The sequence below is a fragment of the Flexivirga meconopsidis genome (genome assembly GCF_026162425.1).
Lineage (GTDB): Bacteria > Actinomycetota > Actinomycetes > Actinomycetales > Dermatophilaceae > Flexivirga > Flexivirga meconopsidis.
The window spans coordinates 453,043-504,549 of sequence record NZ_JAOBQJ010000005.1; the positions used below are offsets into that span (position 1 = coordinate 453,043).

At 68.4% G+C, this 51,507-nt stretch carries 47 protein-coding genes and 1 other RNA gene (1 of these 48 only partly in view); 21 read left to right on the forward strand and 27 right to left on the reverse strand.

Features of this window, described 5'->3' with window-relative positions; genetic code table 11:
* A protein-coding gene (locus tag N2M23_RS18645; RefSeq protein ID WP_265447604.1) for a hypothetical protein crosses the window boundary here: on the forward strand, positions 1-10 show its 3' end. 800 nt of this gene lie to the left of the window's left edge; the window shows 10 of its 810 coding nt (coding positions 801-810); its start codon lies beyond the left edge, outside the window; the stop codon is at positions 8-10.
* A gap of 7 nt (positions 11-17) precedes the next feature.
* The gene (gene fahA / locus N2M23_RS18650; RefSeq protein ID WP_265447606.1) at positions 18-1,232 is read left to right on the forward strand and encodes a fumarylacetoacetase; all 1,215 of its coding nucleotides are present in this window, start codon (positions 18-20) and stop codon (positions 1,230-1,232) included.
* 6 nt (positions 1,233-1,238) lie between these two features.
* Here the strand turns inward: fahA and N2M23_RS18655 are convergent, their stop codons facing one another.
* Positions 1,239-1,862, reverse strand: coding sequence for a TetR/AcrR family transcriptional regulator (locus N2M23_RS18655; protein WP_265447607.1), 624 nt, complete (start codon positions 1,860-1,862; stop codon positions 1,239-1,241).
* A 39-nt stretch (positions 1,863-1,901) separates the two neighbouring features.
* On the opposite strand from N2M23_RS18655, the gene N2M23_RS18660 reads away from it, so the two are divergent.
* On the forward strand, positions 1,902-3,326 hold the full coding sequence (locus N2M23_RS18660) for a serine hydrolase domain-containing protein (protein WP_265447608.1): 1,425 nt from the start codon (positions 1,902-1,904) through the stop codon (positions 3,324-3,326).
* Here the strand turns inward: N2M23_RS18660 and N2M23_RS18665 are convergent.
* On the reverse strand, positions 3,315-4,259 hold the full coding sequence (locus N2M23_RS18665) for an RDD family protein (RefSeq protein ID WP_265447610.1): 945 nt from the start codon (positions 4,257-4,259) through the stop codon (positions 3,315-3,317). The genes N2M23_RS18660 and N2M23_RS18665 overlap by 12 nt on opposite strands.
* Before the next feature lie 117 nt (positions 4,260-4,376).
* On the opposite strand from N2M23_RS18665, the gene N2M23_RS18670 reads away from it, so the two are divergent.
* Both N2M23_RS18670 and N2M23_RS18675 read left to right on the forward strand, forming a co-directional pair.
* Positions 4,377-5,195: an SDR family NAD(P)-dependent oxidoreductase gene (locus tag N2M23_RS18670; RefSeq protein ID WP_265447612.1), complete on the forward strand. Its 819-nt coding sequence runs from the start codon at positions 4,377-4,379 to the stop codon at positions 5,193-5,195.
* Positions 5,196-5,215: 20 nt separating this feature from the next.
* Complete coding sequence (locus N2M23_RS18675) at positions 5,216-5,704, forward strand: DUF2269 family protein (protein WP_265447614.1); 489 nt, start codon at positions 5,216-5,218, stop codon at positions 5,702-5,704.
* A gap of 31 nt (positions 5,705-5,735) precedes the next feature.
* Here the strand turns inward: N2M23_RS18675 and hppD are convergent, their stop codons facing one another.
* The 4 genes from hppD to N2M23_RS18695 all read right to left on the reverse strand — a co-directional run bounded on the left by hppD (position 5,736) and on the right by N2M23_RS18695 (position 10,037).
* On the reverse strand, positions 5,736-6,941 hold the full coding sequence (hppD, locus tag N2M23_RS18680) for a 4-hydroxyphenylpyruvate dioxygenase (protein ID WP_265447615.1): 1,206 nt from the start codon (positions 6,939-6,941) through the stop codon (positions 5,736-5,738).
* 127 nt (positions 6,942-7,068) lie between these two features.
* Complete coding sequence (locus N2M23_RS18685) at positions 7,069-8,706, reverse strand: solute symporter family protein (RefSeq protein ID WP_265447617.1); 1,638 nt, start codon at positions 8,704-8,706, stop codon at positions 7,069-7,071.
* Positions 8,703-9,062, reverse strand: a complete 360-nt coding sequence (locus tag N2M23_RS18690) for a DUF485 domain-containing protein (protein ID WP_265447619.1) — start codon at positions 9,060-9,062, stop codon at positions 8,703-8,705. The genes N2M23_RS18685 and N2M23_RS18690 overlap by 4 nt, the downstream gene beginning before the upstream one ends.
* 123 nt (positions 9,063-9,185) lie before the next feature.
* The gene (locus N2M23_RS18695) at positions 9,186-10,037 is read right to left on the reverse strand and encodes an oxidoreductase (RefSeq protein ID WP_265447621.1); all 852 of its coding nucleotides are present in this window, start codon (positions 10,035-10,037) and stop codon (positions 9,186-9,188) included.
* A gap of 78 nt (positions 10,038-10,115) precedes the next feature.
* Between N2M23_RS18695 and N2M23_RS18700 the strand changes: the two genes are divergently transcribed.
* Positions 10,116-10,667, forward strand: a complete 552-nt coding sequence (locus N2M23_RS18700) for a TetR/AcrR family transcriptional regulator (RefSeq protein WP_265447622.1) — start codon at positions 10,116-10,118, stop codon at positions 10,665-10,667.
* A gap of 28 nt (positions 10,668-10,695) precedes the next feature.
* Positions 10,696-11,175 carry an Lrp/AsnC family transcriptional regulator gene (locus tag N2M23_RS18705; protein ID WP_265447624.1) on the forward strand — a complete coding sequence of 160 codons (480 nt, stop codon included), beginning with the start codon at positions 10,696-10,698 and terminating at the stop codon, positions 11,173-11,175.
* 28 nt (positions 11,176-11,203) lie between these two features.
* Here the strand turns inward: N2M23_RS18705 and N2M23_RS18710 are convergent, their stop codons facing one another.
* From N2M23_RS18710 to N2M23_RS18745, 8 genes are all read right to left on the reverse strand, one after another.
* Positions 11,204-12,958: a DEAD/DEAH box helicase gene (locus N2M23_RS18710; RefSeq protein ID WP_265447625.1), complete on the reverse strand. Its 1,755-nt coding sequence runs from the start codon at positions 12,956-12,958 to the stop codon at positions 11,204-11,206.
* A 67-nt stretch (positions 12,959-13,025) separates the two neighbouring features.
* Positions 13,026-13,343 carry a DUF3039 domain-containing protein gene (locus tag N2M23_RS18715; protein WP_265447626.1) on the reverse strand — a complete coding sequence of 106 codons (318 nt, stop codon included), beginning with the start codon at positions 13,341-13,343 and terminating at the stop codon, positions 13,026-13,028.
* 88 nt (positions 13,344-13,431) lie between these two features.
* Positions 13,432-14,010: a YqgE/AlgH family protein gene (locus tag N2M23_RS18720; RefSeq protein ID WP_279672407.1), complete on the reverse strand. Its 579-nt coding sequence runs from the start codon at positions 14,008-14,010 to the stop codon at positions 13,432-13,434.
* 35 nt (positions 14,011-14,045) lie between these two features.
* A complete protein-coding gene (locus N2M23_RS18725; RefSeq protein ID WP_265447629.1) occupies positions 14,046-15,956 on the reverse strand; it encodes a DEAD/DEAH box helicase in 1,911 nt (636 codons plus the stop codon).
* Between the two features lie 225 nt (positions 15,957-16,181).
* Positions 16,182-17,597 carry an NAD-dependent malic enzyme gene (locus tag N2M23_RS18730; RefSeq protein ID WP_265447630.1) on the reverse strand — a complete coding sequence of 472 codons (1,416 nt, stop codon included), beginning with the start codon at positions 17,595-17,597 and terminating at the stop codon, positions 16,182-16,184.
* A 56-nt stretch (positions 17,598-17,653) separates the two neighbouring features.
* Positions 17,654-19,078 carry a Re/Si-specific NAD(P)(+) transhydrogenase subunit beta gene (pntB, locus tag N2M23_RS18735; protein ID WP_265447631.1) on the reverse strand — a complete coding sequence of 475 codons (1,425 nt, stop codon included), beginning with the start codon at positions 19,076-19,078 and terminating at the stop codon, positions 17,654-17,656.
* 42 nt (positions 19,079-19,120) lie between these two features.
* Positions 19,121-20,665, reverse strand: a complete 1,545-nt coding sequence (locus N2M23_RS18740; RefSeq protein ID WP_265447632.1) for a Re/Si-specific NAD(P)(+) transhydrogenase subunit alpha — start codon at positions 20,663-20,665, stop codon at positions 19,121-19,123.
* 230 nt (positions 20,666-20,895) lie between these two features.
* Entirely contained in the window at positions 20,896-21,072 is a 177-nt protein-coding gene (locus N2M23_RS18745) for a hypothetical protein (RefSeq protein WP_265447633.1), read from the reverse strand.
* A gap of 61 nt (positions 21,073-21,133) precedes the next feature.
* Here N2M23_RS18745 and N2M23_RS18750 point away from each other — a divergent pair, with 61 nt between their 5' ends.
* Complete coding sequence (locus N2M23_RS18750) at positions 21,134-21,346, forward strand: NUDIX hydrolase (protein ID WP_265447635.1); 213 nt, start codon at positions 21,134-21,136, stop codon at positions 21,344-21,346.
* A gap of 73 nt (positions 21,347-21,419) precedes the next feature.
* Here N2M23_RS18750 and ssrA read toward each other — a convergent pair.
* Positions 21,420-21,787, reverse strand: a transfer-messenger RNA (tmRNA) gene (ssrA, locus tag N2M23_RS18755).
* Positions 21,788-22,068: 281 nt separating this feature from the next.
* Between ssrA and N2M23_RS18760 the strand changes: the two genes are divergently transcribed.
* Positions 22,069-22,545 carry a hypothetical protein gene (locus N2M23_RS18760; RefSeq protein ID WP_265447637.1) on the forward strand — a complete coding sequence of 159 codons (477 nt, stop codon included), beginning with the start codon at positions 22,069-22,071 and terminating at the stop codon, positions 22,543-22,545.
* On the opposite strand, the gene N2M23_RS18765 is transcribed toward N2M23_RS18760, so the two are convergent.
* Both N2M23_RS18765 and N2M23_RS18770 read right to left on the reverse strand, forming a co-directional pair.
* Positions 22,515-23,795 (reverse strand): SAM-dependent methyltransferase, encoded by a 1,281-nt coding sequence (locus tag N2M23_RS18765; RefSeq protein WP_265447639.1) that lies wholly within the window; start codon positions 23,793-23,795, stop codon positions 22,515-22,517. The genes N2M23_RS18760 and N2M23_RS18765 overlap by 31 nt on opposite strands.
* Entirely contained in the window at positions 23,792-25,189 is a 1,398-nt protein-coding gene (locus N2M23_RS18770; RefSeq protein ID WP_265447640.1) for an FAD-binding oxidoreductase, read from the reverse strand. Before N2M23_RS18770 ends, N2M23_RS18765 begins: the two co-directional genes overlap by 4 nt.
* A 198-nt stretch (positions 25,190-25,387) precedes the next feature.
* On the opposite strand from N2M23_RS18770, the gene N2M23_RS18775 reads away from it, so the two are divergent.
* The 6 genes from N2M23_RS18775 to N2M23_RS18800 all read left to right on the forward strand — a co-directional run bounded on the left by N2M23_RS18775 (position 25,388) and on the right by N2M23_RS18800 (position 30,600).
* A complete protein-coding gene (locus N2M23_RS18775; protein ID WP_265447642.1) occupies positions 25,388-26,008 on the forward strand; it encodes a TetR/AcrR family transcriptional regulator in 621 nt (206 codons plus the stop codon).
* A 208-nt stretch (positions 26,009-26,216) separates the two neighbouring features.
* Entirely contained in the window at positions 26,217-27,770 is a 1,554-nt protein-coding gene (locus N2M23_RS18780; RefSeq protein ID WP_265447643.1) for an MFS transporter, read from the forward strand.
* Positions 27,771-27,951: 181 nt separating this feature from the next.
* Positions 27,952-28,197: a biotin/lipoyl-containing protein gene (locus N2M23_RS18785; protein WP_265447644.1), complete on the forward strand. Its 246-nt coding sequence runs from the start codon at positions 27,952-27,954 to the stop codon at positions 28,195-28,197.
* 90 nt (positions 28,198-28,287) lie between these two features.
* A complete protein-coding gene (locus tag N2M23_RS18790; RefSeq protein ID WP_265447645.1) occupies positions 28,288-29,034 on the forward strand; it encodes a hypothetical protein in 747 nt (248 codons plus the stop codon).
* 7 nt (positions 29,035-29,041) lie between these two features.
* On the forward strand, positions 29,042-29,869 hold the full coding sequence (locus N2M23_RS18795) for a hypothetical protein (protein WP_265447646.1): 828 nt from the start codon (positions 29,042-29,044) through the stop codon (positions 29,867-29,869).
* Positions 29,866-30,600 carry a hypothetical protein gene (locus tag N2M23_RS18800; protein ID WP_265447647.1) on the forward strand — a complete coding sequence of 245 codons (735 nt, stop codon included), beginning with the start codon at positions 29,866-29,868 and terminating at the stop codon, positions 30,598-30,600. The genes N2M23_RS18795 and N2M23_RS18800 overlap by 4 nt, the downstream gene beginning before the upstream one ends.
* 37 nt (positions 30,601-30,637) lie before the next feature.
* Here N2M23_RS18800 and N2M23_RS18805 read toward each other — a convergent pair whose 3' ends face one another.
* Positions 30,638-32,005 carry a cation:dicarboxylate symporter family transporter gene (locus N2M23_RS18805; protein ID WP_265447648.1) on the reverse strand — a complete coding sequence of 456 codons (1,368 nt, stop codon included), beginning with the start codon at positions 32,003-32,005 and terminating at the stop codon, positions 30,638-30,640.
* Positions 32,006-32,100: 95 nt separating this feature from the next.
* On the opposite strand from N2M23_RS18805, the gene N2M23_RS18810 reads away from it, so the two are divergent.
* Both N2M23_RS18810 and N2M23_RS18815 read left to right on the forward strand, forming a co-directional pair.
* Entirely contained in the window at positions 32,101-33,717 is a 1,617-nt protein-coding gene (locus N2M23_RS18810) for a sensor histidine kinase (RefSeq protein WP_265447649.1), read from the forward strand.
* The gene (locus N2M23_RS18815; protein WP_265447651.1) at positions 33,714-34,388 is read left to right on the forward strand and encodes a response regulator; all 675 of its coding nucleotides are present in this window, start codon (positions 33,714-33,716) and stop codon (positions 34,386-34,388) included. Before N2M23_RS18810 ends, N2M23_RS18815 begins: the two co-directional genes overlap by 4 nt.
* 39 nt (positions 34,389-34,427) lie before the next feature.
* Here N2M23_RS18815 and N2M23_RS18820 read toward each other — a convergent pair whose 3' ends face one another.
* Positions 34,428-34,826 (reverse strand): hypothetical protein, encoded by a 399-nt coding sequence (locus N2M23_RS18820; protein ID WP_265447653.1) that lies wholly within the window; start codon positions 34,824-34,826, stop codon positions 34,428-34,430.
* Between the two features lie 334 nt (positions 34,827-35,160).
* On the opposite strand from N2M23_RS18820, the gene N2M23_RS18825 reads away from it, so the two are divergent.
* Entirely contained in the window at positions 35,161-35,409 is a 249-nt protein-coding gene (locus N2M23_RS18825; protein ID WP_123270792.1) for a WhiB family transcriptional regulator, read from the forward strand.
* A 24-nt stretch (positions 35,410-35,433) separates the two neighbouring features.
* Here the strand turns inward: N2M23_RS18825 and N2M23_RS18830 are convergent, their stop codons facing one another.
* Positions 35,434-36,921 (reverse strand): sensor histidine kinase, encoded by a 1,488-nt coding sequence (locus N2M23_RS18830; RefSeq protein ID WP_265447656.1) that lies wholly within the window; start codon positions 36,919-36,921, stop codon positions 35,434-35,436.
* A 35-nt stretch (positions 36,922-36,956) separates the two neighbouring features.
* Positions 36,957-41,840 carry an NAD-glutamate dehydrogenase gene (locus N2M23_RS18835; RefSeq protein WP_265447657.1) on the reverse strand — a complete coding sequence of 1,628 codons (4,884 nt, stop codon included), beginning with the start codon at positions 41,838-41,840 and terminating at the stop codon, positions 36,957-36,959.
* Between the two features lie 157 nt (positions 41,841-41,997).
* Here N2M23_RS18835 and N2M23_RS18840 point away from each other — a divergent pair, with 157 nt between their 5' ends.
* Both N2M23_RS18840 and N2M23_RS18845 read left to right on the forward strand, forming a co-directional pair.
* Positions 41,998-42,567 (forward strand): hypothetical protein, encoded by a 570-nt coding sequence (locus N2M23_RS18840; protein ID WP_265447659.1) that lies wholly within the window; start codon positions 41,998-42,000, stop codon positions 42,565-42,567.
* A gap of 19 nt (positions 42,568-42,586) precedes the next feature.
* Entirely contained in the window at positions 42,587-43,075 is a 489-nt protein-coding gene (locus N2M23_RS18845; protein WP_265447661.1) for a DUF2505 domain-containing protein, read from the forward strand.
* 63 nt (positions 43,076-43,138) lie between these two features.
* On the opposite strand, the gene pruA is transcribed toward N2M23_RS18845, so the two are convergent.
* The 6 genes from pruA to N2M23_RS18875 form a co-directional block, all read right to left on the reverse strand.
* Entirely contained in the window at positions 43,139-44,767 is a 1,629-nt protein-coding gene (pruA, locus tag N2M23_RS18850) for an L-glutamate gamma-semialdehyde dehydrogenase (protein WP_265447662.1), read from the reverse strand.
* A 101-nt stretch (positions 44,768-44,868) separates the two neighbouring features.
* A complete protein-coding gene (gene asnB / locus N2M23_RS18855; RefSeq protein ID WP_265447664.1) occupies positions 44,869-46,698 on the reverse strand; it encodes an asparagine synthase (glutamine-hydrolyzing) in 1,830 nt (609 codons plus the stop codon).
* A gap of 105 nt (positions 46,699-46,803) precedes the next feature.
* Positions 46,804-47,241, reverse strand: a complete 438-nt coding sequence (locus N2M23_RS18860) for a DUF6912 family protein (protein WP_265447666.1) — start codon at positions 47,239-47,241, stop codon at positions 46,804-46,806.
* The gene (locus N2M23_RS18865; protein WP_265447668.1) at positions 47,238-48,662 is read right to left on the reverse strand and encodes a WS/DGAT/MGAT family O-acyltransferase; all 1,425 of its coding nucleotides are present in this window, start codon (positions 48,660-48,662) and stop codon (positions 47,238-47,240) included. Before N2M23_RS18865 ends, N2M23_RS18860 begins: the two co-directional genes overlap by 4 nt.
* Before the next feature lie 20 nt (positions 48,663-48,682).
* Positions 48,683-50,041, reverse strand: coding sequence for a CpaE/TadZ family protein (locus tag N2M23_RS18870; RefSeq protein WP_265447669.1), 1,359 nt, complete (start codon positions 50,039-50,041; stop codon positions 48,683-48,685).
* Entirely contained in the window at positions 50,042-50,734 is a 693-nt protein-coding gene (locus N2M23_RS18875; RefSeq protein ID WP_265447670.1) for a CpaB family protein, read from the reverse strand. It abuts the gene before it with no gap.
* Between the two features lie 179 nt (positions 50,735-50,913).
* Between N2M23_RS18875 and N2M23_RS18880 the strand changes: the two genes are divergently transcribed.
* Positions 50,914-51,144, forward strand: coding sequence for a helix-turn-helix domain-containing protein (locus N2M23_RS18880; protein WP_265447671.1), 231 nt, complete (start codon positions 50,914-50,916; stop codon positions 51,142-51,144).
* The last annotated feature ends 363 nt before the right edge of the window (positions 51,145-51,507 follow it).

Here is a 51,507-nt window from a genome sequence, read left to right on the forward strand (position 1 = left end):
CCTGATCTGAGGAACGTATGACGACAGACCCGTTCGACCTGTCCGCCGACGCCCTGTGGGGTCCCGACAATCTGCCGTATGGCGTGGCAAGCGCCGACGGCCACGACACTCATGTGGTGACGCGGCTCGGCGATCACGTCATCGACCTCGCCGCCCTCGCCACCCTCGACGGCTACCGCAAATGGGCCCGCGCGTGGAGCAACCCGTCTCTCAATTCCTTCATCGCACAAGGGCGTTCGTCGTGGACGTCGGCGCGCGACTGGCTGCAGCAGATCATCCGCGACGAGAAGCGACGCGACGAGGTCCGGTCGACCATGCACTCCCTGGACAAGGTGACCCTGCACCTGCCGGTCGAGGTCGCCGACTACGTCGACTTCTACGCCAGCGAGCAGCACGCCACCAACGTCGGCCGGATCTTCCGCCCCGACGGCGACGCCTTGACGCCCAACTGGAAGCACCTGCCGATCGGTTACCACGGCCGCGCCGGCACGGTCGTGGTCGGTGGCACCGACATCGTCCGCCCGGTCGGCCAGCGCAAGGCGCCGCAGGACGCCGAGCCGGTCTTCGGCCCGAGTGTGCGGCTCGACATCGAGGCGGAGGTCGGATTCGTCGTCGGCGGCGAGACCGAGCTCGGATCACGGGTCGGCGTCGACGAGGCGGCCGACCACCTTTTCGGGGTGGCACTCTTCAACGACTGGTCCGCGCGGGACATCCAGGCATGGGAGTACGTGCCGCTCGGGCCGTTCCTCGGCAAGTCCTTCGCTTCCTCGCTCAGCCCATGGGTCACGCCGATGGCCGCGCTCGAAGCTGCGAAAACTGCGCTGCCGGCTCAAGATCCGAAGCCACTGGACTACCTGCTCGGCGATGACCTTTTCGGACTGGACCTCGCGCTCGAGGTCCAGATCAACGACACCGTCGTGTCGCGGCCGCCATACAAGGGGATGTACTGGAGCCCCACGCAGATGCTGGCGCACCTGACTGTCAACGGTGCCAGCCTGCGCGACGGCGACCTGTTCGCATCGGGCACGGTCTCCGGGGACGAGCCCGGCGAGCGCGGCAGCCTGCTCGAACTCGCCTGGAGCGGAAGGGAGCCCATCACCCTCGACGACGGCACCCAGCGCTCGTTCCTGGAGGACGGCGACGTCGTGACGATCACCGCGACCGCGCCGGCGGTCGGAGGTGGCCGCATCGCGCTCGGCGAGGTGCGCGGGAAGGTCCTGCCCAGTCGCTGACCGAGCTCAGGCCCGGTGACACCGGCCGGCGAAGATCTCCGCCGCCGGCAGGCGTAGCGCGGCGAGCAGGGCGGCCCGTCGAGATCGGGTCGGGTCGATCAGACCCTGCAGGGTCAGCCCCTGCGCGGCGGCCGACAGGGTCCGCGCCGCGGTGTCGACGTCGCGGTCCGGCGCCACCTCGCCGCATTCCTTCCCGTTGGCGACCGCACCGGCGAGCCGGCGGTGCAGCCAGCGCTGCCGGTCCGCCGCAGCCGGCAGCATGGAGTCGTTGTCGAGTGCCATCGCGTCGAATGCGGCCAGCAGATAGGCATCGTCCCGCCGCCGACGATCCAGCGGCAGGAGCTCGGCGAGCGCCTCGACGATGATCTGCTCGATCCTGGCCTGGTGCGCCTCGGCGCGCTCGACTCGACGGTCGACGCGCTCTTCCAGAGTGTCCACGAGATGCCGATAGGTGTGCTCCAGCAACGCTTCCTTGGAGTTGAAGTAGTGCTGGACGAGCCCGACCGAGACGCCGCTGGCGCCTGCCACGCGGGCGATCGTCACCGATGCCAAACCGGCGTCCAACGCGACGGATCGCACCCCGTCCCGGATCTGGGCGCGGCGTGCGTCGTGGTCGGCGGTGCGCGGCATCACTCGAGCATAGGCCAATCGTCATAGTAATATGTTCATATGGTTATCCGCCTGCGAGCCTTCGTGGCTCTTGCCCTGATCGCGCTTTTCCTTGTCTGCCAGGCAAATTCACCGGTGGTCGCAGCAGCCGACCAGTCACCCGAGTCGCAGGCTGTCGAGCGCCTACGGTCGATCGGCAGCCCATCGGCGGCGGTTGCGGTCGTCGAGCGGGACGCCCGCCCGCGACAGGCGTTCGCCGACTCGGGCGCACAGACGCCGTTTCTCGTCGGCTCGCTGTCCAAGTCGTTCACCGCTCTTGCGGCGATGCGCCTGGTCGACAGCGGGCGCCTCCGACTCGACGACACAGTCCGGTCGCGGCTGCCGTCCTTCACCCTCGCCGATGGCGCGGGGGCCGGCATCACCGTGCGCCAACTGCTCACCCACACCTCGGGGATCGGCCGCCTCGACGGGCTCGAACGGGCCGACATCGTCGACGACGCACCCTGCAAGGCAGCGTCCCTGGTGCGGTCCTTGTCGAGCGCGACGCTGCGTCATACCCCTGGCTCGAAGTATGAATACTCCGACGCCAACTACCTGGTGCTCGGCGAGGTCGTCGCGGCCGCCTACGGCGCGCCCTACCCGCGCGCCCTGCGTGCGCTCGTCCTCGACCCACTCGGCATGACCGAGACCATCACGACGCCGCAGGAGGCTCGCGCGGCCGGGCTGAGCGCGGGACACCGCTGGGCCTGGGGCGGGGCACGGGACTTCGACCTGCCATATGTCGCCTCGGGCCTCGCCTACGGCTACGTGGCGTCGACGATCACCGACCTGACCCGGTATGCCCGCGCGGAGCTGACCCGCGATCCGAAGCTGTTGTCGGCCGGCTCTTGGCGGCTGATGCAGTCCGCACAGGTGCGCACCGGGCCGACCCAGAGTTACGGATTCGGTTGGCGCATCACGCAATTGTCCGGGCTGGACCGGCCGGTCATCGAGCACACGGGGGCTACGCCCGGCTCGTTCGCGCACCTGCTGATCAGTCCGGACACCGGTCGGGCCGTGGTGGTGCTGGCCGACGTCTACAGCGAGGCGCTCGCGCCCGCGCTCGCCCAGGTAGGACCCGACGTGCTTCGCCGACTCGCCGGTTCGCCTGCCGAGCCCGGAGGCATTGATCCAGTGCTGCGTTGGCTGCCGTGGGCGCTCGCCGGGCTGGCAGCTGCACTACTCGCCGCCGCTGCCTTCCTCACCCTGCGACGCGTCGGCGGTGCCGCCGGGAGATGGGTCCGGACCGGTGTCGGCGTCCTCGCGGCGCTCGCCGCAGTCCTCGCGTGGCTCGCGCCGTCGATGTTGCTCGGAGTCGATTGGCAGATCGTCCGGTTGTGGAGCCCGGACGTCGCGCAAGCCCTCATCGCGCTACTCGTCGTCGGGGTGCTGGCCACCGCCGCCATGGTGTTCAGCGTGCTGCGCGGCGTGCGCTCAGCGGCCTGAAGGTGGCTGCCCGTAGGGTCCCTGACCGTATGACGGGACCTTCGGATTACGCGGCACGACATATGTTTTCGCTGCCTTGTCGTGCAGCGACTGGGCGTTCTTGTCCCCGAGCGGCAGCAGCCCGTCGATGAGACCGAAGAGCGAGCCGAGCGAGCCGACAAGCGGGACCAGCCCACCGATGAAGGGGATGCCCTTGACCAAGGACCGCACCGCGACGGCGTTGAGCGCCGGCCGCGCGGTCGACCCGGTGCCGCGCACCCGGATGCCGAGCGCCATCTTGCCCAGCGTCTGACCTCGCCACGACACGAGCGCGATCTCGTAGACCAGGAAGAGCCCGAGCATGATCAGCGGATACTGCCACGGCAACTGCAGCAGGGAGTCCGGCATCGGCGGCTGGGACCGTCCCTCCCGCGCGGCGTCCATCACATCGCCATACCAGCCCGAGAAATCATCCATCCACGGCCGAACCCATGGCAGCGCGATGACGAGCGCGACGCCGGCGATCAGCAAGTAATCGAGGATGTAGGCGACCAGCCGCCGCCACCATGCCGCGGTCGGCTCACCATCGGGTGTCGTCTTGCCGATCCGCTGGGCGTAGGGCGCATACGGCTGCCCGTACGGCGACTGGCCAGGCTGGTGGGGCTGCTGCGGCGGCTGCTGACCCGCGTCACGACGGAAGGGATCGCGGTCGCCCGACTGATAGGGCTGCAATGGCTGGCGCGGTGAACCGGCAGGTGGCTGCGCTCCGACCTGGGCGGCCCGCCGACGCGCTTCCTCTTCTTCCCATTGCTGTTTGGCGTCGCCGATCCGGGACTGGTCGAGTCCGGGCTTCACCTTGGGCATTGTCCGGTCGGACCACAAGATGCCGTCCCAGTAGCGCAGCAGGTCGGGATTCTCCGGGTCGTCATACCAACCCGACGGGCGATCGCTCATGGTCACCGATCCTCTCACTCGCTGCCGCCAGGACCCAGCACGCTCCCCGGTCTAGAGTGACCGCATGTCCTCTCGAGGCAACGACCGGCCGAGCTCGACCACCCGCGGCAGCCGCTGATGCCGGGTGCGGTGGTGACCGGCGCCGGTGCCGGCCTCGGTGCCGAGATCGTCCGCCGGCTGGCCCGACGCGGCTTCACCGTCCACGTCACCGACATCGATGGCGATGCCGCGGCGCGCACTGCGGCGGACGTCGCAGCTGGCTGCTACGCAACACAACTCGACGTCAGGGATGCCGAAGCGACCCGTGCCGTGGCGGCGCGCACTGCCGAGCAGGACGGTCTCGCATTGTGGGTCAACAACGCCGGGGTCCTGCGCACCGGGCCGTTGTGGCAGCACTCCCCCGACTTATGGCGGGAGCTGCTGGAGGTCAACGCGCTCGGCACGCTGCACGGCATGACGGCCGCGCTGGAGCACATGCGACCCGCGCAGCGCGGCGCGATCATCAACGTCGCCTCGCTGGCTTCGTTGACCCCGGTGCCCGGCGAAGCCGTATACGCCGCAACCAAACACGCCGTCCTCGGGCTCAGCCTGTCCACCATCGCCGACCTGCGCCTCGCGGGCGAGCGGGACATCTCGATCAGTTGCGTGTGCCCGGACGGCATGTGGACACCGATGCTCTACGACAAGCTGGACGACCCCGGAGCCGCGATGTCGTTCTCCGGGACCCTGCTGCAGCCGGAGCAGGTGGCCGACGCGGTCGAGCGCCTGGTCGATCACCCGCAACCCATTCTGAGCACGCCCCGCTGGCGCGGCGCGATCGCGCGAGTGCCGTCACTGCTTCCGCGGCTGAGCAGCGGCTCCCTCGGGGTCACCCATCGGCTCGGGCAGTGGCAGCAGAGCCGGCTACGTCGCGCGCACGCGCGAGGCAAGCTGTGAACCCCGCGTAGGCTCGGGCCATGACGAAGTTTCTGCTGTTGCTGCACCTGCTCACGGCGATCTTCGCAGTGGGTCCGCTCGTCCATGCGGCCACGACCGCTTCGCGCGGTCTGCGCAAGGCCGACGTCGCAGCGCTCGACTCGTCCTCGCGGATGTGCAAGATCTACTCGGGCGCGTCGCTGCTCGTGGTCGTCTTCGGCTTCGGCCTGATGTCGCAGAAGTCCTCGCGCACACACGAGAAGCTCGCCAGCTTCGGGGACACCTGGATCTGGTTGTCCCTGCTGCTGTGGGTGATCGCGGTCGGCCTCGCCTTCGGGGTCATCGCGCCGACTCTCGACAAGGCATCCGACGAACTGCGAGCTGCCACACCGGTTTCCGGCCCTGACGCCGCAGGCACCACCACGACGTCCGTCTCGTCATACACCGCACGGGTGGCGGCCTCGGGCGGTGTGGTCGGCGTGCTCTTCGCCGTCATCGTGGTGCTGATGGTCTACAAGCCGGGCAGCTGAGCCGCCCGGCTTGTAGCAAGGACAACCGTTTTCAGAGGTTGCCGCGTCGGTCCTGCTCGCGCTCGATCGCCTCGAAGAGCGCCTTGAAGTTGCCCTTGCCGAAGCCGAGCGAGCCGTGTCGCTCGATCAGCTCGAAGAAGACTGTCGGGCGGTCGCCGAGCGGCTTGGTGAAGATCTGCAGCAGGTAGCCGTCCTCGTCGCGGTCGACCAGAATGCCGCGCCGCTGCAGCTCCTCGACCGGCACCCGCACTTCACCGATACGGGCACGCAGCTCGGGGTCTTCGTAGTAGCTGTCGGGCGTGTCGAGGAACTCAACACCATTGGCGCGCAACGCATCCACCGACGCGATGATGTCACCGGTCGCGACAGCGAGGTGCTGGGCACCGGCGCCACGGTAGAACTCGAGGTACTCGTCGATCTGCGACTTCTTCTTGGCGATCGCCGGCTCGTTGAGCGGGAACTTCACCCGGTGGTTGCCGTTGGCCACGACCTTGCTCATCAGCGCGGAGTAGTCGGTGGCGATGTCGTCGCCGATGAACTCGGCCATGTTCACAAAGCCCATGACCCGGTTGTAGAACGCGACCCACTCGTCCATCTTGCCGAGCTCGACGTTACCGACGATGTGGTCCAGCGCCTGGAAGAGACGCTTGGGCTGACCCGGCCGCGGGAGGTAATTCGACTGCTGCGCAACATAACCCGGCAGGTAGGGGCCGTCGTACCTCGACCGGTCCACCAGCGTGTGGATCGTCTCGCCATACGTCGCGATCGCACCGATGCGGATCGTGCCGTGCTCGTCGGTGACATCCTCCGGCTCGCGGACGACAGTGGCGCCGGCCGCCTTCGCCTGCGCGATGCACTTGTCCACATCGGGCACCTCGAGAGCGATGTCGACGACTCCGTCGCCGTGCTTACGGTGGTGCTCAACCAGCGGACTGTCGGGGTCGACGGCACCGTTGATCACGAAGCGGATCGAGCCGCTCTTGAGCACGAACGACTTGTGATCGCGGTTGCCGGTCTCCGGGCCGCTGTAGGCAACCAGCTCCATGCCCCAGGCCGACTGGTAGTAGAGAGCGGACTGCGTCGCGTTGCCGGACACGAACACGATCGCGTCCCAGCCGGTGACCGGGAACGGATCCTTGTCGGCGTCGTAGTCGACCAGACCGACCAGTTGCTTCAGCTGGTCGAGGTCCTGGCCGGCGGCCAGCTCGTCGGGGGTGAGGTTCAGCGTCGAGGTCATGCGGTCACTGTGGCTGCGACCACAGCGACCGCGCAACCGACCGCGTTCAGCCTGATCATCATGCACAAACTGTCCGGCAATTGCCCGGATACGTTCGACAATCTGACCACTGTATGACGGGGGTCGCTCAGTGCTCGACCGCCTTCTCCGCACCGGCGCCGGTCAGCGAACGCACCTCCATCTCGGCGAACTTGGCGTCGTCGCTCTTCTCCTTGCTGGTGACGGTGCCGAGCCAGCCGAGGAAGAAGCCGACCGGGATCGAGACGATGCCCGGGTTGTCCAGCGGGAACCAGTGGAAGTCGATGGACGTGTCGGTGATCATCGAGGTTGCCTTGCCGGCCTTGTCCACCTTGCCGGACACCACCGGGCTGAAGATGATCAGGATCAGCGCACACCCGAGACCGCCATACATCGACCACAGCGCGCCGCGGGTGTTGAACCGCCGCCAGAACAGCGAGTAGAGAATCGTCGGCAGGTTGGCGCTGGCCGCGATCGCGAAGGCGAGCGCGACCAGGAATGCGACGTTCTGACCGTTGGCGAAGATGCCGCCGACGATCGCGATCACCCCGATGACGAGTGCGGTGATGCGCGCGACGCGGACCTCGCCCGCCGAGTCGACGGTGCCCTTCTTGATCACGTTGGCGTAGATGTCGTGCGCGAACGACGCACTGGCGGTGATCGTCAGACCTGCCACCACCGCGAGGATCGTGGCGAACGCGACGGCGGAGATCACCCCGAGCAGGACTTCCCCGCCGAGCTCGTAGGCCAGCAGCGGCGCGGCGCTGTTGACCTTGCCCGGTGCGGCGAGGATCTTGTCCGGCCCGACGAGCGCTGCCGCGCCATAACCGAGGACGAGGGTGAACAGGTAGAAGATGCCAATCAGCCAGATCGCCCAAACCACAGAGTTACGAGCCTCTTTCGCCGACGGCACGGTGTAGAACCGCATCAGCACGTGCGGCAGGCCTGCGGTGCCCAGCACAAGCGCCAGGCCCAGCGACACGAAGTCGAGCTTGGTGGTGGAGTCCTTGCCGTACTGCAATCCGGGACCGAGCACGTCGGTGCCGGACTTGGAGTTGTCGACCGCGCCCTGCAGCAGATCGGACATGTTCATGCCGTACTTGCCGAGCACCCACACCGTCATGGCGGCAGCGCCCACGATCAGCAGCGCCGCCTTCACGATCTGCACCCAGGTGGTGCCCTTCATGCCACCGACGAGCACGTAGAACACCATGATGACGCCGACCACCGCGATGACGACACTCTGCGCAGCCTTGCCGTCGATGCCGAGCAGCAGCGCGACCAGGCCGCCCGCACCCGCCATCTGAGCGAGCAGGTAGAAGAAGCTGACCGCGAGCGTCGACACAGCTGCGGCAGTGCGCACCGGGCGCTGCCGCAGCCGGAACGACAACACGTCGGCCATCGTGAATCGCCCTGTGTTGCGGAGCAATTCGGCGACCAGGAGCAGCGCGACCAGCCAGGCGACGAGGAAGCCGATCGAGTAGAGGAACCCGTCATACCCGTTGACCGCGATCGCGCCGGCGATGCCGAGGAACGACGCCGCGGACAGGTAGTCACCCGAGATCGCGATGCCGTTCTGCCGGCCGGTGAAGGCACGGCCGCCGGCGTAGTAGTCGGCAGCGGTGCTGTTGTTGCGGGACGCACGGATCACGATCGCCAAGGTGACCAGCACGAAGGCCGCGAAGATGAGGATGTTGACCGTCGAGTTGCCGACCTTGGTGGACTCGGCCGCGGCGAGCGCGTTCATCGCTGCTCACCTCCCTCGTGCTCGGTCAGTCCCACTGAGGCAGCGAGCTTTTCGGCGGCCGGGTCGAACACCCGGTTGGCCCACCTGACGTAGATCATCGTGATCGCGAAGGTGGACACGAACTGCAGCAGACCGAGCACGAGCCCGACGGTGATGTTGCCGAAGAGCTTGTGTGCCATGAAATCGTGCGCGTAGGCACCGAGCAGCACGTAGGCGAAATACCAGATCAGGAAGACCGCCGTCATCGGGAAGACGAAGCGGCGGAATCTGCTTCGTAGATCTTTGAATTCAGGCGATTGTTCAACACGCAGGTAACCCTGTGCGGCGTCAGCGGGCAGTTCCGAACCGGACGACATCGCAGTGTCCTCTCACCGGAGACAGAGTGTGACTCAGCTCACTATGACCGTTTCCGATGAGATTCCTGGGAATTGCCTGGTCGTTCGGCGCGTCGCGTCAGCGCTGCGCGTCAGGCAGGTCGCTCAGCGCATGCGGCCGGCCGCACCGAACATCAGCTTCACCCCACCGTCGATCACCCGGTCCGGCAGCACACGTCGCGCGTAGGTGATCGGCTTGGCGCCCATGCCGATCGCATAGCGCGACCGCGGGTGAGACGAACGCACAGCCTTGGCAATGGCATTCGCCACCACCTCGGGTTTCGAGCCGCGCATCGGGCCCGATTGCTCGGACCCGAGCATCCGCGCCACGTGGCGCACCTGCTCGGCATACGCTCCCCCGCCGGAACGCGCCATCAGTCCCTCGCCGGCGATGCCGCCCCACTCGGTGTCGATCGCGCCGGGCTCGATGATGACGACCTTGATCCCGAACGGCGCGAGTTCCAGCCGCAGCGCGTCGCTGAGACCCTCGACGGCGAACTTGGTGGCGTGGTACCAACCGCCGAAGGGCGTGTAGATCTTGCCGCCGATCGAGGAGACGTTGACGATGTAGCCGTCGCCGCGCTCGCGCATCTGCGGGGTCACCAGCTGGATCAGCCGGGCCAGACCGAACACGTTGACGTCGAACTGCCGCCGCGCCTCCTCCGGCGGGACGTCCTCGATCGCGCCGTATGAGCCGTAGCCCGCGTTGTTGACCAGCACGTCGATGCGACCGGTCTCGCCGAGGATCCGGTCGACGCCGTCCCGCATCGACGCGTCGTCGGTGACGTCCATCGCGATCGGCGTAATGCCTTGCGTTTCCAGCTCTTTCATCCGCTCGACCCGTCGGGCGGCCGCATAGACGGCGTAGCCCTCCGACGCGAGCTTGCGGGCGGTCGCCATACCGATGCCGGATGACGCGCCGGTGACCAGGGCCGTGCGGGTGGTGGGTGCAGACACGAGAGTCCTCGATTCGTGAGTCGTCGACACCGATCATGAATGTCGGTTCACCTTCGATTCTGAACTATGATTCATCTTGTGGCAAGTCAGCAACGACGCAGTGACGCGGTGCGCAACCGGAGCCGGATCATGGCGGCCGCCCGGGAGCAGATCGTCGAGCACGGTCCGGAGGTGAGCATGGCGACGATCGCCGACGCCGCCGGGGTCGCCGTCGGCACTCTCTATCGCAATTTCCCGCGGAAGATCGACCTGGTCAACGCGGTGATCACCGAGCACATCGAGCAGATCATGGACGACATCCAGCGCACGTCCGCCCGGGTGGCGGACGGGGCTCCCGCCGGCGAGGAGTTGCGCGGGCTGGCGCGCCGCATCCTGGACGAGGCGGCGCGCAACCACGCCGTCAAGAGCGCCGCCGGATTCATCGGCGACCCCGGCTACGCCGACGCCGAGCAGCGCGCGATGCGCAGCCTGACCGCGATGGTGCAGGCGTGCATCGAGGCCGGCGTCCTCGCCTCCGACGTGGGCCCGGCCGATTTCCAGCTGCTCGTCGCCACCGCCCCCGTCGACCAGCCCGAGCCGGCCCGGCAGCGCTGGCTGGACATTTTCCTCGCCGGATTAGCACCTCGCTGAGCGGCCCGGCTCCGCTACGGTCAGGACCATGCCGCCGATCGACAACCTCGATGCGCGCCTGATCGCGCTCTTCAGCGAGCGCCCGCAGGTCGGCGTGCTCGGAGCGTCCCGAGTGCTCGGCGTCGCGCGCGGCACCGTGCAGGCCCGCCTCGACCGGTTGATCGAGCGCGGCGTCATCTCTTCGCTCGGACCATCGGTCTCGCCCGCAGCACTCGGTTACCCGGTCATGGCGTTCTGCACGCTGGAGATCCAGCAACGCAAGGGGCGGGACAAGGTCGTCGAGCACCTCGCCGAGATCCCCGAGGTCCTCGAGGTGCACACCATCACCGGCAGCGGTGACCTGTTCGCGCGCTTCGTGGCCAAGGACAACAGCGACCTGCAGCGCGTGATCGATCAGGTGGTCGGCGACGGACTCGTCGTGCGGGCTTCGACCACGATCGCGCTCGCCGAGCTCGTCGAGCACCGCACGCTGCCGCTGGTGCGCAAGTCCGGCGGCATCAGCGACTGACCGACGACCGGCTCAGCGTGCCATCGCGTCAGCGCTTCCGGCCGACGAACCAATTGCGAATCATCGTGATGCGCTCGGTCACCTCGGTCGTCGACGCCCGGTCCAGTGCCGGGCCGCCGCACTTGACCCGCAGCTCGTGGTGCACGTGCGCGTGCGGCTTGCCGGTCTTGGTCGAGTATGCCGCGACGAGCGCGTTGAGCTCCTTGCGCTGCGCGGCCAGGGCGCGGTGCGCCGCGACCGGCTGGTCGTCCGCGGGGCGGGCGCGGCCCTTCTTGTTCTGTTTGTCCTGCCTCTGCCGCAACAGGTCGGTGACCTGCTCGGGCTCGAGCAGGCCTGGCAGCCCGAGGTATTCCTGCTCGTCGGGGCTGCCGACCTCGGCACCGAGCCCGAACTGCTGTGCGTCGAAGAGAACGTGGTCGAACTCCGCTTCCGACTCCAGCGCCTCGAACTTCCCATCGTCAGGACCGAGGGCCTTCTCCTCGCGGTTGGCCTCCGCGATCAGGCCCTCCTCCTCCGACCAGATCGAATCCTCTTGTTTCTCAGGGCGATCCAGGGCGTGGTCACGCTGCTTCTCCATCGAGGAAGCGAGCTCGAGGATCTGCGGCACGGTCGGCAAGAACACCGTCGCGGTCTCGCCGCGCCGCCGCGCGCGCACGAAGCGGCCTACTGCCTGGGCGAAGTAGAGCGGGGTCGAGGTCGAGGTGGCGAAGACACCGACGGCCAGTCGTGGCACGTCGACCCCCTCGGAGACCATCCGGACCGCGACCATCCAGCGGTCCTCGGAGCCAGCGAACTCCTCAATGCGTGACGAGGCACCGGCGTCGTCGGAAAGCACCACGACCGGCTGGACACCGGTCACCTCACGGAGGGTCCGGGCGTAGGAGCGCGCCGCCGTCTGGTTGGACGCGATCACCAGGCCGCCGGCATCCGGCACGTGACGGCGGACCTCGGTGAGCCGCTTGTCGGCTGCTCGCAACACGGCCGGGATCCAAGACCCGGTCGGGTCGAGCGCGGTGCGCCAGGCCGCTGCGGTGGCGTCCTTGGTCAGCGGCTCGCCCAGCCGGGCGGCGATTTCGTCGCCGGCGGAGGTGCGCCAGCGCATCGCCCCGCCATACGCCATGAAAAGCACGGGACGCACGACGCCGTCACGCAGCGCCTCGGCGTAACCGTAGGTGAAGTCGCTCGCCGAGCGCCTGATGCCGTCGTCGCCCTCTTCGTAGCGGACGAACGGGATCGGCGCGGTGTCGGAGCGAAAAGGCGTGCCGGTCAAGCAGATCCGGCGGGTGGCGGGCTCGAATGCCTCCCGCATCGCGTCACCCCACGACTTGGTGTCGCCGCCATGGTGCACCTCGTCGAGGATCACCAGCGTGCGCCGCTTCTGGGTGCGGATGCGGTGCAGTGCGGGGCGACTGGCGACACCGGCGTAGGTGACCGCGACGCCGTCGAAGTCGGCGGCGTGCTCCTCCTGCGCATTGGTGAAGCGCGGGTCGATGTGGATGCCGACCCGGGACGCCGCATCGGCCCACTGGGTCTTCAGGTGCTCGGTCGGGGCGACGATCGTCACCTGCTCGATGACCCCACGATCCATCAGCTCGGTGGCCAGCCGCAGCGCGTAGGTGGTCTTGCCTGCCCCGGGGGTTGCGACCGCGAGGAAATCACGCGGCTGCTCGGCGAAGTAGCGGTCCATCGCATCGGCCTGCCAGGCACGCAGCTTGCCCGCAGTGCCCCACGCCGCCTTGTCGGGGAACGCCGGGGACAGGTGCGAGGCGGCGGAAGTGCTCATAGATGGACCAGGCTAACTTCCGCGGGTGACACCGCGGCAAACGACCCGCGAGGCGCGGGTCACGGTGTCACGACTTGCCGTCGCCGCCGTCCTGCGGCTCACGAAGCCCCTCGTAGATCTCCTTGCAGGTCGGGCAGACCGGGAACTTCTCGGGGTCGCGGCCGGGCACCCACACCTTGCCGCAGAGGGCCGTCACCGGCTCTCCGGACAGGGCGCTCTCCATGATCTTCTCCTTGCGCACGTAGTGCGCAAAACGCTCATGATCGCCCGGCTCCTGCAGCTGCTCCTGAACGTCGGGCCGCTCGATCGTCGCCGTGGAGGTGCCGGGCACACTCGGTGCGGCGTCGGGCGAGGAGAGACGGTCTGGTTCGTCGACAGTGCTCATGACGGTCAATTGTATGACGGCGCCGGTCGGCCGGGCGCGGCCCGCTCGGCCGCAGGGCCGGCGACGGGTGCTCATTGAGCGGCGGGTGCTAGTTGAGCTCTGGGTCGTCGGGGAAGCTGGCGGCGAACGCCATGGACGACCGCTGCCGCCGCAGCACCTGCTCCCACAGGTCGTCCGGGTCGTCGCTGAACGGGTCGTACGCCTCGGCGTCGACCACGAACCAGTAGCCGGACTCGATCTCGCTCTCGAGTTGCTCGGGGCCCCAGCCGGCGTATCCGGCGTAGATGCGCAGCGCGGCGAGCGAGGGCATCACCACCGGCGGCGGCGCGTCGAGGTCGATGAGGCAGACGCCGCCGAAGAGCCGCTTGATGCCAAGCTGTTCGTCCTCGTCACCGGGCGACGACGCCAGGCCGAGCGCGGTGTCCAGCGACACCGGCCCGCCCTGGAAGACGCAGTCGGGGCGAGAGACGTGCTCCTGCCAACCGGGCAGCACCGCGTCGACCTCCGCGGTCAACGGGCGGTTGAGGATCAGGCCGTGCGCGCCGTCGTCGTCGTGGTGCAGCACGAGGACGACGCTGCGGTCGAAGACGTCGTCGTCACCGACCTCCGCCTGCTCGCGCGGCACGGCAACGAGCAGCCGGCTGGTCAGATCCTCCACGGGCACCATTATGACGACAGGTGTGACTCTCGCTCGCGCGAACGTCAGTCTCGGTCGCGCCGGTCGTAACGACCGCCGCGACTGCCACCGGAGTAGTTGCCGGAACGACCGCCCCCGGAACGGAATCCGTCGCGCCGCGGGCGACCCCCGCCATACCCACCGGACCGGCCTCCGCGGTAGCCGCCACCGCGACGGTCACCGCCACGCCCACCGCGGTTTGCCCGCGGAGGGGTGAGGATGCGCTGCAGATCGTCGTCGGTGATCCGGCGACCGTCGGGAGTGCTGCCGCCCGCAGCCTGGATGACGTCGTCGCCCGGCCGCGCACGCTGCAGCTTGGTCTCAACGCCCGCCTCGTCCAGCAACCGCTGCATGGTCCGGCGCTGATGCGGGAGCGCGAGGGTCACCACGGTGCCCTGCTCCCCGGCACGCGCGGTGCGGCCGGCGCGGTGCAGGTAGTCCTTGTGGTCGGCCGGTGGGTCGACCTGCAGCACGACGCCCACGTCGTCGACGTGGATGCCACGTGCCGCGACATCGGTCGCCACCAGCACCGGCACCTTGCCGTCCTTGAACGCGCTGAGCACCTTGTTGCGCTGGCCCTGGTTGAGGCCACCGTGCAGCGCGGCCGCCATGACGCCCTGGTCACGCAGCTCGGCTGCGACGCGATCGGCGCCGAGCTTGGTCCGCACGAAGACGACCGTGCGGCCCGGCCGGTTGGCGACCTCGGCGGTGACGATCTTCTTGTCGCGGGGCTCGATCAGCAGCGCGTGGTGCGCCATCGTGCTGACCGACGCGGTGCCGTCGTCGGTCGCGTGCTCGACCGGGTCGGTCAGGTAACGCTCCACGACGGTGTCGATGCCCCGGTCGAGGGTCGCGGAGAAGAGCAGCCGCTGACCGTCCTCCGGCACTTCGTCCAGGATCTGGGTGATCGCCTCGAGGAAGCCCATCTCGGCCATGTGATCGGCCTCGTCCAGGATCGCGATCTCTACCCGCCTGAGGTCTGCCGCGCCGCGCTCCATCAGATCGATCAGCCGGCCCGGGGTGGCGATCAGCAGGTCGACACCTCGCTCCAGCGCGGACAACTGCGGCTCGTAGGGCATACCGCCGGCGACCAGCTTGTGCCGCAGGCCGATGACGTGCACCAGCGGCTGCAGCGCGTCGCTCACCTGCATCGCGAGCTCACGCGTCGGCACGAGCACGATGGCGCGCGGCTGGTTCGGCCGAGCACGGCCACCGGCGGCCAGACGCGTCAGGGCCGGCAGGCCGAAGGACAGCGTCTTGCCGGAGCCGGTGCGGCCACGGCCGAGCACGTCACGACCTTCGAGGGCGTCCGGGATGGTCGCGGTCTGGATCGGGAAGGGCTGAGTGATGCCGTCGCGGGCGAGTCGCTGGACCAGGGCGTCCGGCAGTCCGAGGTCGGCAAAACCGTTGCCGTCCAGGCTGATCGGCTCCTGCACGACGGGCTCGCGGGCGGCCGGCTTCTCGTCGCGGTATGCCGGGGCCGGTCGCTCGGATCGACGCTCGTCGCGGCGGAAGTCCCGCCGGTCGTCGCGGCGGAAGTCCCGCCGGTCGTCGCGACGGAAGTCCCGCCGGTCGTCGCGGCGGTCGCCCCGGCCGAAGTCGCGTCGCTCACGCCGGTCGTCCCGCCGCTCGTCCCGGTAACCGCGCGAGCCGCGGCTGTCGTCCCGGCGGTCGGGATACCGCGGGCCGCCGCGGCGGTCGTCGCGCTCGTCATACGCACGACGCGGCCGCCGCTCGCCGCCGCGTTCGGCGCGGGCCGAGCCGGCCCGCTTCTCGAACCGCTCGGAGCGATTCGGTCGGTCGGAACGCTTTGCGTCACGGTCGAATTCGCGGCCGGCGTCGGTGCCGCGCTGCTTGCGGGTGGAGGACCGTTTCGCTTCGAGTTTCTGCGCCCGGGTCCATCGGGCCTTCTTGCCGTCCATCGTCTTCTTGGTCATGTCGAGCCACGTCCTTTACGTGTTCAAAGGGCGCACTATGACTCGAGCACGACGAAACGACCCGCATCTTGTCGGCGGGTGACGTGCTGCTCGAGGGATGCCTTGAGCGCCAGAGATCTCGGCGCTCAGAACAAAGACATCAAAACAATGAACGCAAGATCGCGTGATTAACGCTTCAACGGTAGCGGAGCGGGTGGCCGACCGACAAAACGCGCCGGCGTGAGTTCAGTCTCGTTCCGGATGCTCGGTGCGCACCGCGTCGGCGACCGCGCGAGCAACGACCTTGGACACGTCGGGCTGGAACACGCTCGGGATGATGTATGCCGGGTTGAGTTCCTCGGGCTTCACCACGTCGGCGAGTGCCTCGGACGCGGCGAGCATGACGTCGAGGGTGACCTTGTTGGCTGCGGCGTCGAGCAGGCCGCGGAAGACGCCCGGGAAGACCAGCACGTTGTTGATCTGGTTGGCGAAGTCGCTGCGGCCGGTCGCCACGACGGTCGCGTGCTTGGCCGCCTCGTCGGGGTCGACCTCGGGGGTCGGGTTGGCGAGCGCGAAGACGATCGCGTCGCTCGCCATGGTGGCGATGTCGTCGCCGGTCAGGATGTTCGGCGCGGAGACCCCGATGAAGACGTCGGCGCCACGCAACGCGTCCTTCAGCGTGCCGGTCACCCGCTTGGGGTTGGTGTGCGCGGCGATCTGGGCCAGGTCACTTCCGGGGTTGGCCTTGATGTCGGGGCGCTCCGGCTCGACGACCCCATTGATATCGGCGAGCACGACGTCCTTCGCGCCCGCGTGCACGAGCAGGAAGGCGATCGCCGTACCCGCGGCACCCGCACCCGACTGCACGATCCGCACATCCGACAGCTCCTTGCCGACGACGCGCAGCGCATTGCGCAGCGCGGCGAGCACGACGATGGCGGTGCCGTGCTGGTCGTCGTGGAAGACCGGGATGTCGAGCTCGTCGCGCAGCCGGCGCTCGATCTCGAAGCAGCGCGGCGCGGAGATGTCCTCGAGGTTGATGCCGGCGAACTCCGGAGCGACGATCTTGACGGTGCGGATGATCTCCTCGGTGTCCTTGGTGTCCAGGCACAACGGGAACGCGTCGATGTCGGCGAAGCGCTTGAACAGCGCCGCCTTGCCCTCCATCACCGGCAGCGCGCCGAGCGGGCCGATGTCCCCCAGCCCGAGCACGGCCGTCCCGTCCGTGACGACCGCAACCGTGTTGCGCTTGATCGTCAATCGCCTTGCGTCCTCGGGGTTTTCGGCGATCGCGAGGGACACGCGGGCCACCCCCGGCGTGTAGACCATCGACAGGTCGTCGCGGTTGCGGATCGGCACCTTCGACTCGATCTTGAGCTTGCCGCCCAGGTGGGCGAGGAAGGTGCGGTCGCTGACCTTGTGGATCTCGACGCCCTCGATCTCGCGCATCGCCTCGACGATGCCGTCGGCGTGCTCCTGGTCGCGCGCCGCGATCGTCGCGTCGACCCGCAGCCGGTCATTGTCGGAGTGGGTGATGTCGAGCGCGGTGACCAGTCCCCCGCTGCGCTCCACCGCGCCGGTCAGCTCGCTGACGGCGGTCGCTCGGCCGGGGAGTTCCAGGCGGACGGTGATGGAGTTGGACACGGAAGGCTGGGCGCTCATGCCGTCCATTCAAGCGCTATGCCGCGCTCGCGTGCCACCGGGTCCGGGGTCGGGCCTCACCGCAGGTCGGAGATCACCGACGCGACCTGCTCCTTGGCGTCGCCGAAGAGCATCGCCACGTTGTCGCGGAAGAACAGCGGGTTCTGCACGCCCGCATATCCGGAGGCCATCGAGCGTTTGAGCACGACGACGTTGCCGGCCTCCCAGACGCGCAGCACCGGCATACCGGCGATGGGTGACCCGGGGTCCTCGGCCGCGGCCGGGTTGACCGTGTCGTTGGCACCGATCACCAGCACGACGTCGGTGTCGGCGAGGTCGTCGTTGATCTCGTCCATCTCCAGCACGATGTCGTAAGGCACCTTGGCCTCGGCGAGCAGCACGTTCATGTGTCCGGGCAGCCGCCCGGCAACGGGGTGTATGGCGAACCGCACGTCAACACCCTTGTCCCGCAACGCCTTCGTCAGCTCCGCCACGCCATACTGCGCCTGGGCGACGGCCATGCCGTAGCCCGGGGCGATGACGACCGACTTGGCCTGCGAGAGCAGGTCGGCGACACCGTCGGCGGTGATCTCGCGGTGCTCGCCGAGGTCCTCTTCCCCTGCCGGACCGGCCTCGATGCCGAAGCCGCCGGCGATGACCGACAGGAACGACCGGTTCATCGCCTTGCACATGATGTAGGACAGGTAGGCACCGGAGGACCCGACCAGGGCGCCGGTCACGATCAGCAGGTCGTTCTCGAGCAGGAAGCCGGATGCGGCGGCGGCCCAGCCGGAGTAGCTGTTGAGCATCGACACCACGACGGGCATGTCGCCGCCGCCGATGGAGGCGACCAGGTGCAGCCCGAGCAGCAACGCCACGATCGTGACGACGATCAGCAGCCACAGTTGCGGGTCGATCACGAACCACACGGTCAACGCCACGAACACCGCCAGCGCGCCGAGGTTGAGCAGGTTCTTGCCGGGCAGCACCAGCGGCTTGGAGTTGATCCGCGCGGACAGCTTCAAGTAGGCGATGACCGACCCGGTGAAGGTGACCGCGCCGACGAAGACTCCGATGAAGACCTCGGCGTGGTGGATGCCGAGGGTGCTCATCGCATCCAGGCTGCGGGCCTCGGCGCCGCCCGGGTCGTGCTCGACCTGCAGGTAGCCGTTCCAGCCGACCAGGACCGCGGCCAGCCCGACGAACGAGTGCAGCAACGCAATGAGCTCGGGCATCCCGGTCATCTCGACCACCCGCGCCCGCCACAGCCCGACCGCGGCACCGATCAGCATCGCGCAGATCAGCAGCACCAGCCCGAGCGAGGAGATGTCCCGGTCGACGGCGAGCGCGATCGTCGCGGCGAGGGCCACCGTCATACCGGCGATGCCGAAGTTGTTGCCGACCTTCGCCGTCTCGTGCCGGGACAACCCGTCCAGGGCGAGGATGAAGAGCAACGCCGCGACGATGTATGCCGCAGACGCCGCGGAAGCTACCGTGAGCATGTCGAAAACACCTGTCGTTTCGTCGGATTCACGAGTCAGCGCCTATGACCGGGAGAACATCGCGAGCATGCGACGAGTCACCGCGAATCCGCCGAACACATTGATCGACGCCAGCAGGATCGCGGCCGTTGCCAGCGCGGTCACCGCCGCGCCGGAGTGCCCGACCTGCAGCAGTGCGCCGACCACGATGATCCCGGAGATCGCGTTGGTCACCGACATCAGCGGCGTGTGCAGCGCGTGGTGCACGTTGCGGATCACGTAGTAGCCGATCACGATCGCCAGCGCGAAGACCGTCAGATGCACCGTCAACGCCTCCGGCGAGATCGCCAGCAGCACGAACACCACTGCCGCAGCACCCAGCACGGTGACCAGGCGGCGCGCCGGTGTCATCGGCGGCTTCGCCGGCTCGGCCTCCGCAGTTGTTTCGGTCTTGGCCGGCGCCGGGGCGGCAGAGACCTCGACCGGCGGTGGGGGCCAACGGTTTTCACCGTTCTCGACCACGGTGATCGAGCGCTGCACCACGTCGTCCTCGTCCAGCACCAACTGCCCGTCCTTGCTGGGTGTGAGCAGTTTCATCAGGTTGACCAGGTTGGTGCCGTAGAGCTGGGACGCCTGCGCCGGCAACCGGCCGGCGAGGTCGGTGTAGCCGATGATCGTCACACCGTTCGGGGTCGTGACGACCTCACCGGGCACCGAACCCTCGACATTGCCACCATTGGACGCTGCCATGTCGACGATCACCGACCCCGGCTTCATCGAGGCCACCATGTCGGCGGTCAGCAGCCGCGGCGCAGGGCGGCCGGGGATCAGCGCGGTGGTGATGATGATGTCGGAGTCCGCCGCCTGCCCGGCGTACAACTGCGCCTCGCGCGCCTTGTAGTCCTCGCCCATCTCCTTGGCGTAGCCGGTGTTCGGAGCGTCGTCGGCGTCGTCCGAGTCTTCGATCGAGAGATACTCCCCACCCAGCGACGAGACCTGGTCGGCCACCTCCGGCCGCGGATCGGTCGCCCGCACGATCGCACCGAGCGAGACCGCGGTGCCGATCGCCGCCAGTCCGGCCACGCCGGCTCCCGCGACCAGCACCTTCGCTGGCGGCACCTTCCCCGCCGCGGTCACCTGGCCGGTGAAGAACCGCCCGAACGCGTGCGCCGCCTCCACCACCGCCCGGTAGCCGGCAATGTTCGCCATCGACGACAGGACGTCGAGCGACTGGGCGCGCGAGATGCGTGGTGCCGCGTCGAGCGCCAGCGCGGTGATCGGTTTGCCCAACTCGTCGGCCGACCACTCCTGCCCGAGCTCTGGGTGCAGCCGCGGCGCGAGGATGCCGACCACCGTCGCGCCTGGCCGGACTGCCTGCAGTTGTTGCGCATCCAGCGCATTCACCCCGAAAACAACCTCGGCCTGCGCCGGGTCACCGATCGTCGCGCCGGCCTCGTCATACGCCTCGTCGGAGAAGCCTGACCGCTCCCCCGCACCCGGCTGCACGACAACGTCGTACCCGAGCCCGCGCAACTGCCTCACGGTCGCGGGCGTCGCGGCCACCCGCGTCTCATCCGGCTGGGACTCCTTGACGACTCCGATGCGCATGCGCGTCCTTTCGGTGGGCTGCGGTCAGCGTATGGCGTCAGACACACTCGCGCGGCTAACGTCCACGACATGTCGAATCGCAGTGATCCACCGCAGCCACGCCGGATCGAGGCGGAGCTGCATGTCGACTACCACGCGAACGCGGCCTCGATCGTTTCCTACCCGACGGCCGGTTGCTGCAACTGGAGTTGCCGACCTGCAGCGGCAGGCCCGGAATAGCGGGAAGTGAGTTAGCCCTTCCGGCGGAATATCCGAATCACGCCGTCCAGCAGGTAGCCCATGCCGACGACGGCCGGCTCCAACCAAGCCACCGGCAGGTACCACGCGGTCTTGGCGTCATCCCCCACGAGCGGCACACCTTCGACATAGGTCGGAACCGGCATGCCATCGGTGTCTTCCTCGCCCATGACAAGACGTTGTCACAACCGCCCACTGCGTAGTGCTCGTCGGCAGCGGCGAGGATGTTTCGTGCCTAGACTCACGGCACCGGAACCCCACCAGTCGCACGGAAAGGCAGCCATGGGCCACCACAAGGGCAACGAAGAACGCCGCGAGGAAACCCTCGAGCACGACGAGCGCCGGCAGGAAATCCGTGACGAAGTCTTCGAGGAGACCGGCGGCGACGTCGACAACCTCGGCTCGCAGGACGAACGCCGCAAGGAAGGCGACGCTCGCCACTGAAACACCTGCGACAGACAACGCCGCCCGGAGCACGAGACTCCGGGCGGCGTTGCCGTGCGGTGATGTACGCAGCTCGTGGAGGTGGCGGGAATCGAACCCGCGTCCGCTGACCACGAAGTAGGACTTCTCCGGGTGCAGTGCGCTAAGGATTTTCTCGGCCCCAGGGCTCGCACGCACACGTTCCCTGACAGGCCCAGCCGAGTAAGAGTCCCGCGTCGCCCCTCGGCGTGACGACGCAGCAAGTTCTCTAGCTGACGCCAGACACTGAGTCGAGAACTAGCTCAGGCTGACGGACTTCGAGGCTCGCTCAGGCGGCGAGGGCGAAGTCGGTGCGCTTGGAGTTGGCACCTATTGGTTTTGCACGGAGCGTTAACGAGATAACCGTGCTTCCTCGACCCGCTTCCCCTACAACGGCAATCAACGTCGAAACCGATCACCCCCGTTGTCGATCCCATCTCCTCCTCGTGGTTCGACCTCGTGCCTCGGTCGTCCCACGCATCGTCGATGAGATGTTTTTCGATTGTCGTATCTCATCCTCGTTAGCCAACCTCGTTCCTCGGCTGCCCAACGCATCGTCGACACGACAGCAGGTACATCACCACTGTTCAGTTGTTGAGGCGAGCAGGTTCCCCGCCTCGCGCCTGCCGTGAAGCCAAGGCGCTGGATGAGCATACGGTCCAACGCCGCGCGACGCGAACACATTCCGCCTACCCTCGTGCCGTATGACGCACCTACCCACGCCGGGCGAGGCCCCGACCAGCGCCCAGTCGCTGCGCACCACGATCTACGCGCTGCTCGCGGCACCGGTGATCCTCGGCGTCGTCGCCGCGATCACGGTCGGGCTCGGCGCGGCCGGCGCCGGCTGGGTGATCGGTGGTCTCGTGCTGGTCGCGCTCGGCTGGCTGGCCGCGGAAATGGCCGGCTACCGCCCGGTGCTCGACAGCGCCGCGGGTGCCGGTGCCTCCACCTCGCCGTACGTCGCCGGCATCATGCTGCGCTTCGCGATCACCGAGGCACCGATCATCCTCAATTTCATCGGTGCCTTCCTCGCGCACACCGCCACGGCATACCTCATCCTGCTGCCCTTCGGGCTGGCGTCGATGTGGTGGCACGTCTGGCCGTCCGAGCGCCTGCGTCGCCGGGTCGCGGCGAAGCAGGCCGCCGGACCTCAGACGCCGAAGTCGGGGCGCAACGGGTAAGCGCCCGCGCCGGTGCGGGTGAGCTTCTCACCGAGCACCTGGTGCAGCTGAATGTTGTTGCGCTCGAAGCCGATCGACGAACCAGCGAGGTAAAGACCCCAGATGCGGGAGATCTGCTCGCCCGCGTCCTGCACGCACTCGTCCCAGTTTGCCGACAAGTTCTTGCACCAGGCGCGGGTAGTGCGGGCGTAGTGCTCGCGCAGGTCCTCGCTGTGCCGGATCTCGAAACCCTCATCCTGCATCGCCGAGATGATCGTGCCGACGCCGGTGATCTCCCCGTCGGGGAAGACATACCGGTTGATGAAGCCGCCGCGGGTGAGCGCCGGGGCCTTGTTGTCCGGGCGGGTGATGCTGTGGTTGAGCATCCGGCCGCCCTCCTTCAGCTTGCCGTAGAGGAAGCTGAAGTAGCTCGGGTAGTTCTTCACCCCGATGTGCTCGGTGAGGCCGATCGAGCTGACCGCGTCGAAGTCGCCCTCGGTGACGTCGCGGTAGTCCAGGAACCGCACCTCCGCGCGGTCGTCCAGTCCCTCCTCCTTGAGGTGCTGCTGCGCCCACGATGCCTGCTCGGCCGACAGGGTGACGCCGAGCGCGGTCACGCCGTAGTGCTTGACCGCGTGCTTGACCATCCCGCCCCAGCCGCAGCCGACGTCGAGCAGCCGCATGCCGGGCCGCAGCCCGAGCTTCCTGCAGACCAGATCGAATTTGTGCTCCTGCGCCTCCTCGAGCGTCGCAGTGTCACTCGGGTAGCACGCGCAGGTGTAGGCCATCGACGGGCCGAGCACCAGCTCGTAGAAGTCGTTGCTCACGTCGTAGTGGTGGTGGATCGCCTCGGCGTCCCGCTTACGGGAATGCCGCAGGCCCTCGACCGCCCGCCGCCACTGCGGCGCCACCTCCTGCGCAGGCAGCGGCGGCACCCGAAAGCTGCGCAGGCCCAACGATTTCGCGACGTCGACAAGCTCGCGAGCCGCCGGCCGCTTCGGGCCGAAATCGTCCAGGAAGAGCGCTAGGAAGTCGTAGGGGTCACCCGGGTCGATGCCCTCGACGATCAGGTCACCGGTGATGTAGGCCCGCGCCAGGCCCAGCTCGCCGGGAGCGGTCACCAGGTAGCGCAGCGCGGTCTCGTTGGAGATGTTGATCGTGACCGCCGCGCCGGGGTTGCCACCCGTCGAGCCGTCGTATGCCGTGACCGCGAACGGCACGTCGGTGCCGAAAATGCGGTCGGAGATCTCGCCGATGGTCAGTTGTGTCATCGCCGTTTCACCGCCTTGGAGTAGAGGTCGGGCAGTCGGCCGTCCGGGTCGTACTGCTTCTTGACCAGCTGATAGGTATCGCCGCCGTAGAGCGACCAGAAGGTCTGCTCGTCGTAGTAGGCGTCGCTGTAGAGGGACTTGTGTCCGCCGAGGTCGTGAACGACCCGCTCGATGTCGCGATTGACGTCTCCGTCCTCGCGCCCCGGTGCGATCTCGACCGTCGACCAGAATCCCACGTTGACGTAGTGCTCGTCGCGCTGCAGTGGGTAGAGCGGCCAGGGCTGGGCGCCGTGCTCGCGGTCGCGAACGGCCAACGGACACAACCAGATCGGCTCGATGGGCACATTGTCGAGGAACCACCGGAGAAACTCCTCGGTGCGCGCGACGGGCACCTCGACGTCCTGCACCACTCGCTCGCGCGGCAGCTTACCCTTCGCCGCGTCGAGCCTCGCGAAGTAGCCGTGGCGGTTCTCCCACCGGATGATCTTGCTGTAGACGTCGCTGCGCAGCAGACTGCGCGGCACGACCCGGCGGAAGGCCGGCTTCTGCACCCCGAACGCCCTGCTGCACCAGAACCAGTCGGTGTCCCAGCGCCAGATGTAGTCGTGGATCGTGAGGTAGTCCTCGGTGCGTTGCTGGATCGACCGGTAGTAGATCTGCTGCCCCGAGTAGTCGGAGGTGTATGGCGCCTCGTCGACGAAACTGCCCAGCACCAAATAACTTTCGTCCGCCGAGAAGACGACGCCGTCGAGGAAGTCGACAGTCTCACCGTCGTACGCCCGCTGGTCCAGGATCGTGCGCAACTGCTCGGTGAGTTCGTGCAGGGCATCGAACCGCACATGCCTCAGATGGACGTATGGCGAGACCTTCTCCAGCTTGATCTTCAACCGGACCGAGTAGCCCAGCGACCCGTAGGAGTTGGGGAAGGCGCGGAACAGCTCGGAGTTCTCGCCATCCGGCGTTGCGGTGACGATCTGCCCGGCCCCGGTCAGCACGTCGAGTTCGAGCACCGACTCGTGCGGCAACCCGTTGCGGAACGAACTCGACTCGACACCGAGACCGGTGACGGCGCCACCGAGGGTGATGGTGCGCAGCTGCGGCACGACATACGGCATGAAGCCGTAGCGGAGCGTGACGTCGACGAGGTCCTCGTAAGTGGTCATCCCCTGCACGTCGGCCGTGCCGGCCTCCGGGTCGACCTCGATGACGCCACGCAATCGCGAAACGTCAAGCCCCGCAACGGCATTCGCTTCCCGCGGACGAAAGAGGTTCGAGGTCTTCTTCGCCAGCCGCACCGGCGCACCTGCCGGCATCGCGGCGAGTTGGCGCTGCAGATCGTCCACGGCCTCGCGGTGTCGCGCCCACCCGACGATCTCGCCGTTCTCCCGCGTCACGGATCCTCCTGCATGCGTTTGCTTCGCTGGCCGATGTGCGTCCAGCAACCTACTCTCCCCTCACCCACAGCAGACGCCCAGGCCGTGACCGAGCGATGCACATCACACGAACCCGACTTGCGCCATCGAAGGCACAGGTCTAGCTTGTGAATAGAACGAAACAGTTTCGTTCTATTCAGACCGAGAGGGGAAGCAGCCATGAATGCGCCCGCCACCACCGAGACCGGCAGCAAGCCGCGCATCGAGGGTGAGCGCGAGGCCGAGATCCTCGACGGCGTGATCGACACCCTGATCGACGTCGGCTACGACCGGCTCACCTTCGACGCCGTCGCGACAAAGGTGCGAGCCAGCAAGGCGACGCTCTACCGCAAGTGGCCCACCAAGGCCGACCTGGTGGTGGGTGCGCTGGAGCATCTGAAGGCGCAGTCGATGCCCGCCGGGCACGAGCCGAAGCTGCCCGACACCGGCAGCCTGGTCGGGGACCTGACGTTCCACTTCTGCGAGGACCCGCAGTACAACGATCGCTCGATCCAGGTTTTCGGAGCGGTCACCTCGGCGATCCACCGAGACCCTGAGCTCACAACGGTCTTCACCGATCGGTTCGTCAAACCACGCATGGCCGAGTTGCGCAAGGCGGTCGAGCGTGCCCAAGAGCGGGGCGAGGTGGGCCCGGACGCCGACCTTGACTTGCTGGCATCCATCCTGCCGGCGGCGGTCACCTACCGGGTGCTCACCACCGGCGACTGTCCGGACAAGTCCTTCGTCACCCAGGTGATCGACAACGTCATGCTGCCCGCCTGTCGCGCCACGGTCTCCTGAGCAGGGACAGCAAGGACAACGACAACCGCCGCCAGGGAATAACCAGCGGACCGAAAGCGTCCTGATCCTGCGGCTTACTTGATCACGTGCCACCGCGAGGACGCGGCGGCGCCATACAAGACCCACCAGACCACCGACTGTCGCGCCACGCGTCAGCCGATGAATACCCCTGTGCTTAAAACGGATTCATAACCAGGAAGGAACGCCAATGACGACATCAGTCGACTTGGCTCGCGACGAGGAAGTCACACCGAGGAAGACAAACCTCACCGTGGCACTCGTCGTGATCGCCATGGCGCAGCTCATGATCGTGCTCGACGGCACGATCGTGAACATCGCCACTCCGCACATCCTCACCGACCTCGACTTCAGCCAGTCGAGCGTGCAGTGGGTGGTGACGGCATACGCCCTCGCCTTCGGCAGCTTGCTGCTGCTCGGCGGCCGGCTCGGTGACCTCTTCGGTCGCCGTCGGATGTTCGTGCTCGGCGTGGCGATCTTCGCCATCGCCTCACTGCTCGGCGGCGTCGCCGCCAACGGAGCCATGCTGCTCGCCGCTCGCGGCTTGCAAGGTGCCGGCGCCGCGCTCGCCTCGCCGGCGGCGCTCGCGCTGATCAACACCACCTTCCCGGCCGGCAAGGAGCGCAACCGCGCGATGGCCGTGTACGCCGCCATGTCCGGTGCCGGCGCCGCCGTCGGTCTGATCCTCGGCGGCATCCTCACCGAATGGGACTGGCGCGCAACGTTCTTCATCAATGTGCCGATCGGTCTGGTCGTCGCCGCGATCGCGCCGCGGGTGCTGGTGGAGTCCGAGGGCAACGACGGAAGCCTGGACATCTGGGGCGCCGTCGCAGGCACCGTCGGCCTGTTCGGCATCGTCTACGGGCTGTCGCACGCAGGTCAGCAGGGCGCGTCGTGGGGTGACTTCGAGACGCTCTTCCCGTTGCTCGGTGGCCTCGTCGTACTCGCGCTGTTCGTGATGATCGAGAACCGGGTGAAGCACCCGCTGCTGCCGATGCGCATCCTGGCCGACCGCACCCGTGCCGTCTCGCTCTTCTCGATGCTGCTGATCGGCGCGGGCATGTTCGCGATGTTCTTCTTCCTCGGCCTGTTCATCCAGCAGGTGCTGGGTTACTCCCCGATCAAGTCCGGCTTCGCATTCCTGCCCTTCAGCGTCGGCATCGTCGCCGCCGCGGGCATCGCGTCCAACCTGGTCAGCCGGGTCGACCCGCGCTGGGTCGCCGGTTTCGGCGGTCTGCTGACCACCGTGTCGATGTGGGGCCTGACCAACCTGTCGATGACCAGCAGCTACGCGACCAACCTGCTCCCGTGGGTCATCGTGATGGGCTTCGGCATGGGCTTCCTGTTCATCCCCCTCACGCTCACCGCGACCGCGGGCGTGGACAAGAACGACTCGGGTGCTGCCGCCTCGGCGCTGAACACCGCACAGCAAATCGGAGGAGCTGTCGGCATCGCCGCCCTGACCACGGCCTTCACGCACTACGCCACGCAGAAGGGCAACGAACTGGCCGAGGCCGGCCGGGCTGCGATGGCGAAGGCCACCGCTGCCGGGCAGACCCCGACCAAGGAGCAGATCGCGGACGCCACGCACCAGGCGCAGCTGCAGGCGCAGACGTTCGGCTCGACCCACGCGTTCTGGTTCGCCGCCGGCATGCTGCTCGTCGGCACCGTGCTGGTCGTCGCGCTGCTCGGCATCAAGCACGACGAGCTGGCGACCGAGGAAGCCGCGGTGCACGTCGGCTGAGACCGGCAGCCGCTCGTGATCGCGACCGATCAAAAAGGGCACAGCCCGCATCGAGAGGCCCACGAAATCAACCCGATTTCGTGGGCCTCTCCCGCATGGGTATGACGGGAGCGGCGCGCCGAGTACGGTGAGCGCTGTGGCGAGACAACTTCCCCCGGGCTGGCGACACGGTGAGGGGATCGTGTGCGCTTTCCCGGCCGACCGCCACAGGGACGAGGCCGTCGACGTCGTCGCACGGTTCGGCGGGGTCGTCACGCTCCTTGTCGCCGAGAGCGACGAGGTTGCCGAGGGTGACGCGGTCGCGATCGTCGAACTCACCAAGCTCGAGGCTGCCGTCACCGCGCCGGTGAGCGGCCGGATCGCGCGGCTCGCCATACCGAGTGGGACGCAGGTGGCCGGCGGAGATCTGCTGCTCGTCATCGAGTGACGCAGGCGGCCGGCGGCGGCATGGAACGAGTCGGACCGCGGCCGGGTCATAATGGCCTGCAACTGCGAGGCCGACGAAGGGGAAGCGTTCATGCGAAGGGCACGCGGCATCGCTGCGACCGCGGCGATTGCACTCGGTGCGGGCCTGTTGGCCGGCTGTGGCAGCAGCGGCGGCGGCAATGCGACGCCACCCCCCTGGTCGGCCGACCCCGGGCAGCAGGGACTGATCGCCGGTAGCACGCCGACCGGCAGCCCCCAGCGCAAGACCACCGGCGACGGCACCTGGTCCTTCACCCTCGCAAAGGACACCGGCAACCCCAACGTGCCGACCGACCAGTGGCCGGACGCGGCCGAGGTGCTCACGCAGGCGCAGCTCAAGGCAGCCGTGCCGGAGGCGAGCGCGGTCGAGAAGCAATCCTGCGTCAAGGGCACGAGCGGTCCCAGCGGCAACACCGCCAAGAACGCCTCGTGCACCTGGAAGTTCAGCCTGCCCGGCGAGAGCGCCGGCTACCCGAGCACGATCACGGTGAGCCTGGTGGCGGTGGCCGCGGACCAGCGGGTGACCACCGACTGGCAAAACACCCGCAACAGCAACTTCTCCGGCCGCAAGGCCGACGAGCGCTTCTTCGAGCAGGGCGCCTTCGGTGCGAAGGGCTCCTATTACCTCGACAACGGCAACGCCTCGGTGCTGGTGTCCGACGGCAACATCGCGGCGTGGATCAACCTGCGGTTCGTCGGTTTCACCTCGCTGACCGACTGGCGCACCGCGGTGAGCAACGGCATCTTCCCGACCCTGGCCGCTGATCTGGCCGACCGGCTCCCCCGCAAATACGCGTGAGCACCCCATGAGCAACCCACGAGGATCAATGCGCAAACTTCCGGTCATCGCCGTCGCAGGCATCGTTGCGGTCGCCGCACCCGCCCTCAGTGCGTATGCCGCGGCCGGCCATCCCGGCACGGCATCCGCCAAACCGGCAGCAGCCGCACCGGCGGCGCCCGCGACCAGCACCCGGGCGCCGAAGATCACGCCATACACCCCACCGCCCGCACCGCCGAGCGCAATCGCGCCGACGCCCCGGACCATCACCCCGTCGGCCAGTTTCACCGTCCAGATCGATCCGTCCGGCAAGCAGCCGATGGACCAGACGTGGCCGTCCGCGCAGGAGGTCTTCACGCTCGCGGAGCTGCAGCAGGTGCTGCCCCAGCTGACCGCGATCAGCCCGGCGGACTGCAACACCGGTGACCTGCCGGGCGGCGGCTCCACCAAGAACGCGACCACCTGCACGCTCACCTTGACCATGAGCGGCGAGCGCGCCGACGACCGCAGCAAGCTAATCGTGGACATTCGCGGATTCGGGCTACCGACCAAGATCGGCGAACAATGGACCAAGGACGTCACCGCCGACCGCGCGCGTGCGCAGAGCCGTCCCGGCCTCTACACCTTCTACCGCAACCGGGCACTGGGCGTGCTGGCGAGCTACACCGACGGCACGACCACCAAGGCACTCCTCCAGCGCGGGGACGTGACCGGCGAAATCTGGTTCAGCGGCATCGGTTTCACCACCCTCAAGGACGACTACCTGGCTTCCCGCAAGGAATACCGCGAGACGATCGTGCCCGCCCTGGTGCGTCTGCTGGCGGCCAAACTCAACGCACAGAAGGCAGCATCATGAGACGACTCGCCGGCCTGACCGCGGCGGCAATCGCCGTCACCAGCCTCGCCGCGTGCAGCAAGGGCGCGACCGTCGTGTCGGACGGTGGCAGCAGCAGCACGGCGCGCGGTCCGGTGTCCTTCTCGACCGAGGCGCCCAAGCCCTACTACTCCCAAGGCGTGGTGATCGCCAACGACAAGGGCCGCAAGGTGGTGCTCGACCCGAGCCTGCCGGTCTTCGATCCCCCGCTGACCGGCGACACCGTCGAGCAGAGCAACTGGCCGGTCGCCGGGCGGCTCTACAGCATCAAGGAACTCATCGGCGTCTTTCCGGACGCCTTCACGATCGCGCTCAACCCGCAGGGGCCGAGCAAGGTGCAGATCGCGGTGAAACTGCCCAACGCGGCCGATGCATCCACGATCACCACCACAATCACGTCGGTCGGGTCGGAGGACTCGATCCTCGGGGCATACGACCAGCAGCGTCGCAGCAGCCAGTCGATCTACACCGGGGCCGACGGCAAGCCGAGCGACTCCTGGGTCTACTTCAAGGACGGCGCGTTCAAGACCCAGCGGCTCAGCCGGGACATCAACAAATGGTCGGTCGTGATCGGCAACGGCAAGGTTGCCGCCCAGCTGCAGGTCGAGACCGACGGCTTCAGCGAACTCAGCGAAGGCATCGGCGACAGTGACCCGGTGCTCAACGGCCAGGTCATGCCGCTGATCATGCAGCTGCTCGCCGCCCGCATGTGAGCGGGCGACGAGCAGGCCGTATGCCGGGAGCCGAGGCTCAGCCGACTGGCGCCGCCTCCTTCGACTCCGAGGGCGGTGCGGCGACCGGGTCGTCGTCCAGCAGTTGCTGTTCGTCGAACGGCCGGTCTCCGGCGAGCACCGCCTCCAACTGAGGCCGGTTGACCTCACCGACCCAGGTGCCGACCAGGACGGTAGCGATCGAGTTGCCGGCGAAGTTGGTCAGCGCACGCGCCTCGCTCATCATCCGGTCGATGCCGACGATGAAGCCGACGCCGCCGACCAGGTCGGGCCGGTGCGACTGCAGACCGCCGGCCAGAGTTGCCAGGCCGGCGCCGGTGACCCCGGCGGCACCCTTCGAGGCGATGATCATGAAGACCAGCAGCGAGATCTGCTGCCCCAGGCTGAGCGGCTTGTCGAGCGCGTCGGCGATGAACAGCGACGACATCGTCAGATAGATCGCGGTGCCATCCAGATTGAACGAGTAGCCGGTCGGCACGGTGATGCCGACGACCGGGCGCGAGACACCCAGGTGCTCCATCTTGGCGATCAGCCGGGGCAGCGCGGACTCCGACGACGACGTCGACAGGATCAGCAGAAACTCGCGGCCGAGGTAGCGAAACAGCTTGAGAACATTGACTTTTGCGACAAACCAGAGGATGGCACCGAGCACGCCGAAGACGAAGAGGAAGCAGGTGATGTAGAAGGCGATCATCACCACGGCGAGGCTTTGCAACGCCTTCCATCCGGTGGCGCCGACCACCGCCGCCATCGCGCCGAAGGCGCCCACCGGCGCGACATACATGATCATCGCCATGAGCCGGAAGACGAGGCGTTCGATGTGCTTGATGCCGGTCAGGATCGGCTCGCCGGCCTTGCCCATCTTCTGCAGCGCGAAACCGACGAGCAGTGCGATGAACAACGCCTGCAAGACATTGCCCTCGGTCAGGGAGGACACCAAAGTCTTCGGGATGATCCCCAGGATGAAGTCCTGCGTCGAGCCGGCCTCGGTGTCGACCTGCTTCTGCCCGGTCGCCTGCAGCTCCTGCGTCAGGTGCAGCCCGTCACCGGGGTGGATGATGTTGCCGACCACGAGCCCGATCGCGAGCGCGACCGTCGACATCGCCACGAAGTAGCCAAGTGCGAGGCCGCCGACCTTGCCGACCTGGGTGGCTTTGCGCACCGAGCCGATGCCGAGCACGATCGTGCAGAAGATGATCGGCGTGATCATCATCGTGATCAGACTGACGAAACCGGTGCCGAGCCATTTCAGCGAGACGCCGAAGTCGGGCCAGATGAAGCCGACCGCCGCGCCGGCGATCATCGCGGCGATGACGGCCAGGTAGAGATAGTGGGTGCGGTCCTTGCGGCGTTGCGCCGGTTGGGCTGCCGGAGCGGCTGTGCTCATGAGACTCTCCAAGTCGGACGGATCGGGGCACGTCATACATTGCAGGCGAAAGTGATGCGGGTCACGTTTGTGTTCATTGAGTTCACGGGTCGGGTATGTCGGTAAGGCCCGTCCGCCGGCCGCGCTCCCCCGCCCGGTGGAGCCTCGCGGCGCAGACTTTCGCGCTGCAGGCCGCAATCGCGCTGCTCGTCGTGGGCCTGGGCATCGGAGCCGCCTACCTGCAGGCGCGCAACTCCAGCAACCGGCAGGCGACCGCCCAGGTGCTTTCGGTGGCCGAGTCGGTCGCCGCGACCCCGCAGGTGGAGCAGGCGCTCACCGCGGCCGACCCGTCGGCCACCCTGCAGCCGCTCGCCGAAGCGGTGCGCCGCAGCACGGGCACCGACTTCGTGGTGGTGATGAGCCCGAGCGGCCGGCGCTACACCCACCCGGACCCGACGCAGATCGGCAGACAGTTCGTCGGGCACATCGCGGACGCCGCGCGCGGCGGCCAGGTCATCGAGGACTACACCGGCACGCTCGGCCCGTCGCGGCGCGCGGTCGTGCCCGTGAGGGCGGACGGCAAGGTCGTCGGGCTGGTGGCGGTCGGGGTCGCCAAGTCCGCGGTCAGCGCGCGGGTGCGCGACCAATTACCCGCACTGCTGCTCGCCGGCCTGCTCGCTGCCGCGCTCACCGGGGTCGGCACGGTGCTGGTCGCCGCCCGGGTGCGCCGGCGCACCCGCGGGCTCGGAGCACGGCAGCTGCAGGAGGCGACCGACTACCACGACGCCGTGCTGCACGCCGTCCGTGAAGGGCTGCTGCTCACCGACCCCGCAGGCCGGCTGCGGGTGGTCAACGACGAGGCGACGCGCCTGCTCGGTCTGCCGGCGGATGCCGCCAGCATGCCGGCCGAGACCCTCGGCATACCCGCGTCGATCGCGCAGGTGCTGGCCGATGACCTGCCCCGCGAGGACGAACTGCACGTTGCGAACGGCGCGGTGCTGGTGGTGAACAAGGCGGCAGCGACCTGGCGCGGTGAGGTGTTGGGGTATGTCGTGACGCTTCGTGACCGCACCGAACTCGAAGGATTGACAGGCGAATTGGACTCAGCACGCAGCCTCGCGACCGCCCTTCGCGCGCAGGCGCACGAGTCGAACAACCGGCTGCACGCGATCGTGTCGCTGATCGAGCTGGGGCATCCGGAGGCGGCCGTGGAGTTCGCGACGGGACAGCTGCAGCAGGCCCAGCGGCTCACCGACACCGTCGTCGAGGCGGTGACCGGTGAGCCGGCGGTCGCCGCGTTACTGGTCGGCAAGACCGCCGAGGCCCACGAGCGTGGCATCGACCTCGTCATAGACACCGGCGACGAGTGGCCGTCGACGGCGGCGACCAGCCACGACCTGGTCACGATCGTCGGCAACCTGGTCGACAACGCATTCGACGCAGTGACCGACAATCCGAGCGAGCGACGGGTCAGCCTCTCCGGCGAACGGGACGACGCCGACCTGGTGATCACCGTCATCGACAACGGCCCGGGAGTGACCGACGCCGAGCGCGACGAGGTCTTCCGCCCAGGCTTCTCGACCAAAGCGGCCGACGGGCGCGGCATCGGCCTGGCTCTGGTCGCGCAGACCGTGCAGCGGCTGCACGGCAGCATCGAGGTCCACGCGGTGCGGCGTGGGCAGTCGGGAGCGCTCTTCGAGGTGCGGCTGCCGGTGTCGGAGGGCCCGCGATGAGGACGCTGCGGGTGCTGGTGGTCGAGGACGACCCGATCGCAGCGCAGGCGCACACGTCATACGTCCGGCGGGTGGCCGGGTTCGAGGTGGCGGGCACGGTGCAGACCAGCGCCGACGCGCTGCGAGCGCTGCAGCGCGAGGACGTGGACCTGGTGCTGCTCGACATGAACCTGCCCGACCGGCACGGCCTGGAGGTGGTGCGTGCGATGCGCGCGGCCGGGCACACCGCGGACGTCATCGCGGTCACCTCGGCCCGCGAGCTGGAGGTGGTGCGGTCCGCGGTGTCGCTCGGGGTGGTGCAGTACGTGCTCAAACCGTTCGTCTTCGCCGGGCTGCGCGACCGGCTGACCGCCTACCTGGAGTATGCCGCGGCAACCGCCGGCGAACTCGACACCCAGGCCGACGTCGACCGGATGCTCGGGGCGCTGCGCCACGAACCGGCCGAGGACCTGCCGAAGGGGCTGTCGCGCGAGTTGCTGGATCGAGTCACCACGATCTTGCGCGGGGCCGAGTCCGGTATGACGGCAGCAGAACTCGGCGTTGCGCTCTCGGTCAGCCGGGTCACCGCGCGCCGGTACGCCGAGCACCTCGCCGGGCGGAAACTGGCCACCCGGGCCACCCGGCCCACCCGCGCCGGGCGGCCCGAGGTCGAGTACCGCTGGCGGGCGTAACCCGCGACCGTCGCGACTTGTGCACGCCCCCAGCCGCGCTCAACTCTCGGAGTCGTCGTCCTCGAGCTCGTAACGGGGCACGCCGAGGGTGACCACGAAGGTGATCACCGCAATCAACCCGACCGCCGCACCGATCGCCGGCGCACCGGAGGTCGCGAGCGTCAGACCGGTGATCGCGGCCAGACCGTTCCACAACAACGACGGGGTGCGGGCGATGCTGCGCTCACGCCAGAAGCCGAACGCGAGCAGGCCGCCGCACACCGCGAGCGCCAGCACCGTGCCGGCCTCGGTGAGGGCGCGGGCAGTGTCGCTGCTGTTGCCGGTGAGCGTGGCGACGATCAGCGCCACGGCCAGGATCACCAGCACCGCGGTCTGCACCGCCATCAGGGTGGCGGCAAGGCGCCAGAAAGACATCGTCCGACGGGAGTTCGCGGTCACGTCCAGCACCGTATGCGTAGACCCACCGCGACGCGCAGCCGGTGGTCGCCATACCTGGGCAGGTGAGCCGTCATCGCCCGGTGCGTGTCGCGCCGGTCAACTTTTGGTAAACCCAATGTGATCGATACCTCACCTTCGAGGGCGAATTTCTGAGCCAAAGCCCTTGTGGAGAGTTGTTGGAATCTGTGAAAGTTGGGAACAGCGTGTGACGTGCCCGCGTTGATTCGACATGATGCAAGTGGCACTTGCCGTCAAGGCCACCACACCACCCCCTACGGACCGATGCCGCTCCGTGCCTTTGTGCGCATGCGGCTGATGCAAGGAGCAGAACCACATGGATTGGCGCGACCGCGCTGCGTGCTTGGACGAGGACCCGGAGCTGTTCTTCCCGATCGGCAACACCGGGCCCGCCCTGCAGCAGATCGAGGACGCCAAGCAGGTCTGCCGGCGTTGCGAGGTCATCGACACCTGCCTCAAGTGGGCTTTGGAGTCCGGCCAGGACGCCGGCGTCTGGGGCGGCCTGTCCGAGGACGAACGGCGCGCACTCAAGCGCCGCAACGCCCGGGCCCGCCGCGCTGGATAACACTGGACAGCACCTGCGAAGCGTTCACCCACTACCCATATCTCCCCGCAGCCGCGCGACGAAACGCACCCGCGTTCCGCGCGGCTGCTCTGCGCGCCAGGTGATTTCGCCGCGCAGGTCCTGCACGAACGACCGCACGATCTGGATGCCGAGCCCGGAGGTCGCCGGGCTGAAGTCCTCCGGCAATCCTGCCCCGTCGTCGGTGACGGTCACCGTCAGCAGCTCCTGACCGGTCTGGTCCACACTGCGTGCCGCATCGAGCACCACCCGTCCGCCGTGAGTGGCGAAGCCGTGCTCGATCGCGTTCTGCACCAGCTCGGCGATGATCATTGCGATCGGCGTCGCGTCGTCGGAGTGCAGCAGACCGAACTCTCCGGTGAGTTCGGCGTGCACCCGCTCCTGCGACCGGTTGCTGATCTCCACCGCCGACCGCAGCGCCCCGCTGGCGATCTCGTCGAACGGCGTCGTCTCGTCCAGTCCCCCGCTGAGCGTCTCGTGCACGGTCGCGATCGTGGCCACCCGCCGCACCGCACCGTCGAGCGCGGCCCGAGCCTCCGGGTCGTCGAGCCGTCGCGCCTGCAGCCGCAGCACCGCGGCCACGGTCTGCAGGTTGTTCTTCACCCGGTGGTGGATCTCCCGGATGGTGGCGTCCTTGCTGAGCAATTCGCGCTCCCGGCGGCGAAGCTCACTGACGTCCCGCACCAACAGCACGGCACCGATCCGACGACCGTTCTCCGACAACGGGATCGATCGCGCACTCACCGACGCGCTGCGTGACTCCATCTCGGTGCGCCACGGCACGCGGCCGGTGAGCACCATCATCAGCTCCTCGTCGACCGGCCCGCGCTCGGGCAGCACGTCACCCAGCACCGACGCGAGCCGGACACCGATCAACTCCCCGTCATACCCGAGGCGGTGGATGGCCGACACCGCGTTGGGACTGGCGTAGGTCACGTTGCCCTCGGCGTCCAACCGCAGCACGCCGTCGCCGACCCGCGGTGCCCCGCGCCGGCCGGCCGGCGCCGACGCCGGGTCCGGGAACGCGCCGGTCGCGATCATCCGGGCGAGCGCGTCCGCGGTCGCCAGATAGGTGACCTCGAGCCGGCTCGGGGTGCGCATCGACGCGAGGTTGGTATGCCGCGTCAGCACCGCAACCGGCACGCCCCGCTGCAGCACCGGGATCGACTCCTCGCGCACCGGCAGGTCGTCGCGCCACATCGTCGATTGGGAACGCACGATGCGCCGCTCGGCATACGCCTCGGCAACCGGGCGCACCCGGGTGTGGTCGATCGTGCTGCCGACCAGGTCCTCCACGAACACGCCCACGCCGGTGGTCGGGCGCACGTGCGCCGCGGCGACCCAGTTGCCGTCGCGGGCCGGCACCCAGAGCACCAGATCGGCGAACGACAGGTCGGACAACAGCTGCCAGTCGCCGACCAGCAGGTGCAGCCACTCCCGCGCCGACTGCGGCAGGTCGGTGTGCTCGCCCAGCACATCATTCATCGACGGCATTGCCGAGAACCTATCTGCCGCTCGGCGCCGGCCCCCTACCGGGCCGACCCGGACCGCACCACCGAGCGCAGCGTGCGCAGCGCGACCGACAGCGGGGCGAGCCCCGGCTCGTCGAGATCCGCGACACCCACCAGCGCCTGCTGGGCGCGGTTGATCGAGTCGGCGTTGGCAGTTGCCCAGTCGTCGAGCCGCTCGTCGGCGGTGTCGCTGTCGGGGGTGTCGGCGATGACCGCCGCGGTGAACGCATCGAGCACCGAGTAGAGGTCGTCGCGGACCGCTCCGCGCGCCAGCGAGTCCCAGCGGTCGTCCCGGGGCAACTGGGAGACCGCGTGCAGGATGCGGTCGATGCCGAGCCGCTCGGACAGCTTGAAGTAGACCTCTGCGACGTCGGCGACCGGTGTGCCGGTGCTGATCGCCTGCTCGGTGATGTCCAGCAGCGAGTAGGCGTCCAGCAGCGCAGCCGCCCGCCCGGCCAGCTCCTCGGGCACGCCGTCGGCAACCAGCTCGTCCCGGTTGCCGGCCCAGCGCTCGCGCTCACCGCCCTGCAGCAGGTCGGGCAGCTTCGGGGTCAGCTGCGCAATCACCGGACCGAAGCGCTCGATCTCCGCGCCGACGTCCAGGTGCGCCGGCCGGCTGTGCACCAGCCACCTGGTCGCCCGGTCGATCAGCCGGCGGAACTCCAGGTAGAGGGGCGTCTGCGCGTCGGTCGGCACCTTGTTGTCCAACGCCTCGACCGCGGCCACGAAGCCGGCCATGTCGAAGGCTTCGCGGGCCACGACATACGCCCGGGCGGCCTGCTCCGGTGAAGCGCCGGTCTCCTCCGCGAGCCGGTAGCCGAAGGTGATGCCGCCCCGGTTGATCATCGAGTTGACCACCGAGTTGACCACGATCTCCTTGCGCAGCGGGTGCTCGGTGAGTTCGTCGGCGTACTGCTGCCGGATCGGCGCCGGGAAGTATGACGTGAGCGTCCCGCCGAACCACGGGTCGTCGGTGAGCCCGGAGTGGCTGAGGTCGGCCTTCAGCGCCAGCTTCGCGTAGGCGACCAGCACCGAGAACTCCGGTGATGTGAGCCCGGTCCCGGCCGCCGAACGAGCCGCGATCTCCGAGTCGCTCGGCAGGAATTCCAGCTCGCGGTCAAGCTCGCCGCGTTCCTCCAGCCAGTGGATCAGTCGCTGGTGGACCGGGAGCATCGCGTGGGTCTGCGCCCGCGCGTTGCCGAGCAGGGTGTTCTGCTCATAGTTGTCCCGCAGCACCTGCAGCGCGATCTCATCGGTCATCGAGTGCAGCAACTCGTTGCGCTCGTCGAGGTCGAAGTGGCCCTGACGCATCAGATCGGTGGCCAGGATCTTGATGTTGACCTCGTGGTCGGAGGTGTCCACGCCCGCGGAGTTGTCGATCGCGTCGGTGTTGACCCGCACGCCGTGCTGTGCGGCCTCGATCCGGCCGAGCTGGCTCGCGCCGAGGTTGCCGCCCTCGCCGATCACCTTGACCCGCAACTGTTTTCCGTCGACTCGGATCTGGTCGTTGGCACGGTCACCGATGTCGGCGTTGGCCTCGACCGCGGACTTGACGTAGGTGCCGATGCCGCCGTTCCAGAACAGGTCGACCGGCGCGAGCAGGATCGCGTGGATCAGCTCGGTCGGAGTCATCGCCGTCGTGCCGGCCGCCAGACCGAGGGCTTCGCGCACCTGCGGGGTGATCGGGATCGACTTCGCGGTGCGCGGGTAGACCCCGCCACCCGGCGAGATCAGCGACGTGTCGTAGTCGGCCCACGACGACCGCGGCAGGTCGAACAGCCGGCGGCGCTCGGCATACGAGGTGGCCGCGACCGGGTCCGGGTCGAGGAAGATGTGCCGGTGGTCGAAGGCGGCGACCAGCCGGATGTGTTCGGACAGCAGCATGCCGTTGCCGAAGACGTCGCCGCTCATGTCGCCGACGCCGACGACGGTGAACTCCTGGCTCTGGGTGTCGACGCCCATCTCGCGGAAGTGCCGCTTGACCGACTCCCATGCGCCGCGGGCGGTGATGCCCATGGCCTTGTGGTCGTAGCCGGCCGAGCCGCCGGAGGCGAACGCGTCGTCCAGCCAGAAGCCGTAGCTCTGCGCGACCCCGTTGGCGATGTCGCTGAAGGTCGCGGTGCCCTTGTCGGCCGCGACCACCAGGTAGGTGTCGTCGGCGTCGTGCCGCACGACGTCCTTGGGCGGCACCACCTGCCCGGAGACCAGGTTGTCGGTGACATCCAGCAGCCCCGAGATGAACAGCTTGTATGACGCGACGCCCTCGGCCATCCAGGCTTCCCGGTCGGCCGGGTCGGGCAGCCTCTTGGCCACGAACCCGCCCTTGGACCCGGTCGGCACGATGACGGCGTTCTTGACCATCTGGGCCTTCACCAGGCCGAGGATCTCGGTGCGGAAGTCCTCCGGACGGTCACTCCACCGCAGACCGCCACGGGCCACCTTGCCGAAGCGCAGGTGCACACCCTCGACGCGCGGGCCATAGACCCAGATCTCGAACATCGGCCGGGGATCGGGCAGCCCGGGCACGCGGCGGCAGTCCAGCTTGAAGCTCATCACCGGGCTGGGGTCGCCCTGCTCGTCACGCTGGAAGACGTTGGTGCGCAAGGTCGCCCGGATGACGCCCATCATCGTGCGGATGATGCGGTCGTGGTCGAGGCTGCTGACGTCGTCCAGCGCGGTCTCGATGCGCTGCACGATCGCGGCCTCTGCGGCGTCACGGTCGGTGTCCTGACCCACACCGGCATCGAAGCGCGCCGGGTCGAAGCGCGCCTCGAAGAGGTCGACGAGCGACCGCGCCAGGTCCACGTTGCCGCGCAGCGCCTGCTCGATGTAGTTCTGGCTGAACGTGAAGCCGATCTGCCGCAGGTACTTGCTGATCGCCCGCAGCACCGCGACCTGACGCGAGGTGAGACCGGCGCGCAGCACCAGGGCACCCAGCCCGTCGCTCTCGGCGTCGCCCTCCCAGACCGCGCGGAATGCCTCCTGGAAGCGGTCCCGCACCGCCCCGAGCGCGGCATCGTCGGTGCCCCACCTGGCGGCGTCGTCGGCGCGCAGGCCGAAGTCGTAGACGTGCACGACGACCCCGTCGGCCCGCCGCATCGAGTAGGGGCGTTCGTCGGTGACCTGCACCCCGAGGTCGGTGAAGACCGGCAGCACGTCGGTCAGAATCACCCGGTCACGGCGGAACAGCTTGAACCGGCGCTCGCGCGGGTCGGTCGACTCGGGGTCGCGGTAGAGCGTGAAGAGGGTGTGCTCGTCGGACTCCAACGCCTCGATGCGGCGCAGGTCGGCAACACCCTGGCGCGGGCTGAAGTCCTCCTTGTAGGCCTCGGGGAAGGCCCGGGCGTAGAGGCTCATCACCCGTGCGGAGGCGTCCTCGCCGTCCTCCTCCGCCGAGACCGCACCGAGGCGTTCGCCCCACGTGCGACTGCTCTCCAGCAGCTTGGTCTGCAGCTCCTCATCGTCGACCTGCGGCACCTCGGCGCCGGGCCGCAGCCGCACCACGAAATGGATCAGCGCCAGCGCCGAGTCGGCGATGCGGGTGGTGTAGTCGACGCTCTCAGCGTCATACGCCTCGCGCAGCAGTTGCTCGATGCGCAACCGCACACCCGTGTTGTAACGGTCACGGGGCAAGTAGACCAGCACCGAGACGAACCGGCCGAACTCGTCGACCCTGCGGAACAGCTGGGCCTGGCGGCGTTCCTGCAGCCGCAGCACCTGGGTCGAGATCTTGTAGAGCTGCTCGCTGGAGGTCTGGAACAACTCGTCGCGCGGGTAATTCTCCAGCACCTCAAGCAGGTCCTTGCCGGAGTGACTGTCCGGCGAGAACCCGGTGCGGGCGATCACCTTGGCGACGCGTTCGCGCACGACCGGCACCCGGCGCACCGACTCGGTGTACGCGCTGGAGGTGAACAGCCCGAGGAAGCGCTTCTCCCCCGTGACGTTGCCTTCGTCGTCGAAGGTGCGGATGCCGATGTAGTCCAGGTAGGTCGACCGGTGCACGGTCGAGCGCGAGTTGGCCTTGGTGATGGTCAGCAACTGCGGCTCGCGGGCGGTCTTGCGAGCGTTCGGGGTCAGCCGGCTGAACGACTGCGACGCCGGCTTGTCGTAACGCAGGATGCCGAGGCCGGAGCCTGGCTTGATGCGCAGCACATCCTCGCCGTCGACGGTGTCGAGCTCGTACTCGCGGTAGCCGAGGAAGGTGAAGTGGTTGTCGGCCAGCCAGCGCAGGAAGCCCTGGGTGTTCTCGACCGCCCACGCGGGCACGGTCGACGGACGGCGTGCGTCGAGGTCGGCGATGACCTGCTCGCACTCGGCCTGCATGCGGTGCCAGTCGTCGACCGCAACGCGGACGTCGGCGAGCACCCGGCGTACGGCGTCCAGCAACTCGGCGTCGTCGGCGTCCTTAGCGGCGAGGTCGATCTCGAAGTGCATCCAGGACTCGGCGATCGGGGCCAGTCCCCCGTCCGTCGCGGGCGGCAGCTCGTCGGTGTCGTAGATCGTGGTGAGGTTGCCGGCCGCGTCCCGCTGGACGAACATCTGCGGGTGGATCAGCGCGTGCACGTTGCGGTCGCGGTGGGCGAGCTCGGCGATCACCGAGTCGACCAGGAACGGCATGTCGTCGGTGACGATCTGCAGCACTGTGTAGGGGCAGGACCAGCCCTCGGCGTCGGCGCTGGGGTGCAGCAACTGCACGTTGGCGGTCCCGGGTGCGCGGTGCCGGGCGAGCTCCTTGTGGGAGCGCAGGACGCCGGCGAGGCGCTGCGGCCCGAAGGCCGCGATGTCCTCATCGGCGACGTGCCGGTAGTAACGCTCCAGCAGCCAGGGTGCCGGCGGCTCCCCGTGGTTGTCGCGTGCGCAGTCGCGCAGGATGGATGTGCGGGAAGGTGTGTCCACGGACATAGATCGTCTTCGGCCCTCGTCGTGACTCGATCAGGGGCGACGTCGTTGTGGCCCCTGCCACCAAGACTAGACCCGGGGCCGCTGCATCGGGCGGCAGGTCCGGCGGCTGTGGGCGCCGTGATGCGTCCGCATTGCCCGGGCCACTATCCTCCCTCGAATGCAGACCAGCGACAGCACGCGCAGTGTGGCGTTGCTGGTCCCCAGATTGCTCGGGGTGCAGGCCGATCCGGCCGAATTCGAGACCGCCGACGCACTGGCCGAGGCCGTGGAGCGGGCCGCCGAGGAGCTCCTGCGCTGGCATGACGAGCTGGCCGACATACGCCCCTGCCGTGGGCACGGCGGAAGGCTGACGCTGGACGGCGACACGGCCTCCGACAACCCGACGCGGGCAAGCAGGCGGTTGGCCGAACAGGTGAAATCCGGTGTGATCCCGGCAGATCCGGCGAGCATCGAGGTTGCCTCCACCGAGCTGCGCGGCATCGCATCGACCATCCGGCGAGTGGCCGGCGCCCGGGACGGGGACGACCCGGCGGGCCAGCACGGCCGCCAGATCGCCAGCGCGCTCGCCGAACTCGCCGGTGCGCTCAGCTCGCTCGCCGAGACGCTGCGGGTGGAGATGGGACGCCTTGCCGGCGGCACCTCCGGTGGAGCCGATCAGGTGCTGGCCCGGGTGGTGCGGGCCGAGCATGCGGCGCGAGTGGCGGCCGCGGCTACTCTGCGGTTATGACCGAGACGGAGGGACGCCAGTGAAGATCGAGGAGACCTGGAGCTATGACGCTCCGGCCGACACAGTGTTCGCCATGCTGCTCGACCCGAAGTTTCAGCAGGCCAAGTGCGAGGCGACCGGCGCGCTCTCCAGCAAGGTCGACGTGCGCACCGAACCGCCGATCGAGGTCATCGAGACGCACCGCGAGATGTCGACTGCTGGCCTGCCCGACAACGTCGCCAAGCTCGTGGGAAAATCGTTGAAGATCATCGAGATTCAGCTCTGGGGCAAACCCGCCGGCGACGGCGCGCGCACGGCTGACCTGGACGTCTCGCTCGGTGGTCTGCCGGTCAACTTCGTCGGCAAGATCACCATGACCCCGGCCGGTGAGACCACCGGCCTGCACCTGGTCGGCGACCTCAAGGCCCGCATCCCGCTTGTCGGTGGACGGGTGGAATCCGCTGCGGCACCTGCGATTTCGAACGGCGTCCGGATCGAGGCCGAGACCGGTGCGAAGTACCTGGCCTGATCGGCGCAGCCGTAAAAGGCCCCGCAGCGCGCGTGCGCTGCGGGGCCTTCGTCATACGCCCGGTTACTGCATGTGCGGGTAGGTGTACTCGGTCGGCGGGACGAACGTCTCCTTGATCGAGCGCGGGCTGGTCCAGCGCATCAGGTTCGCCGCCGAGCCGGCCTTGTCGTTGGTTCCCGAGGCGCGTCCACCGCCGAACGGCTGCTGACCGACGACGGCGCCGGTCGGCTTGTCGTTGATGTAGAAGTTGCCGGCGGCGAACCGCAGCCGCTCCTGCGCGTCGGCGATCGCCTCGCGGTCCTGGGCGATGATCGAGCCGGTCAGGCCGTACGGAGCGACCGACTCCATCTGGTCCAGGACCTTGTCGTACTGCCGGTCGGGGAAGACGTGCACGGCGAGGATCGGGCCGAAGTATTCGGTCGAGAACACCGCGTTGTCCGGGTCGCTGACCTCGAGGATGGTCGGGCGGACGAAGTAGCCGACGCTGTCGTCATACGTGCCACCGGCGAGGACCTTGATGTCCTTGTGCGCGTGCGCCATGTCGAGCGCATCCTTGTGCTTGGCGAACGCGCGCGCGTCAATGACCGCGCCCATGAAGTTGGACAAGTCGGTGACGTCGCCCATCGCGATCGAGTCGGTGATGCCGACCAGGTCGGACTTGATCTTGCGCCATACGCTCGCCGGCACGTAGGCCCGCGACGCCGCCGAGCACTTCTGCCCCTGGAACTCGAAGGCACCGCGAATCATCGCCGTGCGCAGCACGTCCTGGTCGGCCGACGGGTGAGCGAGGATGAAGTCCTTGCCGCCGGTCTCGCCGACCAAGCGCGGGTAGGTGCGGTACTTGGTGAGGTTGGAACCCACGGTCTGCCAAAGGTTTTGGAAGGTCGGGGTGGACCCGGTGAAGTGGATGCCGGCCAGGTCCGGGTCGGTGAGCGCAGCCTTGGAGACGTTGATGCCGTCTCCGGTCACCAGGTTGATGACCCCGTCCGGCAGGCCCGCCGCCTCGAGCAACTCCATCGTCAGCTGTGCTGCGCGCGTCTGGGTCGGAGACGGCTTCCAGACGACCGTGTTGCCCATGAGCGCGGGCGCGGTCGGCAGGTTGCCGGCGATCGCGGTGAAGTTGAAGGGGGTGATCGCGTAGACGAAGCCCTCGAGCGGACGGTGGTCGGTGCGGTTCCAGACGCCGCGCGAATTGGCCATCGGCTGCTCGGCCATGATCTGGCGCGCGAAGTGCACGTTGTAACGCCAGAAGTCGATCAGCTCGCAGGCGCTGTCGATCTCGGCCTGGGTGGCGGTCTTGCTCTGGCCGAGCATCGTCGCGGCGTTCATCCGGGCGCGCCAGGGACCGGCGAGCAGGTCGGCCGCCTTGAGCAGCACGGCTGCCCGGTCGTCGAAGGACAGCGCCCGCCAGGCCGGTGCCGCGGCCTTGGCCGCGTCCACCGCGGCCTGCGCGTCGGCGACCGTCGCGTTCTTCATGGTGCCGAGCACCTTCTTGTGCGCGTGCGGCTGCCGCACGGCGATCGCGCGGCCACCACCCATGACCCGCTTGCCACCGATGGTGTGGGGCAATTCGACCTGTTCCGAACCGATTTCGACCAGCGCTACCTCCAGCGCGGCACGCTCGGCGCTGCCGGGCGCGTAGTCGAGTACGGGTTCGTTCACCGGTGCGGGGACCTGGGTCACAGCGTCCATCGATGCGGCTCCTTAAAGATGTATGACGAAAACGGTCATCCCATCCTCGCACCCGCAGCACCGTGCGGCCGCACGGAGTGCGGCCGCACGGTGCGAGCCACTCAGACCTTGAGCTCCGGCTGGTAGAGCTCGATCCAGGCGTGCAGGTCCAAAACCTTCTCCAGACCTGCGCGTTCGGCGTGCGCCGGCTCGAGGGCGATCTGCTCGGTCAGCCAGTCGCGATCGACGAGCGCAAAGACGTCGTGCGCGGCGTCGGCGAGCACGTCGGCCGCCTGCTGCTGCAGCCGCGACACGTAACCGAGATCCTGCGTCGACGGGTACGGCGACTTCACCCGGTCCACCACCGACCGGGGCAGCACGTCCTTGGCGGCCGCCCGCAGCAGCGACTTCTCCCGGCCGTCGAAGTTCTTCATCGCCCACGGAGCGTTGTAGACGTACTCGACGAGGCGGTGGTCGCAGAACGGCACCCGCACTTCGAGGCCCACCGCCATACTCGCCCGATCCTTGCGGTCGAGCAGGATCCGGACGAACCGGGTCAGGTGCACGTAGGACATCCGCCGCATCGCTCGCTCCAACTCGGACTCCCCCGGCAGGTGCTCGACCTGCGCAGACGCCTCGGCGAAGCTGTCCCGTTGGTAGTCGGCAAGCCGCAGCGACCCGTGCAGATCGCTGCGCAGCGCCTTCTCGGCACCACCCATGACGCTCAGCTGCGCGGCATTCGCCAGCCACGGAAAGGTGTCGGCCGTGCGGGCGCGCTCGTCGAAGAACTGCTTGTACCCGCCGAACACCTCGTCGGCCGACTCTCCGGACAAGGCCACCGTCGACTGCTTGCGGATGGCGGCGAAGAGCAGGTAGAGCGAGCCGTCCATGTCACCGAGCCCGACGGGTAGGTCGCGGGCCTGCACGACCGCCCGCCGTACGGCCGGGTCGGCAAGCTGCGCCGGGTCGAGCACGATGTCCTGGTGCTGGGTCCGACTGCGCTCGGCGACGTCGTGCACGTAAGGCGTGTCCGGCGTGCTGCGCAGTGGATCGGCGACGAAATTGTCTGTCTGGCCTACGAAGTCGACCGCGAAGGAGCGCACGATCTCACCGGTGGCGGCGAGCTGCTGCGCTGCCAGAGCGGTGAGCGCGGACGAGTCCAGGCCGCCGGAAAGCAGCATGCAGCGAGGCACGTCGGCGATCAGCTGGCGCCGCACGATGTCGTCGAGCAGATCACGGACGGTCTCCACCGTCCGCTCGACACCGTCGGGGTGCTCGGTGGTGGACAACTGCCAGTAGCGGTGCGTGCGAACGCCATTGCGATCGACGGTGACGACCGTTCCGGGCTCGACCTCGTGCATGCCGTCCCAGACCGCGTGCCCCGGTGTCTTGACGAAGGCGAACAGCTCCCGGAGGCCGTCGATGGTCACCACCTTGCGAGCCAGTGGATTGGCGAGGATGGCCTTGGGCTCGCTGCCGAAGAGCACACCGTCCGGGGTCGGATAGAAGTAGAGCGGCTTGATGCCCATCCGGTCGCGGATCAGGTGCAGCCGCTGCTCGCGTTCGTCCCAGATCGCGAAGGCGGACATGCCATTCAGCCGCTCGGCGACGCCGATGCCCCATTCCAGATAACCCTCGAGCACCACCTCGGTGTCGGAGTCGGTGCGGAAGCGGTGTCCCAATCCCTGTAGTTCACTACGCAATTCGACGAAGTTGTAGGACTCGCCGGAGTAGACCAGCCCGACCGGGGCAGCGTCGCCTGCCATCGGCTGTCGACCGCCCGGCAAGTCGACGATCGCCAATCGCCGGTGGCCCAGCCCAGCATGCTCGCGCACCCAGGTGCCGCGATCGTCCGGACCTCGACAGGCCATCGTCTCGGTCATCGTGTCGATGGTGCGCTGCTCACCTCGCAGGTCACGGTCGAACGACACCCAGCCGGCGATTCCACACATGGACATACCTCCTGTTCAGTTCGTTTATCTATGAAAACTAACAGGCCGAACTGAACAGGACGTAAGAAAGACGCCAAGGTTAGTTAAGGATTTCGTCAGGGCCCGTCAGGGCTGCAAAAGCCTTCGCACGTCGCGCAATTCGGTCACGTCGTACCAGGAGAGCTCGAGATCTGCGTCGACGTCACGCTCACCCGGGGGATCCAGCACGTGCAGGCTCGCCACCCACCGCAACGGCACGTCACCGAGCAGCGACACCTCGGTGTCGACCTCGCCGTGCGCGCCCTCACCGACCTGCTCCGGATCGAGGTCGACGGCAGCGACGACCCGCAGATCGTGCCCGGCTGCGATGGTCGCCGCGTCCTGCATGGCGAGGTACTCCAGCCCCTCGGCGTCCTCGTTGGGTGCCGCAGCTCGCAGCTCGCGGGTCACCGCGTACCCGTGAATCCCCTTGCCCTCAAGGAGCTTCGACTCGTCGAGGTGCGCCAACGAGGGACCGTCGAGCGGGAGATAGACGCGGCGTCGGCTGGTCGCGCGTTTCGTCATACCCGGGCCTCCATCTCGTCCAGCAGCTCGGTGAGCGCGTCGATGACGCACTGGCCGAGCAGGTCCACATCAGGCATCTGGTCGCGATCGGCATTGAGCCCGAAGTCGACCCGGCCGTTGTAGGACGTCAGCCCGATCGCAAGCGTCTGCGCCTTCGGCAACGGTATGACGGGATAGGACTCGACCATCGGCGCCTCGCCGGCGTAGAGCGGCTGTTGCGGGCCGGGGACGTTCGTCACCACGAGGTTGAACATCCGCCGCGACATCGCGTTGCCCAGCCGCGCACCGAGCGAATGCAGCGTGGGCGGAGCGAATCCGGCGAGTCCGGCGATCGACGCCGCGTCGACGGCCGCACTGCCGCTGTCGAGCTGCTGTTGCATGGCGAACGCGATCTGGTGCAGCCGCATCATCGGCCGCGGCTCACCGACCGGCAGGTCGACGAAGGCCGGCATGACTTCTTCGTCGAGGTGTTCGGCGGCCTCGCCGCCGCGGACGCTGAGCGGGACCAGTGCGCGCACGGTCTCGGTCGCGTCCACCGCTTCACCGCGGGCGAGCAGCCATCCCCGCAACGCCCCCGCGATTGTTGCCAGCACGACGTCGTGCACGGTCACCCGTTCCTGGCACGCCGCACGGATGCGGCGGTAATCGTCCAGATCGGTCGAGACCATCACGAAGCGGCGGTGCACGCCGACCGATCTGTTGAGCGGACTGGGCGGAGCCGGACGGGCAACCGCCTTCGCGAGTGCTCCGGCCGCAACGGCCGCGGTCGCGGTGCCGCGCCGGGCGATGCGGCAGACCTCGGAGGTTGCGGCGCCGACTCCGCCGCGGGCCAGGTCAATCACCCGAGTCGGCCGGCGTGCGACGTCGACGGCGACACCGAGCAGCAGCTCCACTTCACTCGGCGACCGGGACGCCCGCCAGGTGTGCGGCACCGGCTGGTCGCGGCCGGCCTCGGGGTCGACGATGATCTGACCGATGTCGATGGCGTGGATGCCGTCGACGAGCGCGACGTGCGACTTGGTGACGATCGCGAAGCGGCCACCCTCCAGCCCTTCGACCAGATAGAGCTCCCACAGCGGGCGGGTCGCGTCGAGGGTGCGGGCCTGCACCCGGGCGACGAACTCCTCGAGTTGGGCGGTGCTGCCCGGCCGCGGGAGCGCGGCACGGCGTACGTGGTAACTGACGTCGAACCGGTCGTCGTCGACCCAGACCGGCGGCAGCAGCCGGCCCGGCACCTGGCGCACCCGCTGCCGATAGCGGGGCACGTAAGCGATCCGGTTGCTGACCAGACTCACCAGGTTCTCGTACTCGAACCCGCCGTCCGGCGGGTCGAAGATCAGCACCGACCCGACGTGCATCGGCGTCGTGCGGTCCTGCAGATAGAGGAAGGACGCATCGAGGGCGCTCAGTCGATCGGCCACGGGGTCATAGTGGCACGGGCTCAACGGCGCCCCGCGAAACGCGCCCTCCTGGTGGGGACGGTCGGGGCCCCGCTGAGTTCGGCTGCCAACTCGGCGATCGCCCGGCGAGTCGGTGAGGACGACGCCTGCTGCGCCAGCACCTGACCGGCGAGGAGCGCGGCGTCGGTGGCATCGCGGTCATCGGGCACGAGTGTCAGCCGGGACACGCCCGCGAACCGCTGCAGAGCTTCGGCGACCCGACGCGCGGGCGAGCTGCCGACGGCACCGGAGCGGACCTTGTTGGCCACGACCACCGGCTGATCGGCGGTGACCGAGCGCAACTCGTCCAGGCCGCGCACAAGGCGTTGCAGACCGACCGGGTCGGCGGCGCCGACGGCCAGCACGGTCGTTGCTGCTCGCAGCGCGGCGAGCGTCGCAGCGTTGCGCCGCGGCGCGGTGGTGTCGTAACTGAGCTCCTCGTCCTCCTCCAACGGCGCGGCGACGTCGATCACCACCAGTGCGGCGAGCCGACGGCACTGATCGAGGACAGCAGTCAGGGCGTCCTCGCGCAGCTCCGGCCAGCGTTCGGTGCGGGGTAATCCGGTGAGCACCCGAAAACCCGGCGACACCTCCGGCGCGACTGCGGCCAACGAGTGCAGGTCCAAGTGGCCGGAGTCGGCCAACCGGGTCGCCGCGGCGACCCCGGGAGCCTCGTCCAGCAGCGCGAGGTGCTGGGCGACGGCCGCACCGTAGGTGTCCGCGTCGACCAGCACGACAGGCACGCCCGACCTGGCCGCCTCAGCCGCCAGATTGACCGCCACCGTCGTACGCCCAGGCGCACCACCGGGACCCCATACGGTCACCACCCGGCCCGCGCCGCTGCCGTCCGGCGCCTGCGGCGTGGGCTGGTCACCGATGAAGGGGTTGGCAGGGACGTATGGCGCACCCGCGGACCCAGAGGTCAGGGCGGCGAGTTCATGATCGAGGTCCGCGGGCGAATGAGCCTCAGCCGGAAGGGAATCCGCCTCCTCCGTCGAGTGCGCCGAAGCCGGCACCGCCGACCGCACCGCAGCCGCGAGGTCGCGCACCTCCGCGCCGATCGGCAACAAGGTCACCACGCCCCACTGCTGCAGGACACGTTGCTGCTCCTCGTCCCCCGGTCGGTGCACGCCGACGATGCCGACCCCGGCGGCTCGCAGCTGCCCGAGAACGGTCCGGTCCAGCCCGGTGAAGTCGGGCGCGACGACCGCCACGTCGGCTCGGGCAGCGGCGCAGACCGCGAGGAGGTCGGCCACATCCGGACACCGGCGCACCAGTCGCAGCTCCGGCGCGTTGCCGAGCGCCTCGGCAACGGTCGCTTCCCCGGCCGCCCCGATGCCGGTCACCACGGTGACGTTCATCTACTCCCCCTTGAGCGGCGAGCCGGCGGCCGGGACGAGGTTGACCTTCGCGCCGGTGTTCACCGCGGCGAGGACCCCGGCGACCTTGTCGTCCGGCACCAACACGTGGACCGCGTCGGAGTCGGTCGCCACCGTCAGGCCGCCCGCCCGCTGCGGCACCCGCGCGACCACCGCGCGCTCCATCATCCGCTGCGGGGCCTCGAAGGTCTCCTGACCGGTCGCGCCCTTCTGCTTGACCGAGACCCACACGTCGACGATCGAGCCCTTCAGCAGGTTGGCCGACTGCGACGAATCCACTGGGAGCGCAACGGCTTTCAGATGCACCGACGACGACGAACCAACCGCGGACCGGGGCAACAACTCACCCGCCCGCACCTCACGAAGCACCTCACCGGACGGCATGGCCGCGTCGGCGCGAAAGTAGGTGCCTGCGCTCTTGTCGATGCGGACCTTGACCGGGCGGACGTCCGCCGCGGTCACCGACTGACCGGGCACGAGCGGATGGGACACCTGCAGCACCTCGACCGAGTCGTCGTAGTGCCGCAGCGCGGCCGCGCCGGCCAGCATCGCCACCAGGATCAGGACGACCCCGGCGACCAGTCGCGCATCCCTCCACGACGGCCGCTGCAGTCGGCCGGCGATCGGCCGCGGCAGCTCGTCATCGTCAGTCCTCGATCGCCGCAGCTGCGCCATACCACCGTCTCCGTTCGCTCCGGGCGCCACCGGACAGGTGGCAAGGCGCCCAGCGTAGAGAGATTCGCAGCCGCGCCGGAAAAGTTATCCACAGGGGTTGCGCTGGCCTGGGTGGAAGATGCGCCACAATGAGTCGCATCAGGAACGCAGAAGGCCCACCGAGAGGAAGTGCATCGACCGTGGCCGCACGCTTCGCATCGATCGCAGATGTCGCCGAGACACTCAACATCTCCTCGCGGCAGGCTTACGGCCTAGTGACCAGCGGTGAGCTGCCCGCCATCAAGATCGGCAAGGCCTGGCGCATCGAGTTCGTCGAGCTGGAGGCGTTCATCCAGCGCCAGTACGACGACTCGCGTTCGCGGATCGCCTCCGGAGAATTCGCCGACTCAGAGCCCGAGTCCGACGACTGATCGAGGGGGCTGCCGCCGCAGCCGGACGCGCGCACACGCCGCAACCGTTTCGACTTATGCACGCCCACGAGGCCAGACCCGCGCACACGCCGCAACCGTTTCGACTTATGCACGCCCACGAGGCCGGACCCGCGCACACGCCGCAACCGTTTCGACTTATGCACGCCCACGAGGCCAGACGCGCGCACACGCCGCAACCGTTTCGACTTATGCACGCCCACGAGGCCAGACCCGCGCACACGCCGCAACCGTTTCGACTTATGCACGCCCACGAGGCCAGACCCGCGCACACGCCGCAACCGTTTCGACTTATGCACGCCCACGAGGCCAGACCCGCGCACACGCCGCAACCGTTTCGACTTA

Bases quoted from the DNA above. Each gene is read 5' to 3' on its own strand.
- fahA (WP_265447606.1), top strand. From the start codon at position 18: ATGACGACAGACCCGTTCGACCTGTCCGCCGACGCCCTGTGGGGTCCC.
- N2M23_RS18655 (WP_265447607.1), bottom strand. From the start codon at position 1,862: ATGCCGCGCACCGCCGACCACGACGCACGCCGCGCCCAGATCCGGGAC.
- N2M23_RS18660 (WP_265447608.1), top strand. From the start codon at position 1,902: ATGGTTATCCGCCTGCGAGCCTTCGTGGCTCTTGCCCTGATCGCGCTT.
- N2M23_RS18665 (WP_265447610.1), bottom strand. From the start codon at position 4,259: ATGAGCGATCGCCCGTCGGGTTGGTATGACGACCCGGAGAATCCCGAC.
- N2M23_RS18670 (WP_265447612.1), top strand. From the start codon at position 4,377: ATGCCGGGTGCGGTGGTGACCGGCGCCGGTGCCGGCCTCGGTGCCGAG.
- N2M23_RS18675 (WP_265447614.1), top strand. From the start codon at position 5,216: ATGACGAAGTTTCTGCTGTTGCTGCACCTGCTCACGGCGATCTTCGCA.
- hppD (WP_265447615.1), bottom strand. From the start codon at position 6,941: ATGACCTCGACGCTGAACCTCACCCCCGACGAGCTGGCCGCCGGCCAG.
- N2M23_RS18685 (WP_265447617.1), bottom strand. From the start codon at position 8,706: ATGAACGCGCTCGCCGCGGCCGAGTCCACCAAGGTCGGCAACTCGACG.
- N2M23_RS18690 (WP_265447619.1), bottom strand. From the start codon at position 9,062: ATGTCGTCCGGTTCGGAACTGCCCGCTGACGCCGCACAGGGTTACCTG.
- N2M23_RS18705 (WP_265447624.1), top strand. From the start codon at position 10,696: ATGCCGCCGATCGACAACCTCGATGCGCGCCTGATCGCGCTCTTCAGC.
- N2M23_RS18710 (WP_265447625.1), bottom strand. From the start codon at position 12,958: ATGAGCACTTCCGCCGCCTCGCACCTGTCCCCGGCGTTCCCCGACAAG.
- N2M23_RS18715 (WP_265447626.1), bottom strand. From the start codon at position 13,343: ATGAGCACTGTCGACGAACCAGACCGTCTCTCCTCGCCCGACGCCGCA.
- N2M23_RS18720 (WP_279672407.1), bottom strand. From the start codon at position 14,010: ATGGTGCCCGTGGAGGATCTGACCAGCCGGCTGCTCGTTGCCGTGCCG.
- N2M23_RS18725 (WP_265447629.1), bottom strand. From the start codon at position 15,956: ATGACCAAGAAGACGATGGACGGCAAGAAGGCCCGATGGACCCGGGCG.
- N2M23_RS18730 (WP_265447630.1), bottom strand. From the start codon at position 17,597: ATGAGCGCCCAGCCTTCCGTGTCCAACTCCATCACCGTCCGCCTGGAA.
- pntB (WP_265447631.1), bottom strand. From the start codon at position 19,078: ATGCTCACGGTAGCTTCCGCGGCGTCTGCGGCATACATCGTCGCGGCG.
- N2M23_RS18740 (WP_265447632.1), bottom strand. From the start codon at position 20,665: ATGCGCATCGGAGTCGTCAAGGAGTCCCAGCCGGATGAGACGCGGGTG.
- N2M23_RS18745 (WP_265447633.1), bottom strand. From the start codon at position 21,072: ATGGGCGAGGAAGACACCGATGGCATGCCGGTTCCGACCTATGTCGAA.
- N2M23_RS18760 (WP_265447637.1), top strand. From the start codon at position 22,069: ATGACGCACCTACCCACGCCGGGCGAGGCCCCGACCAGCGCCCAGTCG.
- N2M23_RS18765 (WP_265447639.1), bottom strand. From the start codon at position 23,795: ATGACACAACTGACCATCGGCGAGATCTCCGACCGCATTTTCGGCACC.
- N2M23_RS18775 (WP_265447642.1), top strand. From the start codon at position 25,388: ATGAATGCGCCCGCCACCACCGAGACCGGCAGCAAGCCGCGCATCGAG.
- N2M23_RS18780 (WP_265447643.1), top strand. From the start codon at position 26,217: ATGACGACATCAGTCGACTTGGCTCGCGACGAGGAAGTCACACCGAGG.
- N2M23_RS18790 (WP_265447645.1), top strand. From the start codon at position 28,288: ATGCGAAGGGCACGCGGCATCGCTGCGACCGCGGCGATTGCACTCGGT.
- N2M23_RS18795 (WP_265447646.1), top strand. From the start codon at position 29,042: ATGAGCAACCCACGAGGATCAATGCGCAAACTTCCGGTCATCGCCGTC.
- N2M23_RS18800 (WP_265447647.1), top strand. From the start codon at position 29,866: ATGAGACGACTCGCCGGCCTGACCGCGGCGGCAATCGCCGTCACCAGC.
- N2M23_RS18805 (WP_265447648.1), bottom strand. From the start codon at position 32,005: ATGAGCACAGCCGCTCCGGCAGCCCAACCGGCGCAACGCCGCAAGGAC.
- N2M23_RS18810 (WP_265447649.1), top strand. From the start codon at position 32,101: ATGTCGGTAAGGCCCGTCCGCCGGCCGCGCTCCCCCGCCCGGTGGAGC.
- N2M23_RS18815 (WP_265447651.1), top strand. From the start codon at position 33,714: ATGAGGACGCTGCGGGTGCTGGTGGTCGAGGACGACCCGATCGCAGCG.
- N2M23_RS18825 (WP_123270792.1), top strand. From the start codon at position 35,161: ATGGATTGGCGCGACCGCGCTGCGTGCTTGGACGAGGACCCGGAGCTG.
- N2M23_RS18830 (WP_265447656.1), bottom strand. From the start codon at position 36,921: ATGCCGTCGATGAATGATGTGCTGGGCGAGCACACCGACCTGCCGCAG.
- N2M23_RS18835 (WP_265447657.1), bottom strand. From the start codon at position 41,840: ATGTCCGTGGACACACCTTCCCGCACATCCATCCTGCGCGACTGCGCA.
- N2M23_RS18840 (WP_265447659.1), top strand. From the start codon at position 41,998: ATGCAGACCAGCGACAGCACGCGCAGTGTGGCGTTGCTGGTCCCCAGA.
- pruA (WP_265447662.1), bottom strand. From the start codon at position 44,767: ATGGACGCTGTGACCCAGGTCCCCGCACCGGTGAACGAACCCGTACTC.
- asnB (WP_265447664.1), bottom strand. From the start codon at position 46,698: ATGTGTGGAATCGCCGGCTGGGTGTCGTTCGACCGTGACCTGCGAGGT.
- N2M23_RS18860 (WP_265447666.1), bottom strand. From the start codon at position 47,241: ATGACGAAACGCGCGACCAGCCGACGCCGCGTCTATCTCCCGCTCGAC.
- N2M23_RS18870 (WP_265447669.1), bottom strand. From the start codon at position 50,041: ATGAACGTCACCGTGGTGACCGGCATCGGGGCGGCCGGGGAAGCGACC.
- N2M23_RS18875 (WP_265447670.1), bottom strand. From the start codon at position 50,734: ATGGCGCAGCTGCGGCGATCGAGGACTGACGATGACGAGCTGCCGCGG.